Annotated in this window: 42 protein-coding genes (1 of these 42 only partly in view); 26 read left to right on the forward strand and 16 right to left on the reverse strand. The window is 64.5% G+C overall.

All coding sequences use genetic code 11. The features are described from left to right. Positions 1-79: 79 nt before the first annotated feature. Positions 80-994 carry a LysR family transcriptional regulator gene (locus NRG23_RS01500; protein WP_038632710.1) on the reverse strand — a complete coding sequence of 305 codons (915 nt, stop codon included), beginning with the start codon at positions 992-994 and terminating at the stop codon, positions 80-82. Positions 995-1,263: 269 nt separating this feature from the next. On the opposite strand from NRG23_RS01500, the gene NRG23_RS01505 reads away from it, so the two are divergent. Both NRG23_RS01505 and pgm read left to right on the forward strand, forming a co-directional pair. Further along, the gene (locus tag NRG23_RS01505; RefSeq protein ID WP_124340269.1) at positions 1,264-2,286 is read left to right on the forward strand and encodes a zinc-dependent alcohol dehydrogenase family protein; all 1,023 of its coding nucleotides are present in this window, start codon (positions 1,264-1,266) and stop codon (positions 2,284-2,286) included. Between the two features lie 237 nt (positions 2,287-2,523). Continuing rightward, complete coding sequence (gene pgm, locus NRG23_RS01510) at positions 2,524-4,167, forward strand: phosphoglucomutase (alpha-D-glucose-1,6-bisphosphate-dependent) (RefSeq protein ID WP_096374424.1); 1,644 nt, start codon at positions 2,524-2,526, stop codon at positions 4,165-4,167. A 204-nt stretch (positions 4,168-4,371) separates the two neighbouring features. Here the strand turns inward: pgm and NRG23_RS01515 are convergent, their stop codons facing one another. Next, positions 4,372-5,067: a pirin family protein gene (locus NRG23_RS01515; RefSeq protein ID WP_009049239.1), complete on the reverse strand. Its 696-nt coding sequence runs from the start codon at positions 5,065-5,067 to the stop codon at positions 4,372-4,374. A gap of 277 nt (positions 5,068-5,344) precedes the next feature. Between NRG23_RS01515 and NRG23_RS01520 the strand changes: the two genes are divergently transcribed. Then, a complete protein-coding gene (locus tag NRG23_RS01520) occupies positions 5,345-7,804 on the forward strand; it encodes a UvrD-helicase domain-containing protein (protein WP_257373547.1) in 2,460 nt (819 codons plus the stop codon). 62 nt (positions 7,805-7,866) lie between these two features. Here NRG23_RS01520 and NRG23_RS01525 read toward each other — a convergent pair whose 3' ends face one another. Continuing rightward, positions 7,867-8,136: a DUF1652 domain-containing protein gene (locus tag NRG23_RS01525; protein WP_007924808.1), complete on the reverse strand. Its 270-nt coding sequence runs from the start codon at positions 8,134-8,136 to the stop codon at positions 7,867-7,869. Positions 8,137-8,414: 278 nt separating this feature from the next. Between NRG23_RS01525 and NRG23_RS01530 the strand changes: the two genes are divergently transcribed. The 4 genes from NRG23_RS01530 to NRG23_RS01545 are packed head-to-tail and all read left to right on the forward strand — an operon-like array spanning position 8,415 to position 12,214. After that, positions 8,415-9,230: an AraC family transcriptional regulator gene (locus NRG23_RS01530; protein ID WP_038632706.1), complete on the forward strand. Its 816-nt coding sequence runs from the start codon at positions 8,415-8,417 to the stop codon at positions 9,228-9,230. A 51-nt stretch (positions 9,231-9,281) separates the two neighbouring features. Beyond that, complete coding sequence (locus tag NRG23_RS01535; RefSeq protein WP_257373548.1) at positions 9,282-10,688, forward strand: FAD-binding oxidoreductase; 1,407 nt, start codon at positions 9,282-9,284, stop codon at positions 10,686-10,688. A gap of 42 nt (positions 10,689-10,730) precedes the next feature. Further along, positions 10,731-11,072 carry a cupin domain-containing protein gene (locus NRG23_RS01540; protein ID WP_009049235.1) on the forward strand — a complete coding sequence of 114 codons (342 nt, stop codon included), beginning with the start codon at positions 10,731-10,733 and terminating at the stop codon, positions 11,070-11,072. 47 nt (positions 11,073-11,119) lie between these two features. Further along, positions 11,120-12,214, forward strand: a complete 1,095-nt coding sequence (locus tag NRG23_RS01545) for a polyamine ABC transporter substrate-binding protein (protein ID WP_028682607.1) — start codon at positions 11,120-11,122, stop codon at positions 12,212-12,214. Between the two features lie 45 nt (positions 12,215-12,259). On the opposite strand, the gene NRG23_RS01550 is transcribed toward NRG23_RS01545, so the two are convergent. From NRG23_RS01550 to NRG23_RS01575, 6 genes are all read right to left on the reverse strand, one after another. Beyond that, entirely contained in the window at positions 12,260-13,462 is a 1,203-nt protein-coding gene (locus tag NRG23_RS01550; RefSeq protein WP_257373549.1) for a CynX/NimT family MFS transporter, read from the reverse strand. 241 nt (positions 13,463-13,703) lie between these two features. Further along, positions 13,704-14,468 carry an SDR family oxidoreductase gene (locus tag NRG23_RS01555; RefSeq protein WP_016703848.1) on the reverse strand — a complete coding sequence of 255 codons (765 nt, stop codon included), beginning with the start codon at positions 14,466-14,468 and terminating at the stop codon, positions 13,704-13,706. Further along, positions 14,465-15,847 carry an aspartate aminotransferase family protein gene (locus NRG23_RS01560; protein ID WP_257373550.1) on the reverse strand — a complete coding sequence of 461 codons (1,383 nt, stop codon included), beginning with the start codon at positions 15,845-15,847 and terminating at the stop codon, positions 14,465-14,467. The genes NRG23_RS01555 and NRG23_RS01560 overlap by 4 nt, the downstream gene beginning before the upstream one ends. Before the next feature lie 210 nt (positions 15,848-16,057). After that, positions 16,058-16,873 (reverse strand): molybdenum cofactor biosynthesis F family protein, encoded by an 816-nt coding sequence (locus NRG23_RS01565; protein ID WP_257373551.1) that lies wholly within the window; start codon positions 16,871-16,873, stop codon positions 16,058-16,060. Positions 16,874-16,964: 91 nt separating this feature from the next. Beyond that, positions 16,965-17,654 carry a LuxR C-terminal-related transcriptional regulator gene (locus tag NRG23_RS01570; RefSeq protein ID WP_016703851.1) on the reverse strand — a complete coding sequence of 230 codons (690 nt, stop codon included), beginning with the start codon at positions 17,652-17,654 and terminating at the stop codon, positions 16,965-16,967. Between the two features lie 194 nt (positions 17,655-17,848). Beyond that, entirely contained in the window at positions 17,849-19,183 is a 1,335-nt protein-coding gene (locus tag NRG23_RS01575; protein ID WP_009049228.1) for an aspartate aminotransferase family protein, read from the reverse strand. A 583-nt stretch (positions 19,184-19,766) separates the two neighbouring features. On the opposite strand from NRG23_RS01575, the gene NRG23_RS01580 reads away from it, so the two are divergent. From NRG23_RS01580 to feaR, 4 genes are all read left to right on the forward strand, one after another. Then, positions 19,767-21,254, forward strand: coding sequence for an aldehyde dehydrogenase (locus NRG23_RS01580; RefSeq protein WP_016703853.1), 1,488 nt, complete (start codon positions 19,767-19,769; stop codon positions 21,252-21,254). 235 nt (positions 21,255-21,489) lie between these two features. Continuing rightward, a complete protein-coding gene (locus tag NRG23_RS01585) occupies positions 21,490-23,016 on the forward strand; it encodes an APC family permease (protein ID WP_028684160.1) in 1,527 nt (508 codons plus the stop codon). Further along, on the forward strand, positions 22,982-23,575 hold the full coding sequence (locus NRG23_RS01590; protein WP_257373552.1) for a DUF3156 family protein: 594 nt from the start codon (positions 22,982-22,984) through the stop codon (positions 23,573-23,575). The genes NRG23_RS01585 and NRG23_RS01590 overlap by 35 nt, the downstream gene beginning before the upstream one ends. A gap of 148 nt (positions 23,576-23,723) precedes the next feature. Further along, positions 23,724-24,662, forward strand: a complete 939-nt coding sequence (gene feaR / locus NRG23_RS01595) for a transcriptional regulator FeaR (protein ID WP_038632688.1) — start codon at positions 23,724-23,726, stop codon at positions 24,660-24,662. Positions 24,663-24,823: 161 nt separating this feature from the next. Here the strand turns inward: feaR and NRG23_RS01600 are convergent, their stop codons facing one another. Then, entirely contained in the window at positions 24,824-25,627 is an 804-nt protein-coding gene (locus tag NRG23_RS01600; RefSeq protein WP_144241840.1) for a helix-turn-helix transcriptional regulator, read from the reverse strand. Between the two features lie 230 nt (positions 25,628-25,857). Here NRG23_RS01600 and NRG23_RS01605 point away from each other — a divergent pair, with 230 nt between their 5' ends. The 12 genes from NRG23_RS01605 (at position 25,858) to NRG23_RS01660 (ending at position 46,056) form a co-directional block, all read left to right on the forward strand. Then, positions 25,858-27,222: an APC family permease gene (locus NRG23_RS01605; RefSeq protein WP_016705116.1), complete on the forward strand. Its 1,365-nt coding sequence runs from the start codon at positions 25,858-25,860 to the stop codon at positions 27,220-27,222. Positions 27,223-27,231: 9 nt separating this feature from the next. Beyond that, a complete protein-coding gene (locus NRG23_RS01610) occupies positions 27,232-28,332 on the forward strand; it encodes a P1 family peptidase (RefSeq protein WP_038632682.1) in 1,101 nt (366 codons plus the stop codon). 299 nt (positions 28,333-28,631) lie between these two features. Then, complete coding sequence (locus NRG23_RS01615; RefSeq protein ID WP_016705117.1) at positions 28,632-30,080, forward strand: serralysin family metalloprotease; 1,449 nt, start codon at positions 28,632-28,634, stop codon at positions 30,078-30,080. Between the two features lie 105 nt (positions 30,081-30,185). Next, positions 30,186-30,569 carry an AprI/Inh family metalloprotease inhibitor gene (locus tag NRG23_RS01620; protein WP_009049219.1) on the forward strand — a complete coding sequence of 128 codons (384 nt, stop codon included), beginning with the start codon at positions 30,186-30,188 and terminating at the stop codon, positions 30,567-30,569. Positions 30,570-30,807: 238 nt separating this feature from the next. Then, a complete protein-coding gene (locus NRG23_RS01625; protein ID WP_016705118.1) occupies positions 30,808-32,625 on the forward strand; it encodes a type I secretion system permease/ATPase in 1,818 nt (605 codons plus the stop codon). A 14-nt stretch (positions 32,626-32,639) separates the two neighbouring features. Beyond that, complete coding sequence (locus tag NRG23_RS01630; protein ID WP_373922269.1) at positions 32,640-33,956, forward strand: HlyD family type I secretion periplasmic adaptor subunit; 1,317 nt, start codon at positions 32,640-32,642, stop codon at positions 33,954-33,956. 2 nt (positions 33,957-33,958) lie between these two features. Next, positions 33,959-35,314 carry a TolC family outer membrane protein gene (locus NRG23_RS01635; RefSeq protein ID WP_029527388.1) on the forward strand — a complete coding sequence of 452 codons (1,356 nt, stop codon included), beginning with the start codon at positions 33,959-33,961 and terminating at the stop codon, positions 35,312-35,314. Between the two features lie 73 nt (positions 35,315-35,387). Further along, positions 35,388-38,375: an autotransporter serine protease gene (locus tag NRG23_RS01640; protein ID WP_257373554.1), complete on the forward strand. Its 2,988-nt coding sequence runs from the start codon at positions 35,388-35,390 to the stop codon at positions 38,373-38,375. Between the two features lie 196 nt (positions 38,376-38,571). Beyond that, a complete protein-coding gene (locus tag NRG23_RS01645) occupies positions 38,572-41,655 on the forward strand; it encodes an autotransporter serine protease (protein ID WP_257373555.1) in 3,084 nt (1,027 codons plus the stop codon). A 37-nt stretch (positions 41,656-41,692) separates the two neighbouring features. After that, on the forward strand, positions 41,693-43,393 hold the full coding sequence (locus NRG23_RS01650) for a polyurethanase (protein ID WP_257373556.1): 1,701 nt from the start codon (positions 41,693-41,695) through the stop codon (positions 43,391-43,393). Positions 43,394-43,499: 106 nt separating this feature from the next. Beyond that, the gene (locus NRG23_RS01655) at positions 43,500-45,353 is read left to right on the forward strand and encodes a polyurethanase (protein ID WP_028684108.1); all 1,854 of its coding nucleotides are present in this window, start codon (positions 43,500-43,502) and stop codon (positions 45,351-45,353) included. Positions 45,354-45,663: 310 nt separating this feature from the next. After that, positions 45,664-46,056: a hypothetical protein gene (locus tag NRG23_RS01660; protein ID WP_016705125.1), complete on the forward strand. Its 393-nt coding sequence runs from the start codon at positions 45,664-45,666 to the stop codon at positions 46,054-46,056. 21 nt (positions 46,057-46,077) lie between these two features. Here NRG23_RS01660 and NRG23_RS01665 read toward each other — a convergent pair whose 3' ends face one another. Beyond that, positions 46,078-46,302 (reverse strand): YgdI/YgdR family lipoprotein, encoded by a 225-nt coding sequence (locus tag NRG23_RS01665; protein WP_007922767.1) that lies wholly within the window; start codon positions 46,300-46,302, stop codon positions 46,078-46,080. 218 nt (positions 46,303-46,520) lie between these two features. Here NRG23_RS01665 and NRG23_RS01670 point away from each other — a divergent pair, with 218 nt between their 5' ends. Then, a complete protein-coding gene (locus NRG23_RS01670) occupies positions 46,521-48,173 on the forward strand; it encodes a VRR-NUC domain-containing protein (protein ID WP_257373557.1) in 1,653 nt (550 codons plus the stop codon). Then, the gene (locus NRG23_RS01675; protein WP_257373558.1) at positions 48,170-50,458 is read left to right on the forward strand and encodes an ATP-dependent DNA helicase; all 2,289 of its coding nucleotides are present in this window, start codon (positions 48,170-48,172) and stop codon (positions 50,456-50,458) included. Before NRG23_RS01670 ends, NRG23_RS01675 begins: the two co-directional genes overlap by 4 nt. On the opposite strand, the gene NRG23_RS01680 is transcribed toward NRG23_RS01675, so the two are convergent. Continuing rightward, positions 50,443-51,651, reverse strand: coding sequence for a serine hydrolase (locus tag NRG23_RS01680; protein ID WP_257373559.1), 1,209 nt, complete (start codon positions 51,649-51,651; stop codon positions 50,443-50,445). The two genes, NRG23_RS01675 and NRG23_RS01680, sit on opposite strands and share 16 nt — an antisense overlap. Before the next feature lie 73 nt (positions 51,652-51,724). On the opposite strand from NRG23_RS01680, the gene NRG23_RS01685 reads away from it, so the two are divergent. Then, on the forward strand, positions 51,725-52,351 hold the full coding sequence (locus tag NRG23_RS01685; protein WP_257373560.1) for a TetR/AcrR family transcriptional regulator: 627 nt from the start codon (positions 51,725-51,727) through the stop codon (positions 52,349-52,351). 25 nt (positions 52,352-52,376) lie between these two features. Here NRG23_RS01685 and NRG23_RS01690 read toward each other — a convergent pair whose 3' ends face one another. The 4 genes from NRG23_RS01690 to NRG23_RS01705 form a co-directional block, all read right to left on the reverse strand. Next, on the reverse strand, positions 52,377-52,790 hold the full coding sequence (locus tag NRG23_RS01690; protein ID WP_053269153.1) for a TIGR03067 domain-containing protein: 414 nt from the start codon (positions 52,788-52,790) through the stop codon (positions 52,377-52,379). Between the two features lie 43 nt (positions 52,791-52,833). Then, entirely contained in the window at positions 52,834-53,481 is a 648-nt protein-coding gene (locus NRG23_RS01695) for a response regulator (RefSeq protein ID WP_009049205.1), read from the reverse strand. Positions 53,482-53,555: 74 nt separating this feature from the next. Beyond that, positions 53,556-56,771 (reverse strand): hybrid sensor histidine kinase/response regulator, encoded by a 3,216-nt coding sequence (locus tag NRG23_RS01700; protein WP_257373561.1) that lies wholly within the window; start codon positions 56,769-56,771, stop codon positions 53,556-53,558. A 111-nt stretch (positions 56,772-56,882) separates the two neighbouring features. Continuing rightward, on the reverse strand, positions 56,883-57,671 hold the 3' portion of the coding sequence (locus NRG23_RS01705) for an EAL domain-containing protein (protein ID WP_009049203.1). The gene runs 402 nt beyond the window's last position; only the last 789 of its 1,191 coding nucleotides appear in the window; its start codon lies beyond the right edge, outside the window; it ends in the stop codon at positions 56,883-56,885.

Below are 57,671 nucleotides of genomic sequence, written 5' to 3' on the forward strand. Positions count from 1 at the left end.
GCTCAGGTCAGAGGATTCAACGCGTATCCACATTTACAAACGTTCAAACCAAACTCCCTGTAAACATCTAACCGGCTTTTCAAAGACTCTCAGGGTCGCCAAAAAACATCTGGATCCGCGAGCGCAACCAGCGTTCGCCCGGGTCGTTGTCCTGGGAGCCGCGCCAGGCCATGTGCAGGTCGAAGGTGCGCGCCGGCAGGGGCAGGTCTTCGGCGCGCACGCCGCCGGCGGCGGTCAGGGCGTCGGCGGTGTAGTCCGGCACGGTGGCGACTATGTCGGTGCCGCTGAGCAGGGTGCTCAGGCCGTTGAACTGCGGCACCGCGAGCACCACGTGACGCTTGCGCCCGAGTTTTTCCAGCTCTTCATCGATAAAGCCACTGAGGTCGCCGGCGAATGACACCAGGGCGTGGGGGCGGGCGCAGAAGTCGTCGAGGCTCAGGGCGCCGGGCATGCTGTCGGCCCGCAGCAGCTTGGGCAGGCTGCGACGCAGCACCTTGCGCTTGGCGTTGGCCGGCAGGTCCTGGGTGTAGCTGACACCAATGGATATTTCGCCGGAGGCCAGCAGGGCCGGCATCAGCAGGTAGTTGGCGCGGCGCACCACCAGCACGATCCCCGGCGCTTCGGCGCGCAGGCGCTTGAGCAGCATCGGCAGCAGGGCGAATTCGACGTCGTCGGACAGGCCGATGCGGAACACCGCGGTACTGGTCGCCGGGTCGAATTCGGCGGCGCGGCTGACCGCGGTGGAGATCGAGTCGAGGGCGGGCGAGAGCAGGGCGAAGATTTCCACCGCCCGGGCTGACGGCTCCATGCTGCGCCCGGTGCGCACGAACAGCGGGTCGTCGAACAGGCTGCGCAGGCGCGACAGCGCCGCACTGATGGCCGGCTGGCCGAGGAAGAGTTTCTCCGCCGCCCGGGTCACACTGCGTTCATGCATTAATGTTTCGAACACGATCAACAGGTTCAGGTCGACACGACGCAGGTCATTACGATTCATCTTGAGTCCTGGCAGAGTCAGCAAACTTGACGAGAGCGGCCATATGAGAACAATGGCCGGCATGAATCTTACGGGGAAAGGCTGCTACTCTGCACCGGCTAATTGTTTTTTCCTGTAAGGAAGCCTGCGCTCTGGCACGCTGTTTATCGTTGTTGCAGGTGCTGCGGAATCAATGACAGGCATGTCGACTATTAATAGCCACTGATGGTCTTGGCCAGAAAGCCCAGATAGAGTTCAGGGCATTAGAGGTTACTTTGACGAGGTTTGCGATGTCCCGCACGATCCGTTTTCACAAGTTTGGTCCGGCCGAGGTGCTCAAGTGCGAAGAGCATGCGGCCGCTCTGCCTGCGCCAGGCGAAGTGCAGGTGCGTGTCGAAGCGATCGGCATCAGTTGGTACGACGTGCTCTGGCGCCAGAACCTGGCGTCCTCCCATGCCCGCCTGCCTTCCGGCCTTGGCCATGAGATGGCCGGCGTGGTGACCGCGGTCGGCGAAGGTGTCGACGACCTGGCCGTGGGCGACCAGGTGGCCAGCTTCCCGGCCGAAAGCCCGAACGATTATCCGGTCTACGGCGAACTGATTGTCCTGCCACGCTCGGCGCTGACCCGCTATCCCGATGTGCTCAGCCCGATCGAAGCGGCGGTGCATTACACGCCGCTGCTGGTGGCCTACTTTGCCTATGTCGACCTGGCGCGGGTCAAGCCCGGGCAGTTCGCCCTGGTTACCGATGCCAGCCACTGCGCCGGTCCGTCCTTTGTCCAGCTGGGCAAGGCGCTCGGGGTGCGGGTGATTGCCGCGACCAAGACCGCTGAAGAGCGTGAGTACCTGCTGTCCCTGGGTGCCGAGAAAGTCATCGTCACCGAAGAGCAGGACCTGCTCATGCAGATCAACAAATACACCGACAACCGTGGTGTCGACGTGGTGTTCGATGGCCTGGGAGGTCCGCAGATGTCGATGCTCGGCGACGTCCTGGCGCCGCGCGGCAGCCTGGTGCTGTATGGCCTGCAAGGCGGCAACCAGACACCGTTCCCGGCCTGCGCGGCGTTCCAGAAGAACATCCAGTTCTTCGTGCACTGCATCGGCAACTTCACCGGCAAGCCCGAGCTGGGCATCATCCAGGACCAGGTGGCCTTGCAGCGCGCCTTGCGCGACATCAACCAGCTGACGGCGGACCGTGTGCTGCTGCCGCTGAAGACCCGGGTCTTCCCGTTCAACGAGTTCGTCGAAGCCCACCGCTACATGGATGAATGTCCTTGTCGCGAACGGGTCGCACTGCAGGTCGAACCGGCCTGATCCTGACGCCAGGGTTCGCCATCGCGCACTCTGGCGTTTCTGTCTTTGCGGTCACTCCCTTCTTTATTCTTGCCTCGATCCTGAGAGGCTTGCGCGCAGCTGCCGACCATGGCCTGTATCAAGCTGGCCATAGCTGCCTATTGTGCGAGCCGCCACGGATAGATCCCATCGCGTTGCGGTCAAACTGCCAGTAAACTGCGCAGCACTCACCGAACCATCCATTTCCCGAGGTTTTGCATGACACTCAGTCCTTTTGCGGGCAAACCGGCACCGACAGAATTGCTGGTCGATCTTCCGCGACTGGTAACGGCCTACTACACCGGCCAGCCCGATGCCGCCATCCCTACCCAGCGGGTCGCCTTCGGCACCTCGGGGCATCGTGGCAGCTCGTTCGATCTGAGTTTCAACGAATGGCACGTCCTGGCCATCAGCCAGGCGATCTGTCTGTATCGCCAGGCCCAGGGCATCGATGGCCCGCTGTTTGTCGGCATCGACACTCACGCGCTGTCCACCCCGGCTGGCGCCAGCGCCCTGGAAGTGCTGGCCGCCAACGGCGTGACCGTGATGATCGCCGCGGGCGACGAGTACACCCCGACGCCGGCGGTGTCCCATGCGATTCTCTGCTACAACCGTGGTCGCACCAGCGGCCTGGCCGACGGCATCGTGATCACCCCGTCGCACAACCCGCCACAAAGCGGTGGCTACAAGTACAACCCTACCAACGGCGGCCCGGCCGACACCCACATCACCAAGTGGATCGAAGCCAAGGCCAACGAACTGCTGGCCAACAAACTGGCCGGTGTGAAGCGCATCAGCTACGAGCAGGCGCTGAAAGCCGACACCACCCATCGTCATGACTACGTCAACAGCTACGTCGCCGACCTGATCAACGTCATCGACCTGGATGCCATCCGCAACGCCAAGCTGCGCCTGGGCGTCGATCCGCTGGGCGGAGCAGGGGTGCGCTACTGGTCGGCGATTGCCGAGCACTATCGCCTCGACCTGGAGGTGGTCAACAAGGAAGTCGATGCGACTTTCCGTTTCATGTCCGTCGACTGGGATGGCCAGATCCGCATGGACCCGTCGTCCAGCTATGCGATGCAGGGCCTGATCGGCCTGAAGAATCGTTTCGACGTGGCTTTCGGCTGCGATCCGGACCACGACCGCCACGGTATCGTGACCCCGACTGGCGGCCTGCTGGCGCCGAACAATTACCTGGCGGTGGCCATCGACTACCTGTTCCAGAACCGCCCGCAATGGCGCGCCGACGCGGCCGTGGGCAAGACCGTGGTCAGCAGTGGCCTGATCGACCGCGTGGCCGCGCGCCTGGGCCGTCGCCTGTACGAAGTGCCGGTGGGCTTCAAGTGGTTCGCCGACGGCCTGTTCGACGGCTCCCTGGGCTTTGGCGGTGAAGAAAGCGCTGGCGCTTCGTTCCTGCGCAAGGACGGCGGTGTCTGGAGCACCGACAAGGACGGCCTGATCCCGGCCCTGCTGGCCGCGGAAATGACCGCCCGCACCGGTCGCGACCCGAACCAGGCCTACCGCGCCTTGTGCGACGAGTTGGGCGAGCCGTTCTCGGTGCGCGTCGATGCCAAGGCCAACCCGCAGCAGAAAGCGCTGCTGAGCAAGCTGTCGCCGCAGCAGGTGACTTCGACCCAGCTGGCCGGCGAAAGCATCCAGCAGATCCTCAGCCATGCGCCGGGTAACGACCAGGCGATCGGCGGCCTCAAGGTCATGACCGAGAACGGCTGGTTCGCCGCGCGTCCATCGGGCACCGAAGACATCTACAAGATCTACGCCGAGAGCTTTATCGGCGACGAGCACCTGAAGCAGCTGGTGCAGGAAGCGCAGACCCTGGTGGACGGCGCGATCAGCGGTTGATCCAGCGGCGTTTCGCGGCAGACAAAAAAGGGGCGACCAAGCGGTCGCCCCTTTTTATTGCTGCTGTGTCTTGTAGGCGCGAGGTTTGCCCGCGATGGCTGCCGTTTGGGCGACAACGATCTTCAGCTAGAACGGAAAGGGCGGCTTTGCCGCCCATCGCGAGCAAGCTTCGCTCCTACAGAAGCCGACCGTTTCTTCGCTGTCTCAAGCCAGGTCCACCAGGACGATTTCGCTGTCCTCGATGGCGGTGACCCGCAGCAGGCGTTCATCCTCGACCGCGACACCGTCTCGAGCTTCGGCGCGCAAGCCATTGACTTCAATCACCCCGGTCGCCGGCACCAGGTAGGCCCGGCGCCCGTTGTCCAGCGAGTACTCGGCGGACTCGCCAGCCTTCAGGTTGGCGGCCACCAGCCGCGCATCGGCACGGATCCGCAGGCTCTGGTCATCGCCTTGCTTGCCGCTGGCCAGGGTCACGAAACCCTCGCGCTGGCCTTTGGGGAACGGCTTGGCGCCCCAGGACGGCGCGGAGCCGGCCTCGTTGGGGATGATCCAGATCTGGAAGATCTTGGTTGCGCCGGCTTCCAGGTTGTATTCGCTGTGGGCGATCCCGGTGCCGGCGCTCATCACCTGCACGTCGCCAGCCTCGGTACGGCCCTTGTTGCCCAGGTTGTCCTGGTGGGTAATCGCGCCTTCACGGACGTAGGTGATGATCTCCATATCCCGGTGCGGGTGCTGCGGGAAACCGCTGCCGGGGGCGATCACGTCGTCGTTCCACACGCGCAGGTTGCCCCAGTTCATGCGTTTGGGGTCGTAGTACTCGGCGAACGAAAAGTGGTGGTGGGCATCCAACCAGCCATGATGGGCGCCGCCCAGGGATTTGAAGGGTCTGAGTTCAAGCATGATCGTCTCCTGTCAGGGTTCGTCATGGGGCGTCTTGGTAGAGCCGCAGAACGAGACCGGTGATTGATGGCGCCCATCATCCATCAGCCAAACATCGATAAAAAGCGCAAAAAATGCCGCAATCCGATCTAATAAATAGATATATTTGGCAGTGTTTCTTCTGCTTTCATACATTCAGTTCGGATCTTAAGTGAATGACCTGTAAGCATTTCACTAGAAGTCATCGACGAATGAAGCGACCATACCGCCCCACACAGCCTCACACCCTGGAGTCAGCGTGCCGCAACACACCCCCGATCTTCCTCCCGAACTCTTGCCCCTGGCCGAAATGCCGCTGCTCAAGCGCTTGGCGGCCAGGTTCTTCGGTCACGGCCTCAGCCGCCTGCGCGCCCAGCATCGCGCGTCCTGGTTGCACGGCCAGGCGGATGGCTTTCGCAGCGGGCACACCGCCGGGGTGGAGTACGGTTACCAGGAGGGCAAGGCCGAAGGCCTGGAGCAGGGCCGTCAGGTATTGCTGATTCGCGACAGCCGCTCCACCGAGCATCCGGCGCCCGGCGTCGACGATCATCTGTTCGACGACTGGCGCCTGCCGCTGAGCGCCGAGCTGAAGAAACGCATCAAGGCCGACGTTGGCCGCCTGCTGCCGGCCCATGCCCAGCCCAGCAGCGCGCAATGGAAGATGATCTTCAGCGAAACCCCGTCGACCTCGGTGATTGCCGGCGCGGGCGCGGGCAAGTCGACCTCTCTGGTCCTGCGCATCCTGCTGCTCAATCATTACCTGGGCTTCGAGCTCGACTCGATGACCGTGGTGACCTTCACCCGCGAGTCGCGCAAGGACTTCATCAACAAGTTGATGGAGGTGTTCGCGCTCTGGGGCCGGCCCCTGGGGCTCAAGGAGGCGCGGGAACTGGTGCGCACCTTCCACTCGCGCATCCTGCCGATGGTCCGCAGCCTGCCGGGCTTCGAGCGCCTGCAGGCGTTCGAGAACCTCAGCGATCGCCCGGCGGCGGGGGATCTGGAGGTCGACAGCAATCCCTTCGATCTGCGGATCAACGACGCCCAGCGCAAGCACCTGAATGCCTGTTATCACGCCTTGCATCGGCGCGACGGGCGTTTCCGCGAGGCGATCAAGCCGTTGCTGCGCCACGCCCTGCAACTCAAGGAACTGGAACGCGATCACCCGGACGTGCAAAAACGCATGGCCGTGACCGAACTGGCGGCCAAGCGCGATGAAGAGCTGTGCGATACCCTGGAAGACCTGTGGTTTCGCGCCGGGGCCTGGCCGATCAAGGGCATCGAGCCGAACCGGCAGACGGTGGAGATCAACGGCTCGCAGTTCCACTGCCATGGCTACATCGCCGAGCTGGATGCCTGGGTGGTGCTGGGGTTCGATCCTCGGGAAAACCCGCAGCTGAGTCGCCCCGGATCGAAGCTTTCGGTACGTGCGGAGTGGGCGGTAAAACGCACCCTGTTTCAAGCTTTCTGTCGTAAGCCTGTGATTTGGCTGGATAGTTACGATTCGGCAAAGCGAGTTTTGTCGTCCCTGGCCGGCGACGCCACTGCCGGGCCGGGCTTCGATTACAAGGTCAAGGGCGAGCTGGCTTCGGCGCCGCTGCTGGACTGTTTTGTCGCCGCGGCCGGGTTTATCGAGAACCTCGGGCTGGATGTGTCGGTGGCCGTAGGCCAGATGGTTTTCCCCCAGGACGACCCGGATCGCTACTTCTTCGAGGCCTTGAGCCTGTTCTGGCGGGCGCTGGACGACCATCTGCTCGACCAGTCGCCGCCGATCATGAGCTACAACCGCATGTTCTCGCTGTTCGGCGAGAACACCCCGGAGAACTTCAAGCTGCTCAGCGATGAGCGACTGCGGCCGATGTCGCACCTGATGATCGACGAATTCCAGGACGTCTCGCCGCAGATCGTCTCGTGGATTCGCGCCAGCCTGCGCGAGATCCGCAGTCGCGGGCCGGCGATGCATGTCGGTCGCGGGGCGCAGCGCTCTTCGTTGCTCTGCGTGGGGGATGACTGGCAGTCGATCTACGGCTGGCGTGGCAGTTCGCCGAAGTACTTCATGGAGTTCAACAAGGAATTCCCGTCGCCAGCGACCAGCCGGGTGATGCTCAGCGAGAACTATCGCAGCCATCAGCACATCATCGACGCGGCGGAACATATCGTCCGCGCGGCACCGGCGATTGCCGGGAAGAAGGCCAAGGCCAGCGGCGAACCCAAGGAAGTGTTGCCGGTGAATGTGCTGGACCGCGACGACCAGGGGCTGGCGGCGCGGCTGGCGGAGCACTATCGCAACGGTGATTCAATCTTGATGCTATTTCGAAAAAGTAGCGATAAGTTATTGATAGAAGAATATATTTTACCAATAGTTAATGTTGATTCTAGGTTTCCGGCGGAAGAGCGACGCCTCAAACAGCTGACCTACCACAGCTCCAAGGGCTTGCAGGCGGATGCGGTGTTCCTGCTCGGTGACTGCCAGCACCTGACCAGTTCGCCCTACAAGAACCAGGTCTATCGCATGGCCGGGCTGGGCAAGGATGGCGACAGTGAGCCCTATGACAATGCGCAGAAGGACGAGACCCTGCGCCTGGCCTATGTCGGCATCACCCGGGCGGTGAAACATTGCTACTGGTATGTGGACAGCCCGGACACCCAGGCGGCCAATGCGCCCAAGGCGTCGGACCGGATTCCCCAGGGCAAGCCGTTCTTCGCCGACCTGCGGGCATGAAAAAGCCCGCGCAACGGCGGGCTTGAGGGCAACCTGGGGCGGGTCAAGAAAAGAGAGTAGCCCTAGGCTTTCAAGGCGAGTGGCGGCATGAAGGCCTCCAGCTCGTCTTCCACCGCCTCGATTATTCGTTCGACATCGGTGGCGTTCATCACAGTGGCGCAGGGGATGCCGGCAATGGCGATCATGGTCTCGCCGCTGGCACGATCGAAGAGCCGGGCGATCATGCTGCCGGGTGCATCCATGCTGGCCTCGAAGCCCATGGGGTGAAAATGCCAGCGCATCAGCTGGCAGGCGTTGGGAAAGGTGACTTTGCTGGCGGAGACTCTATTCATGGATTGCCCACCTTGTTCATTGAGCGCTTCCTTGTGCTCGCGGTAGGTATGGAAGGACCGTCAATGGACCAACCTGTGGAGCTTTTAAAAATAGCACCGGGATATGACATTCAACGGCTTTTTTTCAGGCCGTTTGGCAATTGCCTTGCACTTTTTTGATGCAGGTCATTTCCGCTAGCGGTTTAGGCAAAACGCCAGTATCCAGGGGCCATGCATTGGCCATTGAAGCGCTGGACGAACTTCGGCAAGCTGCGCCTTTCCGTCCCCCGAGTACCTTAATGTCTGCCCTTGATGATGGCCCGGCGCAAACCCAGGCCACCGGCGAGACGGTGCTGCGCTATCACCTGTGCTGGAAGCACCGCGACCTCGATGGCGTCATGGCGCTGTATCACCCGGAAATCCAATACAACGACTTTTTCCAGAACCGCACCCTGGGCCTGGACGAGTTGCGCGAATACGTGCGCAACAGCATGCCGCGCGCGCCCGACGAGGCCCTGGAGCACAGTGACCGCATCCGCCTGGACGGCAATACCGCGTTCATTCAATACCAGGTGACCCTGCGCGGCGGGCAGGGCCTGGTGTCGTTTCGCGCCAGCGAGGCGATCACCGTGCGCGACGGCCTGATCTGGCGCGTCAACGAATACGCTTCCCTGGTGCGCGAGGCGGCGCTGAGCAAGGCCGGTGGCGGCGCGCGGCCGGCGGCCAGCCGCCTGGGCCTGTCGCCGCGCCAGCTGAGCTTCATGGCCGAGGACCTGCAGCAGTACTTCGAGCGCCAGCAGCCGTACCTCGACCCGGAGCTGGACCTGCAGCGGGTGGCGAAGGAGTGCGGCTACAGTCGCAACCAGATCTCCTACCTGCTCAACCAGGTGCTGGGGCAGAGTTTCTACCGCTACGTGAACCAGGCACGCCTGCAACATTTGCTGGCGGCGCTGGACCAGGCCGCGCCGCCGGTGCGTATCGATGAGTTGGCGTTCGCCGCCGGCTTCAATTCGCTGTCGGCGTTCTACAGCTGTTTCCGCCAGCACACCGGCCTGTCGCCCAAGGCTTATGCCAAGCAAATTTCTTTGCGTGCACGCGCGCAAGACAGCCCCTGAGCCCAGGCACTAGGATCGCCGCATTCGAAGTTCGGGTGGCGGAGTGCGTGTATGCCAGCGTGGCGCAACATCAGTTTATGGATGGATCAGCTCGACGAGCCGCTGCTGGCCCGGCCGTCGCTGGAGCAGGACCTGGATGTCGACGTGGCGATCATCGGCGCCGGTTATACCGGGCTGTGGACCGCCTATTACCTCAAGCGCCTGGCGCCGACCCTGAACATCGCCATCGTCGAGGCGCAGACCGCCGGCTTCGGTGCCTCCGGGCGCAACGGCGGCTGGCTGATGGGCAACCTGCTGGGGGAGGACCGGCTGCTGGCCGGGCTCAGCGCGCAGCAGCGCCGCGCCTCCTTCGACCTGCTGCACGGCATTCCCGATGAAGTGGCCAGCGTCCTCGAGCGTGAAGGCATCGACTGCGATTACCGCAAGGGCGGGGTGCTGTACTGCGCCGCGCGTTACCCCGAGCAGGAAGTCACTCAGCGCCGCTACCTGGACAAGCTCTACCGCCAGGGCCTCGACGAGCGCGACTACCGCTGGCTGAGCCCCGAGCAACTGGCCCGGCAGATCCGCGTGGCCAAGGCCTACGGCGGCATCTACGCGCCCCATTGCGCGACCATCCAGCCGGCCAAGCTGGTGCGTGGCCTGGCGCGCGCCGTGGAGCGCCTGGGCGTGCCCATCTACGAAAACAGCCCGGTCAGCCACTGGCAGTCCGGCAGCCTGCAAACCGCCACGGCCAGCGTGCGTTGCCGCTGGATAGTGCCGGCGGTGGAGGGCTATTCGGTAACCCTGCCGCCCCTGGGCCGTTACCAGCTGCCGGTGCAAAGCCTGCTGGTGGCCACCGAGCCCTTGCCAGCCGCGACCTGGGACGAGATCGGCCTGAGCCAGGGCCAGGCGTTCAGCGAAAGCAGCCGCCAGGTCACCTACGGCCAGCGCACCGCGGATAACCGCCTGGTGTTCGGCGCCCGCGGCGGCTACCAGTTCGCCGGCAAGCTGCGCCACGACTTCGACCTGACCCGCAGCGAAGTCGAGCTGCGGCGCTACCTGTTCAGCGAGCTTTTCCCGCAGCTGAAAAACGTGCGGATCACCCATTCCTGGGGCGGCAACCTGGGCATGTCGCGGCACTTCCGGCCGCACATGCTCTGCGACCGCCGGCACGGCATCGCCTTGTCCGGCGGCTACGGCGGCGAAGGCGTGGGCGCCAGCAACCTGGGCGGGCGGACCCTGGCCGAGCTGATTCTCGAGCGCGACAGCGAGCTGACCCGCCAGCCCTGGGTGATCCCCGAGGGCGGCCTCGACGCCTTGCGCGCCTGGGAGCCGGAGCCGTGCCGCTGGCTGGGCTACAACGCGATCATTCGCAGCTTCGTCCATGAAGACCAGACCCTGGCCAACCCGGCCACGCCGCCCTGGCGCCGCCGGCTGGTCAGCCGGGTGGCGGGTTTCATGGAAGGGTTGATGCACTGAGCCAGGTTTTTTACAGCGGTTTTTCCATCGACAGGTAACGCCATGAGCATCACTCAATTCAAGAACACCGCTCACGCCACCCTGGAGCAGTCGGCACCGGTGGCCGTGCCCCTGGGCAGCCCGGTCGCCGTGACTTCGGTGACCTGCGTCGAGCGCAACGACGGCGTCGAAACCGGCATCTGGGAGTGCACGCCCGGGCGCTGGCGGCGGCAGATCGTTGCGCAGGAGTTCTGCCATTTCATCCAGGGGCGTTGCACCTTCACTCCGGACAACGGCGAACCCCTGCTTATAGAAGCCGGCGATGCACTGATGTTGCCGGCCAACAGCACCGGGACCTGGGACATCCAGGAAACCGTGCGCAAGACCTATGTGTTGATTTTCTGATCCTTTGATTGCCTGCCAATAAAAACAACCCACACAGGAATCGCCCCATGATCCGTAAAAAACCGGCTTTATCGCTGTGCGTGCCGTTGCTGCTGGTGGCTTCCTTTAGCCAGGCGGCCGAGACCGTGAAGATCTACAACTGGTCGAGCTACATCGCCCCGGACACCCTGAAGAACTTCCAGAAGGAAACCGGCATCGGTTTCAGCTACGACGTCTACGACAGCAACGAAACCCTGGACGGCAAGCTGATGACCGGCCGCTCCGGTTATGACGTGGTGTTTCCCTCCAACCACTTCATGGCCCGGCAGATCGAGGGCGGGGCGCTGAAGAAACTCGACAAGAGCCAGTTGCCGAGCTGGAAGAACCTCAATCCGGTGCTGCTCGAGGCCTTGCAGACCAACGACCCGGGCAACGAGCACGGCTTCCCGTACCTCTGGGGCAGTACCGGGATCGGCTACAACGTCGCCAAGGTCAAGGCGGTGCTGGGGGACAACGCGCCGGTGGATTCCTGGGACCTGATCTTCAAGCCCGAATACATGCAGAAGCTGCAGAAGTGCGGGGTGGCGATCCTCGACAACGGCCCCGAGCTGCTGCCGGCGGCGCTGAATTACCTGGGCCTGCCGCACCACAGCAAGAACCCCGAGGACTACAAGAAGGCCGAAGCGTTGCTGCTGAAGATCCGGCCTTACGTCAGCTACTTCCATTCCTCCAAGTACACCGGCGACCTGGCCAATGGCGATATTTGCGTAGCGGTGGGCTTCTCCGGCGATGTGCTGCAAGCCGATAGCCGGGCCAAGGAAGCCAAGAACGGCGTGGAAATCGGTTATGCGATTCCCAAGGAAGGCGCGCCGATCTGGTTCGACATGGTGGCCATGCCCAACGACGCGCCGGACGAAAAGGCCGGGTACGCCTACATGAACTACCTGCTGCGCCCGGAGGTGATGGCCGAGATCACCAACCATGTGCACTACGCCAACGGCAACGAGCAGGCCGACAGCCTGGTCGACCCGGCCATCAAGAGCGACACCAAGGTCTACCCGAGCCCGGACATGATGGGCAAGCTGTTCGCTCTGGAAGCCATGCCGCTGAATATCGACCGGATCCGCACCCGGGTGTGGAACAAGATCCGTACCGGTAGCTGAGGCATCGGCAGCGCTCCCCGATCTGGCGACCGGGGAGCGCTGCCTTTATTGCGTTATCTTCAGTCCCATCGCCAGCACCATGCCCAGCAGCGCGGCGGCCAGCACCAGCGCCGCCGGGGCGGACCAACCGGCGTAGGCGACGACGGCACTCAGGGCGATGGGCGCGAGCACCTGGCCCAGGTAGTTGCCTTGCATCACCAGGCCCAGGCACAGCGGGACCAGTGCGGGCTGCGGCGAAGTCAGCGAGGTGCTGGCGAGGATAGTGGCGGGGAGCATGCCGGCCACCGCGCAAAAGAAGAAACACAAGGGGATCACCAGATCGGTCGGCGTGGCCGCGAGGAAGATGCCCATCCCGGAAAGCCCCATGACGATACTGGTGCCGGCAAGCAGGACTTGCGGGCGGACGCCGCGTGACAGCAGCAGGCCGGCGCCGATGTTGCCGATGATATTGACCGCCACCACCGCGGCGCTGACCAGCCCGGCGCTGGTGATCGACAGCCCGACGCGCTGCATGAGGAACACCGGCAGGAAGGCCATCACCGCGAAGAACTGCAGGTTGTAGGCGGTGAACATCAGCGCCATCAGCAGCGGCTGGCGGGCGCGCAGCACGCTGCTCAGGGAGTGGCGCAAGCCAGATTGCGGTTGGTGGCGCAGCGCCAGCGGGTCCCTCGGTGTGGTCAGCGGCAACAGCAGGGCCGCCAGCAAGGTAAGGGCCGCGCCCGCGATCCAGCCCTGTTGCCAGCCCCCCAGCAATGGCCCGATAAGCATCGAGGTGCCGATACCGAACGCCATGAAGGTGCTCCAGATGCCGAACACCAGATTGCGTTTGTGCGCCGGGACCAGGCGGTTGAGCACCGCCGGTGCCGCGACCACCACCATGACGAACCCCAGGCCTTCGACAAAACGCGTGGCCAGCAGCCCGTGGAAGTCATGCAGGCTGGCACCCAATGCGCTGGCGGCGCACATGATCAGCAGGCCGAGGGCCAGCAGATAACGGTCGCCCCAGCGCTGCACAAGGATGCCGGCGGCGATGCCGCCAAACACCCCGACCAAGGGGAAGGCCGACATGACCCAGCTCAGGGACTCCAGGGAGCGGCCGAACTCCTGTTGCAACTCGGGCAGGGCGATGGTGGCCTTGCCGATATGCAGCGCCGCGGCAATCCCGGCAAACAGCACATTGAACACCGCGGGCCAATACCTGGTATCGGCAACGGCGTAGCTGAAGGTGTCTGGCTTGGTTGAGGTCATGGGCTTCTCCAAAGGCAGGCGCGCGAGGATGGTCGGGGTGCGGCGCGCCACTGGGTCGGAGCTGACTGTAAAAGTTAAAGTTGACTTCAAGTCAATCGACAAAAACGGGATGTTGCGTTCTGTCCATGAAGTCATTCGGCGGCCGATCCCGCTGGGCGCAACGCCCGGGCGGAACGGTGCCAGAAGCGGGGCGGTGATAGTGCCGGCGCCCGGGCGGGCGCCGTGGGTGAGGCGTCAGGCTTCAGGTGAACTGGGTGTTTTCCGGCAGCAGGGCGCCACCATCGACGATCAGGGTCTGCCCGGTGATATAGCCGGCCTGTTCGGACGCGAGAAACAGCATGGCGTGGGCGATGTCCTGCGGGCTGCCCAGGCGCTTGAGCGGGATGCCCCTGGCCAGGGCCGCGCAATCGCCAAGGTTGGCCATGGCCTGGGTGGCGATCAGGCCGGGTTCGACGCCATTGACGGTGATCCGGTGTTCGGCCAGTTCCAGGGCCGCCGCGCGGATGAAGCCGTTGACCCCGGCCTTGGACGCGGCGTAGTGGGACAGCCCGGGAATCGCCGTGCGCGGCCCGGTCACCGAAGAGGTGATGACGATGCGCGGGTGTTCGGCCCGGCACAACGCCGGCAGCGCCGCCTGGGTCAGCCAGAAACAGCTCTTGAGGTTCACCGCCAGGGTCGATTCGAGGATTTCGTCCCTCAGGTCGCGCAGGTTCTCCATCGGAAACACCGCGGCGTTGTGCACCAGCAGGTCCAGCCCGCCAAAGGTCCTGAGGGTGGCGGCTACCGCCTGGTTGGCCGCGGCCCGGGTGCTCAGGTCCACGGTCAGCAGCTCGGCGCTGCCGCCGGCTTCGCGGATCAGGCGCAGGGTCTCGGTGCCCGAGGCTTCGCTGCGGGTGGCGAGCATTACCTTGGCGCCCTGGGCGGCGAAGACTTGCGCGATGGCGCGGCCAATGCCTTGGCCGGAGCCGGTGACCAGGGCGATACGGCCGGTGAGGTCGAGCATCATGGGTTTTCTCCTTGAGTGACGGTGCCCAGGCATTCGTCCAGCAGACGGTTGTGCAGGTCGACGTCGTCGCTGGTGGCCGCCGGGCACAGCAGCGCCATGTTGTGGAACGGGGTCAGCAACACCCCGCGGTTGAGCAGGTAGAGATGCAGGTAGGCCTCGATCAGGCCATGACGGGCATGGTGGGCTTCGCCGCCGTTGCGCGGCGCGTGGTCCATGAACAGGTATTCGACCCGGGCGCCGATCCGCGTTACGTGCCAGGGCAGGCGGTGCTTGGCGATCAGCGCCTGGACCCCGGCCCGCAGGCGCTCGGCCAGGGCGATCATGTGCGCGTAGTTGGCTTCGCTCATGACCTCGCTGAAGGTGGCGCGCATGGCCGCCATCTGCAGGGCGTTGCCGGCCAGGGTGCCGCCGAAGCCGAAGTGGTTGATCGCCTGCCCGGGCTGGAAGTGCGGCAGCACCTGCCAGATGCGCTCGGCCATGGCCTGGCTGGTCCCCCAGACAGCGGTGGGGATGCCGCCGGCGATGCATTTGCCGAGCACGAAGAAGTCCGGTTGCAGGCCGTGTTCGCCGCTGTAGCCGGCCGGGCCGCAGGAGATGGTGTGGGTTTCGTCGATGATCAGCGGCACATCGAAACGCCGGGTCAGCTCGCGCAAACCATCGTGGAAGCCGGGGGCAGGCGGGACCATGCCGACGTTGGTCATGAAGGGCTCGGTCAGCACCGCGGCCACATCGCCATGGGCCAGTGCCGCCTCCAGTGCCGGCAGGTCGTTGAACTCCACCAGCCGGGTGGTGGCGTCGTGCCGCAGGCCATTGGCGTGCACGCCTTCGCGGGGAATCATCTGGCCGTCGGCGTCGAACTCGACCTGGGACTCGTCGACGCTGCCGTGGTAGTTGCAGTTGAACACCAGCACTTTCTCCCGGCCGGTGATCATCCGGCACAGGCGCAGCACGAAACGGTTGGCGTCGGTGGCGGAGGTGGTGACCTGCCAGAACGGCAGGCCGAAGCGCCGTACCAGTTCCTCGCCGACCCACAGGCTGTCGGCGGTCGGCAGCATCAGGGTCGAGCCGTGCCGGGCCTGATGGGCGATGGCGTCGGCCACGGCGGGCTGGCCATGGCCGAACATGGCGCCGGTGTCGCCCAGGGCGAAGTCGACGTAGCGGTTGCCGTCGCAGTCGGTCAGCGTCGCGCCCTGGGCGTCGGCCACCAGGATCGGGTACAGCCCCGGCCATTGCTGCATCCAGTGCAGCGGCGCGCCGTACAGCCAGTGCTTGAGGTTTTCCCGGTAGAAGCCGGCGGAGCGCGGGTGGCGTTCGGCGAACAGTTGCAGCTCGGATTGGTAACGGCTGGCGACGCGGTCGAGATTGAGGCCGAGGGTCATGATTGGAGTCCTGTGGGATTTAGAGGAGGAAGGCGGGGCCTGGGTAGCCGCTGCCGAGCTATAGCGAGGCTGCGATCGACCGCGCAGCGGGCGCAATCCGGGCAACGCGTTCCGCCTGACGCACCGCAAGCGCAGGTTTCGCGGCAACTGCGTTGCCGATCGCAGCCTCGCTGTCGCTCGGCAGCGGCTACAGGCGGCTACAGGTCGGCATCAGGTGTAATCGGTGCGGTTCAGCACATGGGCGAGGGCGCCTACCGGGAAGTTGCTGGGGGTGGCGAAGTCGCTGCCCTGGTAACCGAAGATCTTGCCGTCGGTCCTGCCCGCTTGTAGGTCGATCAGCACCAGGCCCAGGGTCGGCACGATCTTTTCGCGCCAGACGAACAGGTACAGCTGTTCGGCGATCTTGTAGCAATGGCAGCGGTCGGTGTCCGCCAGGCCCTGTTCGACGCCCTTGAGGCACTGCCAGCTGTAGAAGTTGCGGTTCAGGTAGACGTGCTCGTAGGCCTCGGTGGCGCTGTAGATGTACTGGTTGCGCAAGCCGACCAGCTCTTCGGTCTGCGCGTGTTGCGCGTTGCTGGCGCTGTGCGGTGCGTCGATGCTGCCATGGATGAACTGCGCCTGGACGCTGGTCAGCTCGCGGCCGGACAGGGCGCGGCTGAACAGATCGACCCGGGTCTCGGCCTGGCTTGGCATCTGCCCGATCACCGCGGTGAAGAGGTTCCTACCCAGGTCGAGGATCAGGCTCACCGAGTGGACCTGGCCGTTCTCCGACTTGAGAAAGTCCACCAGGTAAATGCCGGAACGTATTGAAGTGGCTCGATAAACAGCCTCGCCGCGGGCGTCGCTTGCAGCGTCCCGCCAATGCAGCGTCTGTGAGCCGAACAGGTGTTCGATGCGCCAGCCGTTGGCGAAATGCAGGGTCAGGCTGCGGCCGTTGAGGTCATCCAGGCTGGGCAGGACATGGTTGTCGGCGGCAAAGCCTTCGGCCAGGGCGCCAACGGTAATCCATTCGGGTTGCAGGTTCATGAGGGCGGTTCTTGTCGATGAAGGAGAACCTCATGTTCAGCGTGCAAGCCCTTGTTGCCCATCAACCGAATGGTTGAGGCGCGACGGTTTTTTACAGGAACAGCGCGCTCACCAGCTCGGTGCGGTTGTTCACCCCGACCTTGCGGAACAGGTTGATCAGGTGGGTCTTGACCGTCGGCAGGCCCAGCGCCAGTTGCTGGGCGATGGTCTTGTTGCAGGCGCCGTCGCGCAGCAGCCAGGCGATCTGCCGCTCCCGGGGCGTGAGGGCCTCCAGGCGTTCGTCGTGGCGCGAATAGGGCGCCTGGGCGGCGATTTCCAGCAGGCCTTGCAGCACATGCAGGGTGCTCAGTTCGTCAGGTTGGAACGGGCCCAGGCTGGCGTCGCGCAGCAGGGACAGGCCGGCGATCGGGCTGCCGCTGGCATTGCGCGCGAGGATCTCCACCACATCCAGCACCCCATGGCGTTGCAGGAAGCCCTGGTAAACCTCGGTTTCATGCCGACCCTGCTGGGCCATGCCCATGTGCAGCGACAGCACCGGGCGGCCCGCCGCCACGCAGTTGCGCGGGCGCAGTGGGTCGTAGTGGCGGTAGCGTTGCAGGTAGGCCTCATGCATCTGCTGGCTCATGTGGTACAGCGAGAAATGCTCAGCCTGCAGCTGCGCGTCGATGCGGTAGAAGGCGCACAGGGTCGCTGGCACCACCCGGGTAAAGGCGCCGATGCAGCGCTGGCCGAGTTCATGGGCGTTGGGCAGGGGGCTGTTGAGGCTATGGGTACTGATCATCGAAGGGCTCCTGGCGAATACTGACGGCTTCGCGTCAATGGGCAGAAGAAGCGGGCAAGTCGCGATGCAGTATGGACATTGTCGGGATTGCCGTCCGCTCGATCCGGCCGGTTTTCCCGATTGCCGCAGGACAAAAAACCGCTGCCGGTTCACCCGCCCGGGAGGCAGGGAACGCGGCAGCGGCTATCAGGGCCTCAGCGGCGGGCCTGGGTGAAGCCCAGCTCCAGGGCCGCGACTATGGCGTCGATCTGCGGTGGCTGGATCACCAGCGGCGGCGACAGGATGATCTTGGTCCCCACCGGACGCACCATCACCCCATTGTCGCGAGCGATCTGCGCCACCTGGTTGGCATAACCGCCCATGGGGTCGATCGGCTCGCGGGTGCTCTTGTCGGCCACCAGGTCGAGGGCGATCATCAGGCCCTTGCCGCGCACTTCACCGACGCTGTCGAAGCGTTCGGCGAACGGCAGCAGCTTATTGAGCATGTAGTCGCCCATTTTCGCGGCGTTGGCCGGCAGGTCTTCCTTGACCACGATGTCGAGGCTGGCCAGGGCCGCCGCGCACGCCACCGGGTGCCCGGAGTAGGTGTAGCCGTGCATGATCGCGCCGGTGAAGTTGGCGTTCTTGCTGAACGCCGACTCGATCCGCTCGTTGACCACCGTGGCGCCCAGCGGGATGTAGCCGGAGGTGATGCCCTTGGCCAGGCACATGATGTCGGGTTTCACGCCCCACAGGCGGCTGCCGAACATCGAGCCGCTGCGGCCGAAACCAGTCACCACTTCGTCGGCGATCAGCAGCACGCCGTACTTGTCGCAGACCTCGCGGATCAGCGGCCAGTAGTTGGCCGGCGGCACTATCACGCCGCCGGCGCCCTGGATCGGCTCGGCGATAAAGGCCGCGACGGTGTCGGGGCTCTGGAACTGGATTTCCCGCTCGAGCAGGTCGGCGCAGATCTTGCCGAGTTCTTCCGGGTCCTGGCTGTAGGGGTTGCGGTACAGCCACGGGGTGTCGACGTGGAAGCAGCCGGGCAGCAGGGGCTCGTAGTTGCGCCGGAACACCGTGTTGCCGTTGACCGATGCGCCGCCGAAATGGGTGCCGTGGTAGCCCTGGCGCAACGAGATGAACTTGGTGCGATCGGCCTGGCCTTCGAGTTTCCAGTACTGGCGGGCCAGTTTCAGCGCGGTCTCGATGGCGTCCGAGCCGCCGGAGCTGAAGGCCACGCGACGCATGCCCTCGGGTTCCAGCAGGTTCATCACCACCCGCGACAGCTCTTCGGCGCGCGGATGGCTGACGCCGTCGAACAGCTGGAAGTATTCCAGTTCGTCCAGCTGGGCGGTGATCGCCGCCTTCACTTCCTTGCGGTTGTGGCCGACGTTGACGTTCCACAACCCGGCGACGCCATCCACCAGTTGGTGGCCCTGGTCGTCGTACACATAGCAGCCATCGCCGCGGACAATACGAATCGGCTCGCGTTGTTGCATTTCGTTGGGGTGCAGCATGGGATGCCAGAAGCGGCTTGGTTCGCTCACGTTGAGTCTCCTGAAAACGCACGGACAGCGTGGGACATAGTAGTGCGCCCTTTACCGGATGCGTGCTTGCCTCTGTGTGCCAGGTACTTGATCGCCACTGCCATCGATCCGCTGTCCCTGATTTCGCTATCCACCTGGAAAACCGTGTTGGCAGGATTTACGACCGCTGCGCGGCCGAGCGCAGGCTTCGCCAGCGGCTACAGGGTGCGCGGCGCTTGTGTAGCCGCTGCCGAGCCTGCGAACGGTTGCGGAGCAACCGTAAATCCTGAGTCCGCAATCTGTCTGGAAAAACGCGTTGGCAGGTTTGGCGACGGCTGCGCCGCCGATCGCAGGCTGCGCCAGCGGCTACAGGGTACGCGGCGCTTGTGTAGCCGCTGCCGAGCCTGCGAGGCTGCGATCGGTTGCGCAGCAACCGCAAACGCTGAGTCCGCGGTCTATCTGGATAGATACGCCAGTGGCGGCAAAAGCGTGTGTCGCGGTTTCCCTGGCAGCCAGTGGCAAGTTTCGCGGCAGCCAGGATCAAGACGCTGGCCGGCGTTGGTCTCAGAGTTCGATCCATGAGGCCAACTAACGAGGATTGCCCATGAGTATTGCCATCGACCCACGTGTCGCCGCCTTTATCGACAGCCAGCATGGCCTGTTGATCGACGGACGCAGCCAGCCGGCCTTGTCCGGCGCGCAGATGCCGGTGTTCAACCCGGCCACCGGCGAAGAGCTGACCCGCGTCGCCGCCGGCGCCGACGCCGATATCGACCTGGCCGTGGCCGCCGCGCGACGGGCCTTCGAGGGCCCATGGGCGGCGCAGCGCCCGGCGGATCGCGAGCGCCTGCTGCTGAAGCTGGCGGATCTGCTGGAAGCCCACGGCGAGGAGCTGGCGCAGCTGGAGACCCTCAACAACGGCCAGTCGATCCACCTGGCCCGAGCCCTGGAAGTTGGTGCCGCTGCCGAGTTCACCCGCTACATGGCGGGCTGGGCGACCAAGATCGAAGGCAAGAGCCTCGACCTGTCCATCGCCGCCGTCCCGGGCGCCCGCTACCGTGCCTACACGGTGCCGGAGCCGGTGGGTGTGGTCGGGGCCATCGTGCCGTGGAATTTCCCCTTGCTGATGGCCATCTGGAAAATCGTCCCGGCCCTGGCCTGCGGCTGCACCGTGGTACTCAAACCGGCCGACGAAACCCCGCTGACCGCCTTGCGCCTGGGCCAGTTGTGCCTGGACGCCGGGATCGCCCCGGGGGTGGTTAATGTGGTCACCGGCAGCGGCGCCCAGGCCGGCGCGGCCTTGTCCGCGCACAAGGGCATCGACAAGCTGGCGTTCACCGGTTCGACCCAGATCGGCAAGGTCATCGGCCATGCGGCGGTGGACAATATGACCCGGTTTTCCCTGGAGCTGGGCGGCAAGTCGCCGGTGATCGTGCTCGATGACTGCGACCCCCAGGCCGCGGCCGCCGGCGCCGCCGGGGCGATCTTCTTCAACCAGGGGCAGGTCTGCACCGCCGGTTCGCGCCTGTATATCCAGCGGGCGATCTTCGACCAGGTGCTGGAGCGCCTGGCGGCCATCGCCGGCTCCCTGAGCATCGGCCCCGGGCTGGACGAACAGGCGCAGATCAACCCGCTGATTTCCGCCAAGCAGCAGAAGCGCGTGCTGGACATGATCGGCCAGGGCGTGGCCGACGGCGCCCGGGTGCTGTGCGGCGGGGTCGCCTATGGCGAGCAGGGCTTCTATGTGCGGCCGACGGTACTGGCCGACGTGCACGCGGGCATGCAGGTGGTGCGCGAGGAAATCTTCGGCCCGGTGGTGGTGGCCACGCCTTTCGACGCTATCGACGAGGTGGTGGCGCTGGCCAACGACAATCAGTACGGGCTGGGGGCGAGCATCTGGTCCAACGACCTGGCCAAGGTCATGGACCTGATCCCGCGGATCAAGGCCGGCACGGTCTGGGTCAATACCCACAACATGCTCGACCCGTCGATGCCGTTTGGCGGCTACAAGCAATCGGGCATCGGTCGCGAAATGGGCCATGCGGCGATCGAGGCGTATACCGAGAACAAGTCGGTGTGCATCGCCTATTGACCTGTAGCTGACCTGTAGCCGCTGCCGCAGGCTGCGATCGCGCCCGCAGGGTGCGCAAGATCTCAAGATCGCCGAAGGCCTTCGGCCTTATCGCAGCCTGCGGCAGCGGTTACAGTCGGATGCAGTCATCCGGCGACTCCAGGCTGCGCAGACAGCCAAGTAAAACACGCCCGCCCGGCGTGCCCTTGAAATGCCTAGAACAACAACATCACCCATGCTTTCGAGGTCCAGCACCATGTCTTTCAACGACAGACTCACCCGCCACCTGAACCAGGGCGTGGTCGGCTTTCCCACGGCCCTGGCCAGCGCCGTCGGCCTGATCATGGCCAGCCCGGTGATCCTCACCGCCACCACCGGCTTCGGCATCGGCGGCGGGGCGTTCGCCGCGGCCATGCTGATCGCGATGCTGATGATGCTCGCGCAATCGACGACCTTCGCCGAAGCGGCCTGCATGATTCCCACCACCGGCTCGGTGTATGACTACCTGGCCTGCGGACTGGGGCGCTTCTTCGCGATCACCGGGACCATTTCCGCCTACCTGATCGTGCATGTGTTCGCCGGCACGGCGGAAACCATCCTCAGCGGCGTCATGGCCCTGGTGAACTTCGAGTCCCTCAACACCCTGCTGGAACAGAGCGGCAGCGCCTGGCTGGTGGGTGTCGGGCTGGTGATCTTCTTCGGCCTGCTGAACGCCGTGGGCATCACCGCGTTCAGCCGCGCCGAGGTGATCCTCACCTTCGGCATGTGGACCACGCTGATCATCTTCGGCGTGGTCGGGGTGTTCAAGGCGCCGGCGGTGGAGCTGAACGGCTGGTTCGGCGAGTCGATGGTCGGCACCGACCTGACCACCATCCTTTCGCTGGTGGGCATGGCCATGTTCATGTTCGTCGGTTGCGAATTCGTCACGCCGCTGACGCCGGAGGTGCGCAAGGCGGCGAAAACCATCCCCCGGGCCATGGCCCTGGGCCTGGTGGGCGTGGCTACCTGCATGTTCATCTACGGCGCGGCGATGAAGCGCCAGGTGGCGAACACTGCGCTGAGCGAAGACGGCAGCGTGCACCTGCTGGACACGCCCATGGCCATCCCGCAGTTCGCCGAGCAGGTGATGGGGCCGTACGGGCGGATCTGGCTGGGCGTCGGCCTGCTGTTCGCCGGGGCGGCGACCATCAACACGCTGATGGCCGGGCTGCCGCGCATCCTCTATGGCATGGCGCTGGACGGCGCGCTGCCCAAGGCCTTCACCTACCTGCACCCGCGCTTCAAGACGCCGCTGCTGTGCATCGCCGTGGCGGTGCTGATCCCGTGCCTGCACGCCTGGTGGCTGGGCGGCAGCACGGACAACATCATGCACCTGGTGCTGGCCGCGGTCTGTGCCTGGAGCACCGCCTACCTGCTGGTGACCCTGGCGGTGGTGGTGCTGCGCATCCGCCGCCCGGATTTGCCGCGGGCCTACAAGTCGCCCTGGTTCCCGCTGCCGCAGATCGTCTCGTCGATCGGCATCCTCCTGGGCATGTGGTTCATCACGCCGCCGGGGATGAACCCGCGGGACATCTACGTGCCCTTTGGCAGCATGCTCGGCCTGACGGCGATCTATGCGCTGGTCTGGACGGTCTTCGTGCAGAAGGTCAACCCGTTCCGCCCGGTGCCGGTGGAAGAGGTGCTGGAGAATGCCTTCAACCTGCAATCCCCTGAAACCCAAGCGCAGACCCTGCCTGGAGCCAAGCCCGATGAGCAGTACAAGCTGGCGGCAAAACCTCTCTGAGTTCTGGCGGCGGCCACCCTCGGGTTATCGCACGGGGGCGACCCTGAACCAGTTGCGCCGCGACCTGTCGGGGCTCGACTGTGCCGCGCAGGCCCCCGGGCTGGCGCGCTTCACCTGGGCTGAGGAGCGCCTCGATTTTGAGGTCCAGGAGCTGCCACAGGCGCAGTTCCTGATGCACCTGGTGGTCTGCGAATTTCGCCTGCGCGTCCCCGGTTCGCCGGGGCCGCAGGCGCGGATCGATATTCGCCATACCGGCGCGATCCGTCGCCAGGGCGTCACTGCCAGCCTGAAGCAGGGCGCTCAGGAAGAGTGGGCGGGGCTGTTGCAGCAGTTGCACGGCGACCCGCAGTTGCTGGCGGCGTTGCTGCCGCTGGACTTCAAGCACCTGCAACTGCAGCGCGACGAGCAGGGCTGGCTGGTGCGCCTGGAGCATTTCGGCGCCAGCGAGGTGGTCAACCGGCTGCCCGGTTTCCGTCGTTATATCCGCCTGAGCGCCGAGCAGCGTGGCGCCTTGCTGGCGGCTTTCAAACGTCTGCATTCCCTGTTGCGCAATCACTGAACCATGCCCGCCCGTGCTGGCACAGCCCGTGCTTAGGCTATAACAGACTATCCATTGCGCCGCGCTTCCTTGCCCGGCAAATAGATAACATGTTAATGATATCGCCATAACAACAAAGGCGGTTTCAGCCGGCTTCTGGAGGTGCACAGTGCTTGCTTCGCAAAGTTTCGGTTCCTGGATTGACGCATTGCAGGGGGTTTGCGGTCGCTTCGACGCCCGCCAGGCGTTGAACTCGGCGTTGTTCATCGGTGAAGTCGGCTTGCGCGACTACGCCGGGCTCGAAGTGGCGCAGATCCGCACCAATGCCGGACTGATCTCGCGCAAAAGCACCAGCGTCGATCACGAAGACGACCGCTTCTGCTTCTTGATCATGCAGCGCAGCGGCCATGCTCAGCTCAGCCAGGGCGGCGAGCGCATCGAGCTGGCGCCGGGGGAAATGGCCTTGCTGGACTCGGCCGGGGCCTGTGAAATCGTTCCTCACGGCCTGATCGAACATGCCTCGCTGCATTTGTCCCGGGACGAGGTGTATCGCCATCTGCCGGCGCAGCAGCGCAAGTTCGGCAAGCTCTCGCAGAATTGCGCCAGTGGCCGTTTGATGCGCCTGCTGGTGGAGCAGATCTGTGGCGACGAGCTGCAAGGTTGCGCCGCCCAGCAGGAAGGCCAGGCGTTGCAGGAAGCGCTGATCGCCTTGCTCGGCCCGACCCTGCGCCAGACGCCCGGCGCGAGCCTCGACGGCTACGACAGCCAGCACGGCGGTTGCCTGCGCAGCCAGGCCCGGCAGTTGATCAACCAGTCCCTCACCGAGCCCAACCTGACCCCGGTATCACTGGCCAGCCAGATGAATATCTCGGTGCGCCAGTTGTACCGGCTGTTCGAAGAGCAGGGCGACAGCGTCTGCCGTTTCATCCAGCGCGCGCGCCTCGACCGCAGCGCGGCGGACCTGAGCAACCCGCGCCTGCGCCACGCGTCGATCACCGACATTGCCTTCAAGTGGGGGTTCACCGACTCGGCGCACTTCAGCCGCACCTTCAAGAAGCATTTCGAGCAGTCGCCACGGGATTACCGGGCTCGTTCGCTGAACGCCTGAGGTCCGATCAACCCCAATCCTGTAGGAGCGAGCGATAGGGCCGGTGCATTCAACAGGGTTGTCGCCCGCAGGATTGCCATCGCGAGCAAGCTCGCTCCTACAGTTGGGCTGGTTTGCCTGTAGGAGCCAGCGAGCTTGCTCGCGACAAAACCGGTGATGCCTTACGGATTCTCCAAGTCGTGCCCCAGGGACTGGATAAACAGCGAGAACAGTTCCGGCTGTGAGGAGATGTCCAGCTTGGCGTAGAGATGACGCCGGTGCACCTTGATGGTGTCCGGCGAGATCTTCAGCCGCTCGGCCATGGCCTTGGAAGAAAAACCGCGGAGGATCAGCCGGGCGATCTCAACTTCCCGATCCGACAAAACGCCACAGCCGAAATGACTGAGGGCGTCGCGGATCTGGCTGGCCATTTCTTCCGCGGCGGGCGCTGGCGGCCGCTGGTTGCTTTGCTGCCAGTGCTGCTGCATCAGCGGCAGGACCCAGGCCGAGAAGGTGGTGAGCTGGCCGATTTCCTCGGCGCTGAATGGTCGCTGCATGCCCAACGACAGGGACAGGGTGCCGGTCTCGGGGATCTGCAGGATGAACTGCAATTCGTCCTCCAGCACGTTGTCGTGGAAGTAGCTGGAGAAATACTCGGTCTGCCGGAAATGGTCCGGCGCCACTTCTTCCAGGCGGTACAGGCCGTTGGGGTAGCCCTCGCGGCAGGCCTGGAAAAACGGGTCCAGCAGGTACAGGCCGTTGAGGTAGGTGAGCATCGACGCCGGCTTGTCCGAGGGCTCGGCATCGTATTCCTCGAGGGCGATGGGCAGGCCGTTGTGGGGATAGAAGATCGCCAGGGCGTTATCGAACGGCAAGGCCTGGTGCAGCAACAGCACCAGTTGCTTCCAGAAGCGCTCGCCGCCGATCTGCGAGAGGGTGCGCCCGAGTCCGGCATGCATGCCGATTTCCCTGAACAGAGTGATCAAATAGGTGGCTCCGCGTCGATGCTGCTATGGCCTGGCGTGCTGCTTTGCGCCAGCTGGAAGCACGGTTTCGGCGATTTGCCCGGCCACGTCAAGGGGGAGTACGCCAATAGGGGAATTGGCCCTGTACCCCCGGCTGCCTAAAGTGGCCTCCATCAAGTGCGACCCAGAGCGCATCCGCCTGACGTTCTTCGTTTCTGCCTCAAACCAAAAATAACCACGAGGATAACGACATGAGCTCTCCCTGCGCGCCGCAAGGCGCCCTGAAACCCACGCTGAGCGTGTTCGATGTGGTGGCCATTACCGTGTCGGGCGTGACCCCGGCCAGTTCGGTCTTCGTCATCGCACCGTTCGCCATTCACCAGGCCGGCAGCGGGGTGTTCCTGGCCTTTGTCATGGCCGGGCTGCTGGCCTTGATGTTCGCCTTCTGCTACGCCGAACTGGGCCGCGCCCACAACAGCGCCGGCGGCGAATATGTGTACGCCAAGCGGGTATTCGGCGGCATGGCCGGGTACGCGACCTTTCTCACGGTGCTGGTGATGCTGCTGTTCATTCCGCCGGTGCTGGCCACCGGCGCGGCGACTTACCTGAACAATGCCCTGGGCACGCGCTTCGATTCGCAGACCGTGGCCCTGGTGATCGTGATTTGCAGCTATGCGCTGGGCATCCTCAATATCAAGCTCAATGCGTGGATCACCGGCACCTGTCTGCTGCTGGAGATCGCTGCGCTGCTGGTGATCGTGTTCCTGGGCTTTGGCAACGCCTCGCAGCCGGCGAGCATCCTGCTGCAGCCGCAGATCGTCGAGAACGGCGTGCTGCACATGGCGCCCTGGGCCCTGGTGATCGGCGCGGTGGGCATCGGCCTGTTTTCCTACAACGGCTACGGCCCGGCGGTGCTGCTGGCCGAAGACATGAAATGCAAGGGGCAGGGCGTGCACAAGGCGGTGCTCTGGTCGCTGGCGCTGGTGGTGATCATCGAACTGGTGCCGCTGACCGCGCTGCTGATCGGCGCGCCGTCCCTCAGCGCCATGCTCGCCAGCCCCGATCCCATTGGCTATCTGCTCACCAGCCACGGCAACGAAACCCTGTCGCGGGTGGTCAGCGCCGGGATCTTCCTGTCGGTGTTCAATGCGATTGTCGCCATCGTGATCCAGATCGGCCGGGTGGTGTTCTCCAGTGGCCGCGATGCCTTGTGGACGCCGGGCATCAACCGCCTGTTCACGCGCATTCATCCGCGCTGGGACTCGCCGTGGCTGGCCACGCTGTTCCTGGCCGTTCCCTCGGCGGTGCTCAGCTTCAGCTCGAACCTGGCCGACCTGACCTCGTTCAGCGTGCTGCTGATCATGCTGGTGTACCTGATCGTCGCCCTCAGCGCGCTGATGAGCCGGGTGTTGCTGCGCGATCGCGCCCACCCGTACCGCATGCCGCTGTGGCCGTTGCCGGCGCTGCTGGCGGTGATCGGCGCCGGTTATCTGTTGTTCAATCTGTTCCTGGACGCTTCGCTCAGGGACATCATGGTGATCGTCGGCCTGCTGGCGCTGTCGGTGATCCTGTATGGCACCAACGGCCGGTTCAGTCCGGCGTTCCAGAAACTCTAAGGAGAAGTCATGCGCGCACGTCAATTGGGGATCAGCCTGGGCCTGGGTACTCCCGGCCCCTTCAATGCCATCACCGATGTTCCGGGGGTACGGGTAGGCCACAGCACCCTCAGGACCACGGTCGACGGCAAGCAGGTGCGTACCGGGGTGACCCTGATCCAGCCCCGCGAAGGCTTTGCCCGGCTGCAACCCTGTTTCGCCGGCTGCCATGTGCTCAACGGCAACGGCGATGCCACCGGGCTGGAGTGGATCCGTGAGGCGGGCCTGCTGACCACGCCGCTGGCCATCACCAACACCCACAGCGTCGGCGTGGTGCGCGACGCGCTGATCGCCGAGGAGCATGCAAGCCTGGCGGACCCTTCGGAATACTGGTGCATGCCGGTGGTGATGGAGACCTACGACGGCCTGCTCAACGACATCTGGGGCCAGCATGTCGGCCCGCAGCAGGTGCGCGAGGCGCTGGCCAATGCCGAGTCCGGGCCGGTGCGCGAGGGCGCGGTGGGCGGCGGCACCGGCATGATCTGCCATGAGTTCAAGGGCGGGATCGGCACGGCTTCGCGCCGGGTGCCGGGGGAGCAGGGCGGCTACACGGTCGGCGCGCTGGTGCAGGCCAACCACGGCAAGCGCGAGGAGTTGCGGGTCGACGGTTATCCGGTGGGGCGGCAATTGACTGGCATTCCGTCGCCCTTCGCCCAGCGCGGTACGCCGGGCATGGGCTCGATCGTGGTGATCCTGGCCACCGACGCGCCCTTGTTGCCGCACCAGTGCCAGCGCCTGGCGCAGCGCGCGTCGATCGGCATCGCCCGCACCGGCGGCGGCACCGAGGATTCCAGCGGCGATATCTTCCTGGCTTTCGCCACCGGCAACCGCGACCTGCCGCCTTCTGCCTATGGGCGCGAGGGCGTGCCCTTCAGCACGCCCCTGGCGATGCTCAACAACGATTACATCTCGGCGCTGTTCAGCGCCGCCGCCGAAGCGGTGGAGGAGGCCATCGTCAACGCCTTGCTGGCCGGCGAACCGATGACCGCGGACAGTGGCGCAAGCGTTCCGGCACTGACCGGGGAAACCTTGTTGGAAGCCATGAAACTAACTGGATGGAACAAACTTTGATGAACTAAAAACTGCGACGTAGTCGGCAAAACTATCTGTACTGTTATTTAATATTTAAATTCGAGATTGTCGGACAATTATCAGCGGGTATTGAGGCTTAAAGAATATTTCGACTCACCAGTCATTGTTTTCGGGAGTTTGCTGGAACAGCGAAAATCAGGCGTCAAAAAGTAGTGGACGCCTGATTTCAAATTGTGTCAGGTTGCTTACGCCCGGATAGGGCGAGTGATAGGACGATCTCGCCAGGGATTGTCGCTATCGGACAAAAACTGTTCCATTGATTACAAGGAAGTGTGTTTATGTCGAAAGTTAAATCGAAAGCTATTGTGACCGCCGAACAAGAACTCGTGCCTTTGGCCGCGGCAAGTTCGGCTTACAACCAGATCAATAGCTTCAGCCATCAGTATGACCGGGGCGGCAATCTGACGGTCAATGGCAAACCCTCCTACACGGTCGATCAAGCCGCTACCCAGATACTGCGCGACGGTGCTGCGTACCAGGACCTCAACGGCAGCGGCAAGATCGAACTGACCTATACCTTCCTGACCTCGGCGTCCTCGAGCACCATGTACAAACATGGCATCTCCGGGTTCAGCCAGTTCAGCGCCCAGCAGAAGGCCCAGGCCGTGCTGTCCATGCAGTCCTGGGCGGATGTGGCCAATGTCACCTTCACCGAAAAGGCTTCCGGTGGTGACGGTCACATGACCTTCGGCAACTACAGCGGCGGTCAGGACGGCGCGGCGGCCTTCGCCTACCTGCCGGGCACCGGTGCTGGCTACGACGGGACGTCCTGGTACCTGATCAACAGCAGCTACACCCAGAACAAGAACCCCGATCTGAACAACTACGGCCGGCAGACGCTGACCCACGAGATCGGCCACACCCTGGGCCTGGCTCACCCTGGCGACTACAACGCCGGGAATGGCAACCCGACCTATAACGACGCGACCTACGGACAGGACACGCGCGGTTACAGCGTCATGAGCTACTGGAGCGAAAGCAATACCAGCCAGAACTTCAGCAAGGCCGGCGTCGAAGCCTATTCGTCCGGCCCGCTGATGGACGATATCGCGGCGATCCAGAAGCTCTACGGGGCCAACACCACCACCCGTACCGGCGACACCACCTACGGCTTCAACTCCAACACCGGTCGCGACTTCCTCAGCGCGACCTCGTCGGCGGACAAGCTGGTGTTCTCGGTATGGGACGCGGGCGGCAAGGACACCCTGGACTTCTCCGGTTTTACCCAGAACCAGAAGATCAACCTCAATGAAACCTCGTTCTCCGACGTTGGCGGCCTGGTGGGCAACGTGTCCATTGCCAAGGGCGTCACCGTCGAGAACGCCATCGGCGGTTCCGGCAGCGATCTGCTGATCGGCAACAAGGTGGCCAACGAGCTCAAGGGCGGTGCCGGCAACGACATCCTCTACGGCGGTGGTGGGGCGGACAAACTCTGGGGTGGCTCGGGTGCCGATACCTTCGTCTTCGGTGCCAGCTCGGACTCCGCTCCGGGTGCCGCCGACCAGATCCTGGATTTTGTCAGCGGCCTGGACAAGATCGATCTGACCGGCATCACCAAGGGCGCCGGGCTGCACTTCGTGAACGCGTTCACCGGTAATGCCGGCGACGCGATCCTCAGCACCTCGGCTGGCAACAGCACCTTGTCGGTGGACTTCTCCGGGCACGGCGTGGCGGACTTCCTGGTCAGCACCGTCGGCCAGGCGGCCTACACCGACATCGTCGCCTGAGTCATTGCGGTAAAGTAAAGGAAGGAGGGTGGCGCCCAGGCGTCGCCCTCCGACCTTGCATTGACTGGCGAACTGCCTGAGGCTGTGCCCCGGAGCGACCCCCTTATGATTCGAACTGCCTTGATCGCTAAGGCCGGCGCGTACCTGATCGCGACGCTGATGATGTTTTATGGAGAGACAAGCATGGCAAGCAGCCTGAGATTGGCGGACCCCGCGGAACTGGCCGGACACTGGCAACTGTCGCAGCCGGCACAACCTGCCAGCCACTGTGCCCTGGACCTTGAGCTGAACGGCACCCTGGGCGCCGGCGCCGAGTGTTTTTCCGCCTGGCTGGGCGATTCGGCCATCGGCTGGTTTCCCGAGCCGGACGGTATTGCCGTGACCGGCAAAGAGGGCTCGAAGATCATCTTTTTAAGTCGCCAGAAAGAAGGCTTATATCAAGGCACTTTGAAATCAGGCATAACGATTATATTGCAGCGAGCCCCCTGAACAATCGCGGCTGTATGCATCTTTAAATGTATCTGTATGGATAAGCGTATAAGGCAGTGCCATATACGCGATGTCCTTCGTTCGATTAAAGACAACTAAATAACTAGAACTCCGTTTCGTCTGGCGGTAGAGTCCTTTCGCCTGTCCGCCACAATAATCCAATAATGTCCCGACTCAAGTACGGGCGGTTTATTTGTCCTGCGCCCCTGGCACGGGATATACAGCTCAGGAAAGACCAATGAAGATGGCGAAGACCACTGCACCGCTGTTCAAGGCACTGGGCGATTACAAAGGCATTCTGATCAGCGTCGGGTGTTTCACCGCCCTGATCAACGTGCTGATGCTGGTCCCCTCGATCTACATGCTCCAGGTCTACGACCGGGTACTTTCCTCGCAGAACGAAACCACCCTGGCGATGCTGTCGCTGATGGTGGTCGGGTTCTTCGCGTTCATCGGCCTGCTGGAGGTGGTGCGCAGCTTCATCGTCATCCGCATCGGCAGCCAGCTGGAGCGGCGTTTCAACCTGCGGGTCTACCAGGCGGCGTTCGAGCGCAACCTGTTTCGTGGCGAAGGGCATGCCGGGCAGTCCCTGGGCGACCTGACCCATATCCGCCAGTTCGTCACCGGACCTGCGTTGTTCGCCTTCTTCGACGCGCCCTGGTTCCCCGTCTACCTGTTCGTGATCTTCCTGTTCAATACCTGGTTGGGGGTGTTCGCCACCGCCGGCGCGGTATTGCTGATCGCCCTGGCGTACCTCAACGAGGCCATGACCAAGAAGCCCTTGGGCGAGGCCAGCGGCTATTCGCAGAAGTCCACGCAACTGGCCACCAGCCACCTGCATAACGCCGAGACCATCCAGGCCATGGGCATGCTCGGCGCGCTGCGCAAGCGCTGGTTCGAGGTGCATTCGCGCTTTCTCGGCCTGCAGAACCAGGCCAGCGACACCGGCGCGGTCATCAGCTCGCTGAGCAAGACCCTGCGCCTGTGCCTGCAATCGCTGGTGCTGGGCCTGGGCGCCTTGCTGGTGATCAAGGGCGACATGACCGCCGGCATGATGATCGCCGGCTCGATCCTGATGGGCCGGGTGCTGAGCCCGATCGACCAGTTGATCGCCGTGTGGAAGCAGTGGAGTTCCGCCAAGCTGGCCTACCAGCGCCTGGACTCGCTGCTGCAGGCCTTTCCGCCGAGCGACACGGCGATGTCGTTGCCCGCGCCCAAGGGCCAGGTGAGTTTCGAACAGGTCAGCGCCGGCCCGCCAGGCAAACGCATGGCGACCTTGCAGCAGGTCAGCTTCAACCTGGGGGCGGGGGAGGTGCTGGGGGTGCTCGGCGCTTCCGGTTCCGGCAAATCCACACTGGCCCGGGTGCTGGTGGGCGTATGGCCGACCCTGGCCGGCACGGTGCGCCTGGACGGCGCCGATATCCATCGCTGGAACCGCAACGAACTGGGGCCCTACATCGGTTACCTGCCCCAGGACATCGAGCTGTTTTCCGGGAGCATCGCCGAGAACATCGCGCGCTTTCAGGAGGCCGACCCGCAGAAGGTGGTGCAGGCCGCGCAACAGGCTGGCGTGCACGAACTGATCCTGCGCCTGCCCCAGGGCTACGACACCTTGCTGGGCGATGACGGCAGCGGCCTGTCCGGCGGCCAGAAGCAGCGCGTGGCCCTGGCCCGGGCGCTGTATGGCCAGCCGCGGCTGGTGGTGCTCGACGAGCCGAACTCCAACCTCGACACCGTGGGCGAAAGCGCCCTGGCGTCCGCCATTGCGCAGATGAAGGCCCAGGGCACCAGCGTGATCCTGGTCACCCATCGTTCCTCGGCGCTGGCCCAGGCCGACAAGCTGCTGGTGCTCAACGAAGGGCGCCTGCAGGCCTTCGGCCCGAGCCAGGAAGTGCTCAAGGCGCTGTCCAGCGGTGCCCAGGCTCAGGCACAAAATCAACACCAGGCCCAGCCCCAGGAACAGCAGCAGCGGGAAAAAACCTCGGCCCCGACGGCCCCGGGCGGCTTGAGCATGAGCCGCCAGTATCAGGCCCCGACACGGAACCCAGGCGCATGAGCAAGGACAGCGAAATGATGATCGAACAAGGTTATGCGCCGGAGCGTCCCGAGCGCGATGCGCGGTTTTTCGCGCGTATGGGCTGGGTGCTGGCGCTGGCCGGCGCCGGCAGCTTTTTCCTCTGGGCGGCCCTGGCGCCACTGGACCAGGGCATCCCGGTGCAAGGCACGGTGGTGGTCTCGGGCAAGCGCAAGGCCGTGCAATCCATGAGCGGTGGCGTGGTCAGCCGGATCCTGGTGCGTGAAGGCGAGGCGGTGAAACAGGGCCAGCCGCTGTTCCGCCTGGACCAGACCCAGGTCGAGGCCGATGTGCAGTCGCTGCAAGCGCAGTACCGCATGGCCTGGGCCAGCCTGGCGCGCTGGCAGAGCGAGCGCGACAACCTCAAGCAGGTGAACTTTCCCGAGGCCCTGAGCGCCGATCCCGATCCACGCCTGGCCCTGGTCCTGGAAGGCCAGCGGCAACTGTTCAGCAGCCGGCGCGAGGCTTTCGCCCGCGAGCAGGCCGGGATCCGCGCCAGTATCGAAGGCGCCACCGCGCAACTGGCGGGGATGCGCCGGGCGCGCACCGACCTCAACAACCAGGCCGAGTCCCTGCGCCAGCAGTTGGCCAACCTGCAGCCCCTGGCGGACAACGGCTACATCCCGCGCAACCGCCTGATGGAGTACCAGCGCCAGCTGTCCCAGGTGCAGCAGGAACTGGCGCAGAACACCGGCGAAAGCGGGCGGGTGGAGCAGGGCATTCTCGAGTCGCGGCTCAAGTTGCAGCAGCACAGCGAGGAGTACCAGAAGGAAGTGCGCAGCCAGTTGGCCGACGCGCAGCTGAAAAGCCTGACCCTGGAACAGCAGCTGACCTCGGCCGGTTTCGACCTGCAGCACAGCGAGATCCTCGCCCCGGCCGACGGCATCGCGGTCAACCTCGGGGTGCACACCGAAGGCGCCGTGGTCCGCCCCGGGGAAAACCTGCTGGAGATCGTGCCCCAGGGCACGCGCCTGGAAGTGGAAGGGCACCTGCCGGTGAACCTGATCGACAAGGTCGGCAGCCACTTGCCGGTGGACATCCTGTTCACCGCCTTCAACCAGAGCCGCACGCCGCGGGTGTCCGGCGAGGTCAGCCTGATCTCCGCCGACCAGATGGTCGATGAAAAGACCGGGGTGCCTTATTACGTGCTGCGCAGCAGCGTCAGCGACCAGGCCATGGAAAAGCTCAACGGCCTGGTGGTCAAGCCGGGCATGCCGGCGGAGATGTTCGTCCGCACCGGCGAGCGCTCGCTGCTCAATTACCTGTTCAAACCCCTGCTCGACCGGGCGGGTTCCGCATTGACCGAGGAATAAGGATGTTCCGTCGCATGAGTCAGCTTTCCATCTTCGGAGCTACAGTCGCTTTGCTGGTATGCACCAACGCCCAGGCCATGGGGCCGTTCCAGGTCTACGAACAGGCCCTGCGCAACGACCCGGTGTTCCTCGGGGCGATCAAGGAGCGCGATGCCGGCCTGGAAAACCGCATCATCGGTCGCGCCGGGCTGCTGCCGAAACTCAACTACAGCTACAACAAGGGCCGCAACAACTCCGAGGCCACCGTGCCCGACGGCCGCGGCGGCACCAGCCACGATGACCGCAACTACGACAGCTACGGCTCGACCTTTACCCTGCAACAGCCGCTGATCGACTACGAGGCCTATGCCTCCTACCGCAAGGGCGTGGCCCAGGCGCTGTTCGCCGACGAGAACTTTCGCGGCAAGAGCCAGGAGCTGCTGGTGCGGGTGCTGACTTACTACACCCAGGCGCTGTTCGCCCAGGACCAGATCGAGATCGCCCAGGCCAAGAAGAAGGCCTTCGAACAGCAGTTCCAGCAGAACGAGCACATGTTTCGCCAGGGCGAGGGCACCCGCACCGACATCCTCGAAGCGGAATCGCGCTACGAGCTGGCGACCGCCGAGGAGATCGAGGCCCGCGACGAGCAGGACGCGGCGCTGCGCGAGCTGGGGGCGTTGATCGGCGTGCCGACCGTGGACATCCGCGACCTCGACCCGCTGCGCGACCGTTTCGAGTCCTTCACCCTGTCGCCGGCCAACTACGACGCCTGGCATGAACTTGCGATCAGCAACAACCCGAACCTGGCCTCCCAGCGCCACGCCGTGGAAGTGGCGCGTTACGAGATCGAGCGCAATCGCGCCGGCCACCTGCCGCGGCTCAGTGCCTATGCCACCTCGCGCCGGGTCGAGTCGGAAAGCGGCAACACCTACAACCAGCGCTACGACACCAACACCATCGGTATCGAAATCAGCATGCCGCTGTACGCCGGTGGCGGGGTCTCGGCGGCCACCCGCCAGGCCAGCCGGACCATGGAGCAGGCCGAGTACGAGCTGGATTCGCAGACCCGCACCACCCTGATCGAGCTGCGGCGCCAATTCAGCGCCTGCCTGTCCGGGGTCAGCAAGCTGCGGGCTTATCAGAAGGCGCTGACCTCGGCCGAGGCCCTGGTGATCTCGACCAAGCAGAGCATCCTCGGCGGCGAACGGGTCAACCTCGACGCGCTGAACGCCGAACAACAGCTGTACACCACACGCCGCGACCTGGCGCAGGCCCGTTACGACTATTTGATGGCCTGGACCAAGTTGCACTACTACGCAGGCACCCTGCGTGAAGATGACCTGGCCCGGGTCGACGAAGCCTTCAGGCCCGGCTCATGAACTGACAAACAAGGCGGCCGAGGGCGGCCCGACCTGACATTTTCGACAAAAACAAAAAACGAGAAGTCATCACATGGATAGACGCTTTTATCAGCTCAAGGCGCTGAGTCGCCGCTCGTTGCTGGCCTGTTCCACGCTATCGGCGGTGGCACTGCCCGGCATGGTCCAGGCGCAGTACCAGGAAACCGGCCAGTTGGGGGTGCCGGCCAGCTGGCAATCGGCCGAATACACCCAGGACTGGGGCCTGGAACGCATGCGCGCCAGCTCCGCCTATGCCGCCGGGATCACCGGCAGCGGGGTAAAGATCGGCGCCCTCGACTCGGGCTTCGACGCCAGCCACGGCGAAGCATCGCCCGAGCGCTTCCACGGGGTCACCGCCAGCGGCACTTATGTCGATGGCTCGCCGTTCAGCGTCTCCGGGGTGCTCAACGGCAACAACGACAGCCATGGCACCCATGTCACCGGCACCATGGGCGCGGCCCGCGACGGCGTTGGCATGCACGGCGTGGCCTTCAATGCCCAGGTCTATGTGGGCAACACCAACAAGAACGACAGCTTCCTGTTCGGCCCGACCCCGGACCCGCAGTATTTCAAGGCGGTGTACGGGGCCCTGGCGGATGCCGGGGTGCGCGCCATCAACAACAGCTGGGGCAGCCAGCCGCCGGGTGTCAGCTACCAGACCCTGGGCGACCTGCACGCCGCCTATGCCCAGCACTATGGCCAGGGCACCTGGCTGGACGCGGCCGCCGATATATCGCGCCAGGGCGTGATCAATGTGTTCAGCGCCGGCAACAGCGGTTACGCCAACGCCAGCGTGCGCGCGGCGCTGCCGTACTTCCAGCCGGAGCTGGAAGGCCACTGGCTGGCGGTGTCCGGCCTGGATGCGAATAACCAGCAGCGCTACAACCAGTGCGGCATCGCCAAGTACTGGTGCGTGGCCGCGCCCGGGCGGTTGATCTCCAGCACCGTGCCGGGCGGCGGTTACGCCACCAAGTCCGGCACCTCGATGGCCGCGCCCCATGCCACGGGCGCGCTGGCCCTGGTGATGGAGCGTTATCCCTACATGAATAACCAGCAGGCCCTGGAGGTGCTGCTGACCACCGCCACCCAGCTGGACGGTTCGATCACCGAGGCGCCCACCCGCCTGGTCGGCTGGGGCGTGCCCAACCTGGAGCGGGCCATGCGCGGCCCCGGGCAGTTGCTGGGGGCGTTCGACGCCAACCTGGGCGCCGGGCAGGGCGATGTCTGGAGCAACGACATCTCGGACAAGGCGCTGCTGCAGCGTCAAAGCGAAGACGCCGCCGAGCACGCGGCCTGGCAACAGACCCTGAAGGACAAGGGCTGGGAAAACGGCCTCGGCGCCGGCGCCAGCCAGCAGGACAAGACCGACTACGCCGTCGGCATGGCCCGCGACGCGGCCGCGGCGCAGCGGGTGTACGAGGGCAGCCTGGTCAAGTCCGGCGCCGGCTGGCTGGTGCTCAGCGGCAACAACAGCTATCGCGGGGCGACTACGGTCAATGGCGGTTTGCTGACGGTCAATGGCTCGCTGGCGTCCAGCGTTACGGTCAATGACGGCGGCACCCTTGGCGGTTCCGGCCGCATCGGCGCGTTGCTGGCCAACAGCGGCGCCACGGTGGCCCCGGGCAACTCCATCGGCACCTTGCAGGTGGCGGGGGACGTGACCTTCCAGCCGGGCTCGACCTATGCCGTGGAGCTGTCGCCCACCAGCAGCGACCGCATCGTCGCCGGCGGCAAGGCCACCCTCAATGGCGCCGGGGTCACCCTGGCCCTGGAAAACAGCCCGCAGCTGCTCAGCCTGGAACAGACGCAAAGCCTGATCGGCAGCCAGTACCAGATCCTCCAGGCGGCGAACGGCATCGACGGCCGCTTCGGCTCGGTGGAGCCGAACTACCTGTTCCTCGGTGGCAGCCTCGATTATTCCGCCAGTGGCGTACAGCTGAACATCGGGCGTAACGCCACCTCGTTCGCCAGTGTCGGCCTGACCCCGAACCAGCGCTCGGTGGCGGCCGCCGCCGAGCAGCTGGGGGCGGGCAACCCGGTGTATGAAAGCCTGCTGCGCTCGCCGAGCGCCGGTGTGGCGCAACAGGCGTTCCAGCAACTGTCCGGGGAAATCTACCCGGCGCTGGGCTCGATGCTGCTCAACGACAGCCGTCAGCTGCGCGAGGCGGTTGGCGAGCGTCTGCAGGTGCCGGGCGTGGTGGTGCAGAGCGAGGGCAACCTCTGGCTCAAGGTGCTGGGCGCCTGGGGCAAGAACGACGGCGACCACGACACCGAGGCCTACAACACGTCCATCGGCGGGTTGCTGCTGGGGGCCGACGGCGCACTCAGCGACAGCACGCGCCTGGGCGCCTTCGCCGGCTACAGCGACAGCTCCCTGAGCATGGGCGGCGGTACCCATTCCAAGGCCTCCGTGGACAGCTATCACCTGGGCACCTACCTCGGCCACGAGCTGGGCGCCTGGCGCCTGAGCGCGGGCGCGGCCCACAGCTGGCATCGCGCCGACGTCAAGCGCGACCTGCAGTTCGGCGAAGTCAGCGGCAAGCAGAAAGCCAAGGTCGATGCCCGCACCAGCCAGGTCTTCGGCGAAGCGGCTTATCGCCTGGACCTGCCGGCGCTGGCCCTGGAACCCTTCGCCAACCTGGCCTACGTACACCTGCACCGCGACAGTTTCAGCGAGAAGGGCGATGCCGCCGCGTTGAAAGGCGGCAGCGACAGTCGCGAAGCTGTGCTCAGCACCCTCGGCCTGCGTGCCCTGAAAAGCCTCGAACTGTCCGGGCAAACCCGCCTGGATCTTTCCGGCTCCCTGGGCTGGCAGCACAACCTGAGCAACACCCGGGCCGAAGAGCACCTGGCCTTTGCGTCCGGCGGCGCGCCGTTCAGCGTCGAAAGTACCTCGCTGCCGCGCAATGCCGCGCTGGTCGGCGCCCATGCCAGCCTGGCGTTGAGTCGCGACCTGCGCCTGAGCCTGGACTACAACGGCCAACTGGCCAGCCGCGAGAAGAACCACGGGGCAGGGCTGAGCCTGAACTGGCAGTTCTGACCCGGCTTTTGACACCGCCGTGCTGACGCAAGGTCGCGTCGGCACGGCACAGCAGCTATCGGCACAGCACGGCTCGCCGTTGGCGGGCCGGCTGTTCGGTAAAACCAGCCGCGTCGGGTCTGGCGCGGTGTTTCTATCAAGGTAATTGTTTCTAGCAAGGCAACTATTTCCAGCAAGGCAACTAAGGAAGGTACCGATGAAATACAGCTTTACGGGGGCTGCTCCGGCAGCCAACAGCCTGGTGCGCGCCTCCTGCGGCGCTTTGATCTGTGGCCTGGCCGTGGCGGGTGGCGCCCAGGCCGCGCCTTATGTGGAAGGCGGCAAGCCGGGCGATCCCGGCAGTTGGCGCAGTGCCGAGTTCAATGCCGAATGGGGCCTGGGGGCGATCCACGCCGAGCAGGCGTATGCCGCCGGTTATACCGGCAAGGGCGTCAAACTGGGGATCTTCGACCAGCCGGTGTATGCCCAGCACCCGGAATTCAGCGGCAACAACAAGGTGATCACCCTGGTCACCAGCGGCATCCGCGAATACACCGACCCCTACATTCCGGTCAAGGCCGGCGATGCCTTCCGTTATGACGGCACGCCTTCGGTGGGTTCCGACGGCAAGCTCGGCTCCCACGGCACCCACGTCGGCGGGATCGCCGCCGGCAGCCGCGACGGCGGGCCGATGCATGGCGTGGCCTTCGACGCACAGATCATCAGCGCCGAGAACGGCGACCCGGGCCCCGAGGACGGGATCATTCTCGGCAACGACGGCGCGGTCTACCGAGCCGGCTGGGATGCCCTGGTGAACAGCGGCGCGCGGATCATCAACAACAGCTGGGGCATCGGCATCACCGACCGCTTCGACCAGGGCGGTCGCGACCCGGCCTTTCCGCACTTCACCGTGCAGGACGCCCAGTTGCAGTTCGACCAGATCCAGCCGCTGCTGGGCACTCGCCAGGGTGGCGCCTACAGCGGGGCGATCGACGCCGCTCGCGGTGGCGTGCTGACCATCTTCGCCGCCGGTAACGACTACAACCTGAACAACCCGGACGCCATCGCCGGCCTGGCCTATTTCGTGCCGGAAATCGCGCCGAACTGGATGACGGTAGCGGCCTTGCAGGTGAACCCGGACACCATCAGCCCCAATCCCTACACCCTCAGTACCTTTTCCTCGCGCTGCGGCTACACCGCGAGCTTCTGCGTCTCGGCGCCGGGTACGCGGGTCTACAGTGCGGTGATCGGCGGCACCAACCTGGACAACATGACCATCGGCTACGCCAACAAGAGCGGCACCTCCATGGCCGCGCCCCATGTGGCGGGCGCGGCGGCGGTGCTGATGGAGCGCTTTCCGTACATGAGCGCTTCGCAGATCGCCACGGTGCTGAGGACCACCGCCACCGACATGGGCGATCCGGGCATCGACGCCCTGTACGGCTGGGGCATGATCAACCTGCAAAAGGGCATCGACGGCCCGGGCATGTTCGTCACCGAAGCGGACATTCCCCAGGAGTTCCGGGTCGAAGGCGCCTACGGCTCCGGCCAGTTCGTCGTCGACCTGCCTGGCATCGGTGCCGTGGTGGATGCCGGCAAACCCACCGAGCGCCTGTGCACTGGCCTGTCTTGCGGGCTGGATGTCTGGCGCAACGACATTTCCGGCCACGGCGGCCTGACCAAGCAGGGCATCGGCACCCTGGTGCTGACCGGCAACAACAGCTACAGCGGCCCGACCCTGGTCAATCAGGGACGCCTGGCCATCAATGGTTCGCTGGCGTCTGCCGTGACGGTCAATGACAGCGGCATTCTCGGCGGCAACGGGCGCATCGCCGCGCTGACCGCCAACCGCGGTGGTACCGTGGCGCCGGGCAACTCCATCGGCACCTTGCAGGTGGCGGGCGACGTGACCCTGCAACCGGGTTCGACCTACGCGGTGGAGCTGTCGCCGACCAGCAGCGACCAGATAGTCGCCGGCGGCAAGGCCACCGTCGAAGGGGCCAACGTGACCCTGGCTCTGGAGAACAGCCCGACCCTGCTCAGCGCCAGTGAGGCGCGGAGCCTGCTGGGCCGGCAATACAACATCCTGCAGGCGGCCGGCGGCATCGATGGTCGTTTCGCTTCGATCGCGCCGAACTACCTGTTCCTCGGTGGCAACCTCGATTACACCGCCACCGGCGTGCAGTTGCAGGTCGCGCGTAACGCGACGTCCTTCAGCGATGTCGGCCTGACCCCGAACCAGCGCTCCGTGGCGGCCGCCGCCGAACGACTGGGCGCGGGCAATCCGGTGTACGAAAGCCTGCTGCTGTCGGAAAACGCCGCCAGCGCGCAACAGGCCTTCCAGCAATTGACCGGGGAGATCCATCCGGCCATCGGCACACTGCTGATCAACGACAGCCGCCAGTTGCGCGATGCGGTGGGCGACCGTCTGCGTCAGAACGGCCTGCTCGATTCGTCGGCGCCCGCGACCAGCGACAACAACGTGTGGTTCAAGGTGCTGGGGGCCTGGGGCAAGGCCGACGGCGGTTATGATCATGCCAACTACACCACCTCGATCGGCGGCCTGCTCGCCGGGGTCGATGGCTTGATCGCCGAGGACACCCGTCTCGGCCTGTTCACCGGCTACAGCGACAGTTCCCTGAGCATGGGCGACGGTACCCATTCCTCGGCCTCGGTGGACAGCTATCACCTGGGTGCCTACCTGGGTCACCAGCTGGATGCCGTGCGCCTGAGCGTCGGCGGCTCCTACAGCTGGCATCGCATCGATGTGAAGCGCGACCTGCAATACGGCGAGTTCTCCGACCGGCAGAAGGTCAAGCGTGACGCCCAGACCGCCCAGCTGTTCACCGAAGCGGCGTGGCAAGTGGCGCTGCCGGGCGTGGCCCTGGAGCCCTTCGTCAACCTGGCCTACGTGCATGTGGGCAGCGACAGCTTCCATGAAAAGGGCGGGGCCACCGCCCTGCGCAGTGGCGATGACAACCGCGACGCGGTGCTCTCGACCCTCGGCCTGCGGGCCAGCAAACGCTTTGCCCTGTCCGATGCCCGGCAGCTGGAACTGGCCGGCACCCTCGGCTGGCAGCACAACCTGAGCGACACCAGCTCGGATCAGCACCTGGCTTTTGCCAATGGTGGTTCGTTCAACATACAGAGCGTTGCGCTGGATCGTAACGCCGCTGTGGTCGGGGCTCGCGCCGGCCTGTTGCTGGGGCGCGATACCCGGGTAAACCTGGACTACAACGGCCTGCTGGGTTCTCGGGACAAGAGTCACGGGGTCGGCCTGACCCTGGACTGGCAGTTCTGAGGCCTGCGGGCCAATGACCATAAGAGTGAGACACAACATGGGTGTATTCGATTACCGGAGTTTCAAGGGCGAGGCGGGCAAGGCGTTGTACAGCGATGCCCTGGCCTTGACGCTCTACGCCTACACGCCCACCGGGCAACCGCTGGCGTCGGGCTGGACGGCGATTGGCGCCGAGCGGCTGGGGTATCAGGGCAAGGTCGGGCCCCAGGGCACCTTCTTCGGCGAGCAGCCAGGCTTCACCAGCGCCGAAGTGGAAGTGCTGGGGCGTTATGACGAGGCCGGCAAGCTGCTGTCGATCGGCATCGCCTTTCGCGGCACCGGCGGGCTGGGTTTCAGCGATACCCTGGGCGACATCAAGAACAACCTGCTGGCGGCGGTCGGGCCGGTGGGTTACGCGGCGAACTACAGCAAGAATGCCTTCGACCAGCTGTTCGCCAGCGTCGCCGAGTTCGCCAAGGCCCAGGGCCTGAGCGGCCAGGATGTGCTGGTCAGCGGCCACAGCCTGGGCGGCCTGGGGGTCAACAGCCTGGCCGAGCTGAGCGGCGAGCACTGGGGCGGTTTCTACGCCAACGCCCGCTATGTGGCGTTCGCCTCGCCGACCCAGGGCCCGGGGGACAAGGTGCTGAACATCGGCTACGAAAACGACCCGGTGTTCAGGGTGCTCGACGGCACCACCTTCAATGCCTCGTCCCTGGGCAGCCATGACAAGGTCCAGGCGTCGGCGACCAACAACATCGTCAACTTCAACGAGCACTACACGTCGACCCTGGAGAACCTGCTGCCGCAGAGCATCCTCAACCCGTTGTCGTGGAAGGCCCACGGTTCCGCGGGTTACGCCGATGGCTTGAATCGGGTGGTCGATTCGGCGTTCTACGACCTGACCAGCAAGGACTCGACCCTGATCGTTTCCACCTTGTCCGAGGCCAATCGCGGCAAGACCTGGGTCGAGGACCTCAACCGCAACGCCGAGCCGCACAAGGGCAGCACCTTTATCTTCGGCACCGAGGGTAACGACCTGCTCAAGGGCGGGCGCGGCAACGATTTCATCGAAGGCCGCGACGGCAACGACACCTTCCGCGACGAGGGTGGCTACAACATCCTGCTGGGCGGCAAGGGGCATAACGTCTTCGACCTGCAGCAGTCGTTGGGCAAGTTCAGCGTGGTCAACGATGGCGACGGCAGCCTGTACGTGCGCGATGCCTATGGCGGCATCAGCATGACCCGCGACATCGGCGCGCTGGTGAGCAAGGAGCCGGGTTTTGCCTGGGGCCTGTTCAGCAAGGAGGTGACCCACAGCGTGACCGACCAGGGCCTGCTGGCCGGCAACCAGCTGACCCCCTACAACCATTCGCTCAATGGCGACGCCTACGGCAATGCGCTGGTGGCCAGCGTCGATGGCGACTGGTTGTTCGGGCACGGGGGCGACGATGTGCTGCGCAGCGACAAGAGCGACGTGACCTTTGTCGGCGGCGCCGGCAACGATGTCATGTACTCCAGCGGCGGCGGGGCCAACACCTTCCTGTTCAGCGGCGCCTTCGGCTTCGACGCGATCCATGGCTACCAGGGCAGCGACAAGCTGGTGTTCATGGGCGTGGCGGGCGCGGGGCAGGGCTACGACTACACGCAGCACCTGTCCCAGAACGGCCAGGACACCTTGCTCAGCGTCGGCGACTACGCCGTAACGCTGGTCGGGGTCGCGCCGGACAGTCTCTCCGCAGGGGGGATCGTCTTCGCCTAGATAAGAGCGGCAAAAGGCATTGCACTAAGGGCGGGGCGTCTGTTGAGGGCGTCCCGTCCGCGTGAGCTATCTCGAATAAAGTTCAACAACAAAGAGAGGCAATACCATGGGTGTGTATGACTACAAAAACCTCGGCACAGAAGATTCAAAGGCGCTGTTTTCCGATGCGCTGGCGATCACGCTGTATTCCTACCACAACCTCGACAACGGCTTTTCCGCCGGTTATCAGCAGTACGGTTTCGGCCTCGGTCTACCGGCGACCCTGGTTACGGCGCTGATCGGCAGCAGCGATTCGCAAGGGGTGATTCCCGGGCTGCCCTGGAACCCCGACTCGGAGAAGGCCGCGCTGGAGGCGGTGCAAAAGGCCGGCTGGACGCCGATCGGCGCTTCCCAGCTGGGCTACGACGGCAAGACCGACTTCAGGGGCACCTACTACGGGGAAAAGGCCGGCTACACCACCGCCCAGGCGGAAGTGCTCGGCAAGTACGACGACCAGGGCCACCTGACCTCCATCGGCATCGCCTTTCGCGGCACCAGCGGCCCCCGTGAATCGGTGATCGGCGACTCCATCGGCGATGTGATCAACGACCTGATGGCGGCGTTCGGGCCCAAGGACTACGCGAAGAACTACGCCGGCGAAGCCTTCGGCAAGCTGCTCGCCGATGTCGCGGCCTTCGCCCAGGCCAACGGCCTGACGGGCAAGGACATCCTGGTCAGCGGCCACAGCCTCGGCGGCCTGGCGGTCAACAGCCTGGCGGACCTGAGCGGCGATCACTGGTCGGGGTTCTACCAGGATGCCAGCTATGTCGCCTACGCCTCGCCGACCCAGAGCGCGGGGGACAAGGTGTTGAACATCGGCTACGAAAACGACCCGGTGTTCCGCGCCCTCGACGGCTCTTCGTTCAACCTGGCGTCCCTCGGTGTGCACGACACGGCGCAGGAATCGGCGACCAACAACATCGTCAGCTTCAACGACCATTACGCTTCGGCGGCCTGGAACCTGCTGCCGTTTTCCATCCTGAATATTCCGACCTGGCTGTCGCACCTGCCCACCGGCTACGGCGACGGCATGACGCGGATCCTCGAGTCGAAGTTCTACGACCTGACGAGCAAGGACTCGACCATCATCGTCGCCAACCTGTCGGACCCGGCCCGGGCCACCACCTGGGTCCAGGACCTCAACCGCAATGCCGAGACCCACAAGGGCAGCACCTTCATCATCGGCACTGACAGCAACGACCTGATCCAGGGCGGCCAGGGCAACGACTACCTGGAAGGCCGCGCGGGCAACGACACCTTCCGCGACGCCGGTGGCTACAACATCCTGCTGGGCGGGCAGGGCAGCAACACCCTGGACCTGCAGCAGTCGGTGAAGAACTTCAGCTTCGCCAACGACGGCGCCGGCACCCTGTATGTGCGCGATGCCAATGGCGGCATCAGCATCACCCGCGATATCGGTGCGATCACCAGCAAGGAGCCGGGCTTCCTCTGGGGGCTGTTCAAGGACGACGTGACCCACAGCGTCACCGACAAAGGCCTGCTGGCGGGGAGCAACCTGACCCAGTACGCCTCTTCGGTGAAGGGCGACGCCGCGGCCAATACCCTGACCGCCCACGCTGGCGGCGACTGGCTGTTCGGCCTGGACGGCGATGACCACCTGATCGGCGGCCAGGGCAACGATGTGCTGGTCGGTGGCGCGGGTAACGATTTGCTGCAGGCGGGCGGCGGCAGCAATACCTTCCTGTTCAGCGGCGACTTCGGCCAGGACCGCGTGCTGGGCTACCAGAGCAGCGACAAACTGGTGTTCCTCGGCGTCGAAGGCGTCGTTGCCAACGACGACTTCCGCGCCCACGCCAGCACGGTGGGCAACGATACCCTGCTGACCTTCGGTGGCGACTCGGTGACCCTGGTAGGGGTCAGCCTGGACAGCCTCAACGGCGCGAGTATCACCATCGCCTGAAGCCTGGCCGCGCGGGGTGGCGATTTTGCCTCGCGCGGTCACGGACTTTCCCTCGGCAGCACTTCTCGCCAAAGCAAGGGGATTCGCCCGTAGGGTGACCCGCAGGCCTGGAAATGACTCCAATACCTGCCCAGCTGCGACGCGGCACTCGATAGAGCATCGACTCAGCGCCAGGCGGGGTGATGGCGCGCGTGCGTTCCAGGGCCACTAAAGTCCGCAGGAGCTTGCGCGTTATCAAGGCAGGCGGCCGCAGCCCAGGTAGCGGCCAATGCTCATTCAACGGCAACAGTGACAGCAGGAGAACTACAAGGTGAGTGATAACCAGAGGTATGGCATCGGTCTGGCGCTGGTCCTGATAGCAGGCAGCGTAATGGCCGAGGACTTGCCTCAGCAATCGATCCTGAAGCGCTACGGCGTGACCCCGGACCAGCTCCCGGCCGCTGCGCCGGCCACCGACAAGCAAGTAGAGCCCGAGCCGAGCAGCCGCTTTCATATCGACGCGGAACGGCCTTGGGCGAGCGTGACTCTGGGGGAGGGTAAAAAGCCTGAAACCACCGGCAATATCAGCATCGATAATGCGGCCGCCCGGGAATTCGAGCGTTGCCAGCGGGTGCGTGGAGAGCTGCAGAAGCGTGGGGAACAGCGATACATTTCCTGCGATAACAGCGTGCCGGGGCAGAATTCGGCACCCTGGTCGCCCTGAGGGCGACCAGGTTCGATCGGCTCAGTCCTCCTGGCGGACGGTGGCGACATCGGCCGCCTTGATGCGGATCTTCTTGCCGGCGATGTCTTCGAATTCGTAGAACCCGTCGGCGGTCTTGGCGTTAGGCATGTCCTTGGTCAGGTATTGCGTGCCGTTCTGCAGGGTCACCACGGTCGGCGAGGCGCAGCCGCCCAGTGCCAGGAAGGCTGCAACGGCCAACGGCAGGCCCAGGTATTTGACGTTCATAGACAAACCTCTCTTCATGAATCTCTGTGAGTCCACCCATGATTGGCGGCTCGCGACTATATGGCTATCCGCCCTTGGTGTGATTAACCGCAAGAAAGTTCTGCGGCCCCGTAAAAAAACCTGTAACGCCACTTATCCAATAGTGTTTGCCAGGGCAGGTCGGCAGCTGTTATCTGTATGCATAACCAGTATCCACCTCTTTGCGGCGCGCTTGTCCTGTGACTTCCAACCCTCTGGAAAACCCTCTTTATTACCTGCACAACTTCCAGCAGGTGCTGGCCTGGCTCGAGCTGCGCTACGCCGATGTGCTGTCACCTGAAGAGCTTAGCTTCATTGCCGATTTCTCGGCGTTGGCCCAGCCATCCCAGGCCCTGCTGGTGCGCATGATCATGCGCAAGGGCTGTCATTTTCGCATGTCCCGGCTGGTCTATGAAGAAATCGGTGATACCCGCGCGGCCGTCGCGCCGCTGGTGCGCCTGGGTTGGGTCGACGAACACGCGCCGCTGACCCTGGAAGAGCTGTTCAACCTGTTGCAGAAGGCGGAAATCCTCCACGGCTTTCGCCCGGTGATCGAACAGCCGAAGGCCCGCAAGTCCGACTGGCTGGCGGCGCTGGCGCCGCTGTTCGACGAGCCACGGAGCCTGGACCAATGGTGCCCGGGGCTGGAAGACGGGGTGTGCAGCCTGACGGTCATGGCGCTGTGCGACCGCTTGCGCCTGATGTTCTTCGGCAACCTGTACCAGGACTGGTCGGAGTTCGTGCTGGCCGACCTGGGCATCTTCACCTACGAGAAGGTCGAGTTCCGCGACGACGCCCGGGCCCTGCGCAGCCGCGCCGATGTCGAGGGTTTTGTGTACCTGGAGGACTGTCGGCAGCGCTTCGAAAGCGGTGAAGCGCTGGATGAGGTGCTGGCGAGCATCCAGGCGTTCGCCAGTGACAACCCCTGGCTGCAGCGGCGCCGGGCCAAGCTGCTGTTCCTGCTGGGGCAGCACTGTGAGCGGCTCGCGCAATGGCCGCTGGCGGCCGCCATCTACCAGGCCTGCGCTTATCCCGGGGCGAGAGCGCGGCTGATCCGCGTCTTCGAGCGCAGCGGCGATTACCCGCAGGCGCTGGCCCTGGCCGAGGCGGCGGCACTGGCCCCGTACAACGCGGCCGAGCAGCAGCAACTGCTGCGCCTGCTGCCCAGGCTGCGGCGCAAACTCGGCGGCCCGGCCACGCCGCGTGGCGGCACCCGGCCGACACTGCGCCTGGACCTCAGCCTGCCGCGGGTCGATCCAGAGCTGTCGGTGGAATTCCATGTGCAGGCCCATCTCCACGAGGAGCAGGCGCCGGTGCACTACGTGGAGAACAGCCTGATCAATTCGCTGTTCGGGCTGCTCTGCTGGCCGGCGATCTTCGCGCCGCTGCCCGGGGCGTTCTTCCATCCGTTCCAGCGCGGCCCGGCGGACCTGTTGAGCGAGGACTTCCACAGCCGGCGCACCGAGCTGTTCCAGGCCTGCCTGGCGGAGCTGGATGACGGGCGTTATGTGCAGACCATCCGCCAGCGTTACCTCGACAAGTGGGGCGTGCAATCGCCCTTCGTGTTCTGGGGCGCCCTCAGCGAAGAGCTGCTGGAGCAGGCCCTGGCCTGCCTGCCGGCCGAGCACCTCAAGCACTGGTTCGACCGCCTGCTGCAGGACATCAAGGCCAACCGCGCCGGCATGCCGGACCTGATCCAGTTCTGGCCACAGCAGAAAACCTACCGGATGATCGAGGTCAAGGGCCCTGGCGACCGCCTGCAGGACAACCAGCTGCGCTGGCTGGAGTTCTGCCAGCAGCACCAGATGCCGGTGGCGGTCTGCTACGTGCAATGGGCGGAGCAGGGCGCGTGAACTACCGCATCGCGGTACGGGCGCTGTGCGAATTCACCGCCAAGGTCGGCGACCTCGACCTGCGCTTCACCCCGTCGCCCACCGCGCTGGAAGGCATCCAGGGCCACCGCACGGTGGCGGCGCGGCGCAGCGCGAACTATCGGAGCGAAGTGTCCCTCGAAGGCAGCTTCGGCGCGTTGACCGTCAAGGGCAGGGCGGACGGCTACGACCCGGACGCCAACCTGCTGGAAGAGATCAAGACCTACCGCGGCGACCTGGAGCGCATGCCGGCCAACCATCGCCAGCTGCATTGGGCCCAGGCGAAGATCTATGGCTGGTTGCTGTGCCAGCAGTTGCAACTGAGCAGCATCCGTCTGGCCTTGGTGTACTTCGACATCCTCAGCGAGCGCGAGACGTCGCTGGTGGAAGAGCACGGGGCCGAGGCCCTGGAGCAGTTCTTCAACCAGCAATGCAGCCTGTTCCTGCGATGGGCCGAACAGGAACTGGCCCACCGGCACGCCCGCGACCAGGCCATGGCGGCGTTGAGTTTCCCCCATCCCGACTTCCGTCCGGGGCAGCGCAGCCTGGCCGAGTCGGTGTACAAGGCGGTGAGCACCGGGCGCTGCCTGATGGCCCAGGCACCGACCGGGATCGGCAAGACCCTGGGCACGGTGTTTCCCATGCTCAAGGCGATGCCGGGGCAGCAACTGGACAAGCTGTTCTTCCTCACCGCCAAGACCCCGGGACGCAAACTGGCGCTGGATGCCGCCGAGGTGCTGTTCGAGCGCCGCCCCGGGCTGCCGTTGCGAGTGCTGGAACTGGTGGCCCGGGACAAGGCCTGCGAGCACCCGGAACTGGCCTGTCATGGCGAGTCCTGCCCGTTGGCCAAGGGTTTCTACGACCGTCTGCCGGCGGCGCGGCAGGCGGCGAGCCAGGTGTCGCTGCTGGACCAGCAGGCGGTGCGCGAGATCGCCCTGGAGCATGGGCTGTGCCCGTATTACCTGAGCCAGGAAATGGCCCGCTGGAGCGATCTGCTGGTGGCGGACTACAACTACTACTTCGATTTCAGCGCCTTGCTGTTCGGCCTGGCGCAGGCCAACCAATGGAAGGTCGCCGCGCTGGTGGACGAAGCGCATAACCTGGTGGAGCGCGGGCGCTCGATGTACAGCGCCAGCCTCGACCAGTACCAGTTGAACGCTGTGCGCCAGGTCGCCCCGGAAGCGCTGAAGAAGCCGCTGCAACGACTCAACCGCGAATGGAATGCCTTGCACAAGGAGCAGTCGCGGCCGTACCAGGCCTATGACCAGGCGCCGGCCCCGTTGCTCAAGGCGCTGTCGCTGTGTATCTCGGCGATCGGCGATTACCTCAACGACCATCCGCAAGGGCTGGACAGTCGGTTGCAGGGCTTCTATTTCGACGCCCTGCAATTCGCCCGGGTGGCGGAACTGTTCGACGAGCAGTTCCTGTTCGATATCAGCAAGCGCGAACTCAATGCCCGCCGCAGCCTGTCCGAGTTGTGCCTGCGCAACGTGGTGCCGGCGGGCTTCCTGGCGCCGCGGTTGAGTGCGGCGCGCAGTACGGTGCTGTTCTCGGCGACGCTCAATCCCTGGCATTACTACCGCGACCTGCTGGGGCTGCCGGAGACCACGGTGTGGGTGGATGTCGAGTCGCCGTTCAGTGCCGCGCAGCTGGACGTGCACATCGTCAGCCGGATCTCCACCCGTTTTGCCCATCGCCAGGCGTCCCTGGCGCCCATCGTCGAGCTGATCGCCAGCCAGTTCCGCCGGCGCCCCGGCAATTACCTGGCGTTCTTCAGCAGCTTCGATTACTTGCAACAGGTGGCCAGCCTGCTGGCCGAACAGCACCCGGATATTCCTCTGTGGCAGCAGTCCCGCGGGATGGATGAAGGGCAACGCCAGGCGTTTCTCGAGCGCTTCGACGCCGATGGCCAGGGAGTGGGTTTCGCCGTGCTGGGCGGGGCGTTCGGCGAGGGCATCGACCTGCCGGGTTCGCGCTTGATCGGCGCCTTTATCGCCACCCTCGGCCTGGCCCAGTTGAACCCGGTGAACGAGCAGTTGAAACAGCGCATGGCGGCGATTTTTGGCGCCGGTTACGACTACACCTACCTGTACCCCGGCCTGCAGAAGGTGGTGCAGGCCGCGGGCCGGGTGATTCGCAGCCAGCAGGACCGTGGCGTGGTGATGCTGATCGACGACCGCTTCGCCGAGCCCAGGGTCCGGCAATTGCTGCCGGGCTGGTGGTCGCTCGACGCCCCGGGCGGCGAGGCGCTTCAGGGCGCCGGGTAGGCGGCGTCGCGGATCTCCCGGGTAAAGGCCCCCGACATGCCCTCGAAGGCGGTATTGGTCAGCGCCACCACGGTCAGCCTGGCCTGAGGGTCGACGAACCAACTGTGGCCGTAGGCGCCGCCCCATTGCAGGGTGCCCCTGGATTGCGGGGTGCCGGCCAGGGCCGGATCGTCCAGCACCGCCCAGCCGTAACCGAAGCCCCAGCCCGGCCCCTGGGTCTGGGCCTGGGCGCCGACCTGGTCGGTCATCATCGCCTGCACGCTGCGCGCGGAAAGCAGCGGGCCGCCACCCTGGCGCAAGGTGTCGAGAAAACGCGCCACATCCATGGCGGTACCGGCCATGCCGGCGCCACCGGAGGGGTAGGACCGCGGGTCGAAGATCCGCTGGAGGGAGAACCGCGTGGTGCTTTCGCCAACCCTGATCGCCGCCTCGTCCTGCATCCGGCTCGGCCGCGGACGGTCATCGCGGTACACCGCGCCGAGGCGCGCGGGGTCCTTGACCGAGAACGCGGTGTCGTTCATGTCCAGAGGCTTGGTGAGCAGTTCCTCGGTCAGGGTCGGCAGGCTTTTGCCGCTGGCCTTTTCCAGCACGGCGCCCAGTACGTCGATGGCCATGGAATAGCGCCATTGCGTGCCCGGCGGATAACTCAGGGGCACGCTGGCAATGCGTTTGAGGTTGTCTTCCAGGCTCATGCCCGGCTCGGCCAGGCCATCCGACACCCCCGCCGAGCGATACGCCCCGTGCTCGGCCTCGAGAAAGCCGTAGCTCAGGCCCGCAGTGTGGGTCAGCAACTGCTTGAGGGTGATCGGCGGTTGCGTGCCATCGGCCAGCCTTGGGCGAAAATCCGGCAGCCATTGGCTGACTGTGTCGTCCAACGACAGCGTGCCCTGTTCCACCAGGCGCATGGCGACCGCGGACACCATGGGTTTGGTGATGGACGCCAGGCGCAGAATGGTGTCGCCGGTCATGGGCCGGGCCGCTTCGCGGTCGGCGAAACCGGCGGCGCGCTGGTACACCACCTGGCCGTCGCGCATCATCACCACCACGGTGCCGACGATCCGCTGTTCGTCGATGGCCCGTTCGATGGCTGTGTCCATGCGCCTGCCGAGTTCCTCGTCCGGCGTGGCAGCGCCGGCCAGCGAAGCGCCGAGGGTGGCGGCCAGGGCAAGCAGACCTTTACGGGTTCGATCCATGGGAGGAAGCCTCTATAATCACAGTGTTCGTTATGATTAACCGGCATTTGTTCTAATTTCAATAGTGATCACTGTGATAAATAACCCTGCTGCCGTGGTGCGCCGTCGTGGACGGCCGATTGCCTTTGATCGCGACCAGGTCCTGGCCCTGGCGGCCGAGGTGTTCTGGCGCCTGGGTTATGAAGGCGCCTCGATGCCGGAGTTGTCGGCGGCCATGGGCATCACGGTGCAAAGCCTGTATGCCGCGTTCAGGTCCAAGGCCGAGCTTTACCAGCAGGCGCTGCTGCATTACCAGCGCAGCACCGGCACCTTTGCCGAGCGGGCACTGCGCGAGGAGGCGGACGTGGTGGACGGTTTTCTCCGCCTGCTGCGCGAGGCGGCCCATGAGTACAGCCTGCCGGGCCGGCCGCGGGGCTGCATGATCTCCACCGCGACCCTGACCTGCGCGGTGGAAAACGATGCTATTCGTGAATTTGTCAGTGCCCTGAGGGCCAACACCCTCCAGGCCTTTGAAGCGCATATCGAGCAGGGCATCGCCAGCGGGCAACTGCGCGCCGATACCCAGGCCGTGGCGCTGGCCCGGTATATCGGGGCGATCATTCAAGGCATGTCGGTACAGGCCCAGGATGGCGCGGATTGCGCAGCGTTGCTGGCGATCGGCGAGTTGGCGGGACGGGAAATACAGCGGGCCAGGGCCTGACGGGATGCCCGCCAATAAGCGAGCCTCAGCGGTTGCCGAGGCCTGTGCCGTCCTGTGAGACGCGGATGAACCGGCGCAGGGTTTCACCCGGCCCGGTGCGGAACTCGGTGGGCCTGGGTTGGCCCTCGTCCGCGGCGATGAAGACGAACTCATCGCCTTCGAGTCGATAGCTGGCCGGCAAGTGCTTGCCGGTGTCGGCGCCCATGGAATCGATCCAGGTAATGGACTTCGGCGTGGTCCGGGTATCGAGGGTAAAACTACCCGCGAGCAACAGCTCGCCTTCAAGCGTCACGACACGGAACCCTTGCCCCTGGATCAGGGTAAGGGCGCCTGGGGCGCCATGTTCGTCAGGTGGGTTGCTGACCCCGTTGTCCTCGTACTCCACCTGTTCCCAGGCACCTTGAAGCTGTTGCAGATCGAACTGATCGTCGCCGGTCATCGCCGTTCGGGCCTTCTGTCTTTGCTGGGTGAAAGGGGCGGGGTCAGTTGAAGATGTTGCGACCGATGCAGTACGTCAGCAGGTCCTGGTCGCTCTCGACTTCCAGCTTGCGCATGGCGGAGATTTTCTGTGCGCTGATGGTCTTCGAACTGCGGTTCTGGCTTCGGGCAATGTCACTGACGCTCTTGCCGGAAACGAACAGCCGCAGGATTTCAAACTCCTTGGGCGAGAGCATGGAAATCCGGTCGTCGATGCTTGCATTGGACTCGATGACCGAGCTCGGCGCAGGTTCGATACTCTGATAGGAACCTCTTTCGACGATGGTCTTGAGCGCCACCTGGATTTCATTGTGCAGCTGGCTTTTCTGGATCACCCCGACCACCCCCAGCTCATGCAGGCGTGTAAGGATCAACTGGTTGGAGATCATGGTCAGGATCAGTACCTGCAGGCGTGGGAAGTGGCGCTTGAGGTACTCGACCAGCTTGAGGCCGTCGCCGTAGGGGGAATCCCCGGGCATGTTGTAATCGGTAATGACGATATCGACCGGTTGTTGCTCGAGGATTTCGATCAAGCCCTGTGAGCTGATGGCTTCACCGACTATTTCAAAGTTGCTTTCTCGTTCCATCAACTCGCGAACGCCGAGCAGAACAATCGGGTGATCGTCGGCGATGACTACTTTAAATTTTTCCATGACTAGCCACTCGTAATACGCCGGTTGGTAAGGAGAAAGAATAAGGGATTGCGTTCATCAAATCTTGTCGCGTCTCATTCAAGTGCATTAAGAATATCCGTCAAGCTTTGTATCAGGCTTTTCACCTCAAGGGTCACGGAAGAAGTCGTCGCGCTTTGCAATATCCGGGACTCCAGTTCGGCACAGTTTTTCGCCAGCGTACTCAACTGCACGGCACCCAGCGCGCCGGCGGCGCTGTGCAGCCGCTCGGCGAGCCGCTTGGCATCCTGGGCGTCGAGGGCGTCGGTCACGCTCTGGATATCCTGGCGCATGGTGGTAATGAACAGCGCACGCATTTTCGGAGACAGCTCGATCATGGTGTCGCCGGTCGCGGGGGGAGGCGTTGCATCGATCATCGGTTGCGGTTCCTGGGCAGGCGCGTTCGCGCAGAGATTCGACAGGTAGTGGTGCAGCGTCTGCAGGCTCAAGGGTTTGACCAGCCAGGCATTCATGCCGACAGCCATGCAGCGGGCACCTTCTTCGCGCAGGGCATTGGCCGTGACCCCGACAATCGGAACCTCCCGGTCGCGCTCACGCAGGGCCCGGGTCAGTTCATAACCGTTGAGCAGCGGCATGTTCACATCGGTCAGCACCAGGTCGAACACCTGCGGCTGCCAGAGCTGCAAGGCTTCTTCGCCGTTGGAGGCGGCGGTCACCGTGCAGCCCAGGGCTTCGAGTTGCTCCTTGATGATCGCCTGATTGATCGCGTTGTCCTCGGCCACCAGTATATGCAGGCCGAGCCTGCTGCTCAGGTCGTATTCGGGAGCGGCGGGCGCAATGGTTTTCCCATGCAGGGTCAGGGAGACGGCCCTGGCAATGGCCCGCACATCATGGGCATCCACGCTGCAGCCTGGCTTTGGCTGTGCCGGCGGGTGTTCGCCGCTGGCGCACAGGACCCGGGGGCCGGCCCAGGCGGGCAGGTTGTCGGAGGGCAGGACATCGACCAGCAGGTTGGCCTGGCGCGACTCTTCGACAAAGGCCGGCAATGGCTTGGCGACCACGCCGAGGCGATTCAGCCAGTCACAGGTGCTCTGCGTCAGCTCCACCGCGGGCGCCCGCACATACACCGCCTGGGTGGTCGGCAGGATGTCCGCGCAGCCTTCCAGCGAGCCCGGCATGACCTTCAGCCTCAGCCGCAGGGAGAAGCTGCTGCCCAGGCCGGGCTCGCTGACCACGCGTATCTGGCCGTCCATCATTTCCGTCAACCAGCGGCATATCGCCAGGCCGAGCCCGGCACCGGCCTCGCTGGAAGCGTCGCGTACCTGGTAGAAAGTGTCGAACAGCCGCTCCTGCTGGGCTGGCGAGATGCCGATGCCGGAGTCGGTGACCTGCCATTCCAGGCTGGCCTGGCCCTCCACGGATTCCAGGACCCTGACCCGCAGCACGACACGGCCGGTGTCGGTGAACTTGATGGCATTGCTGAGCAGGTTGTTGAGGATCTGGCGGATCCGTATCGGGTCGCCCTGCAACTGGTCGGGCAACGTTGCATCGACACAGGCGTACAGCAGCAAGCCCTTGTTTTCGGCGAAGACACTGTAGGCATGCAGCGTGTCCTCGATCATCTGCAACGGGCAGAACGCCTGGGACTCGATCGCCATCTGCCCGGATTCGATCTTGGAAATGTCCAGCACATCGCTGATCAATTGGAACAGGGTGCTGGACGAGCGCTGGATGGTTTGCAAGTGTTCGCGCTGCCGCGCATCCAGGCGCGTCAGCCCGAGCAGTTCCAGGGTGCCCAGCACGCCGTAGAGCGGGGTGCGTATTTCGTGGCTCATGGTGGCGAGGAACAGGGTCTTGGCTTCGCTCGCCGCATCGGCGGAGCGTCGCGCCTGTTCCAGCATGGCCGCGCCCTCGATATGGCTGGTCACGTCGTGGAAGGCACAAAGCACGGCATCCTCGCCCTGGTAACGGGTGGGCACGAACCCTACCTGCAGGTGGGTACCGTCAATGTCCAGCCGGGTTTCACCGGCGACGGACAGGTCCTGCCGGTTCTCCAGGGCCATCCGCAGTTTTGTGCTGCCTTGCCACTGCTGGGCTTTGCGGTTTTCCAGCAGGACCTTGAAGTCCGAGCGACGCACCACGCACAGGCCGGTGGGCGCGCTATCGATCACGGCCCGGCTGAAGGCCTCGCTTTCGGCGGTGCGTTGATAAGCCTCATAGACCGGTTTGACGATGCGCGACTGATACCGGCGACTGACCAGCCAGCCACAGCCGATGCCGCCGATCAGCAGGGCCAGCAAGACCGGCAAGGGCCACAGGGTGTAGTTGAAGTAGCTCTTGAAACCGATGGTGTAGAGGGCGGCCCAGGGCCCGGCGGAGTTGCTCGAGACTTTGAAGACCATGCCGTCGCCGGTGATGTTCAGCCCGTCATGCAGCACGTCGCCCGGTTGCAGCGAACCGCTCAGCACCTTGCCGGAGGGGGCGATCAGGGTCACATGGTCATAGGTCGACCACGGCATGAGGCGCTTGATGTCGTTGACCAGGTCCATGCTCAACAGCGAGGCAATGCCGACCGGGTTACCAGCATCCTGGATGCCTGACCCTTGCGGCCCGAGGTGGGCGCTGACATAGGCCAGCAGCCGGACGGGAGCCTCGTTGGCCTGATGCGGGACCAGGGGTTCCCAATCGACCACGCCATCGGCCCGTGCCGAATCGTTCGCCAGCAGCAGCTTGAGTGTTTGCAGGACGAGTGCCTTGTTGGGGGTGTCGTTTTTCCAGAGCGGGTCTCGTGAATGCCCGGCTGCCGGAATGCCGATATTGAAGCTGTCCTCGACATCGAACAGAAAAAACGGCGGTGACTGGTAATGGGAAGTGGACCAGAAGGCGCTGTAGTAATCGGTCAGGTGCTCTCCCAGATCGGATAGCCTGGCCAAGGTGTCAGGTGCGATGTTCTGTTGGTTGACGGACAGGCTGAAGGGCGTGGAAAAGGCGAATTCCTGGCCCAGGTAGTTGTGCAATCCCTCTTCAGGCAAGGCGCTTTTCAGGTACGAACCCGAGTCGCTGGAGCGCAAGGGGACCTGGGTGCCTTGTACGGCGACGCCACGGAGGAAGTCTTCATGTTCGCGGATGTCTTCCATCATCCGCGCAAAGTGCGCCTTGAACCTGTCGTGTTGTTCTTCTAGCAGTTTGTGCGACGACCAGTAACTGATGGCGATCAACAGCAGGGTCAAGCCGAGAAAAATCAACAATCCCTTGTTCAGGCGAGTCGAGTATCGTTTCAGATTCTCGAGAAGCGTGTCCTGGTGGTTCATCACTGGTATCCAAAAAAACATGAAAAAGTCGAAGCCTTGAGGATTTTACCTTTAAACAACGACTTGTCAGTGATGTGGGGCATGTAATCCTGAAGGGTGGGTGTCCTCGGTTCAATAACTGGCGGCTGGACCGTCGTTCACCAGCAGCTGTTGAAACTGTTCGGAGGGGACTGCGCGAGAGATCAGGAACCCCTGCACCTGGCTACAGTCGATCTTGCGCAACAGCGCCAACTCCTCGGCGCTTTCCACGCCTTCGGCGACCACGGTCAGGCCCAGTTGGCGACCCAGGGCAATGATGCTGGTCAGGGCCTTGGTCAGTTCTTCGCTGGCATGGCATCCCTGGACCAGGGCGCGATCGATCTTCAGCTCGGTGAACGGGGTGGAAACCAGGTTCATGTACGAGCTGTAGCCCTTGCCGAAGTCGTCCTGGGACAGGCCGAAGCCCTTGATGCGCAAGCGGCAGGCGCCGGCATAGAAGTTACTGATGTCCTGGGGCACCGAACATTCCATGAGTTCGAAACAGATCTGCCCCGGTACGCCCTGATGTTCCATGACAAAGTCGAACAGGCGGTCCGCCAGGTCGTGGCTGTTGAGCAGATGGGTCGGCAGATTGATCGACACCGGAATGTCGTAGTCATGCTGGCGCCAGCGGGCCTGGGCCTGGATCGCCTGGCGCAGGACCAGCCACAGCAGCTCCTCCTCGAGATCGAAGGACTTGAGGGCGGGCAGGAAGGCGTCGGGGAGCAGCATGCCCTGTGTCGGATGCATCCAGCGGACCAGGGCTTCGGCGGCGACGATGCGGCCGTTGAACAGCGATTTCTTGGGTTGGAACCAGGCCTCGAACTGCTCTTCCTGGATGGCCTGAGCCAGCGCGGCCCGATTGAGCATGGCGGTCGGCAA

The sequence above is a fragment of the Pseudomonas sp. T8 genome, assembly GCF_024610635.1.
Classification (GTDB): Bacteria; Pseudomonadota; Gammaproteobacteria; order Pseudomonadales; family Pseudomonadaceae; genus Aquipseudomonas; species Aquipseudomonas chlororaphis_I.

Bases quoted from the DNA above. Each gene is read 5' to 3' on its own strand.
- NRG23_RS01665 (WP_007922767.1), bottom strand. From the start codon at position 46,302: ATGAACGTCAAATACCTGGGCCTGCCGTTGGCCGTTGCAGCCTTCCTG.
- NRG23_RS01565 (WP_257373551.1), bottom strand. From the start codon at position 16,873: ATGAACCTGCAACCCGAATGGATTACCGTTGGCGCCCTGGCCGAAGGC.
- NRG23_RS01615 (WP_016705117.1), top strand. From the start codon at position 28,632: ATGTCGAAAGTTAAATCGAAAGCTATTGTGACCGCCGAACAAGAACTC.
- NRG23_RS01570 (WP_016703851.1), bottom strand. From the start codon at position 17,654: ATGATCAGTACCCATAGCCTCAACAGCCCCCTGCCCAACGCCCATGAA.
- NRG23_RS01585 (WP_028684160.1), top strand. From the start codon at position 21,490: ATGTCTTTCAACGACAGACTCACCCGCCACCTGAACCAGGGCGTGGTC.
- NRG23_RS01645 (WP_257373555.1), top strand. From the start codon at position 38,572: ATGAAATACAGCTTTACGGGGGCTGCTCCGGCAGCCAACAGCCTGGTG.
- NRG23_RS01580 (WP_016703853.1), top strand. From the start codon at position 19,767: ATGAGTATTGCCATCGACCCACGTGTCGCCGCCTTTATCGACAGCCAG.
- NRG23_RS01515 (WP_009049239.1), bottom strand. From the start codon at position 5,067: ATGCTTGAACTCAGACCCTTCAAATCCCTGGGCGGCGCCCATCATGGC.
- NRG23_RS01620 (WP_009049219.1), top strand. From the start codon at position 30,186: ATGATTCGAACTGCCTTGATCGCTAAGGCCGGCGCGTACCTGATCGCG.
- NRG23_RS01625 (WP_016705118.1), top strand. From the start codon at position 30,808: ATGAAGATGGCGAAGACCACTGCACCGCTGTTCAAGGCACTGGGCGAT.
- NRG23_RS01700 (WP_257373561.1), bottom strand. From the start codon at position 56,771: ATGAACCACCAGGACACGCTTCTCGAGAATCTGAAACGATACTCGACT.
- NRG23_RS01540 (WP_009049235.1), top strand. From the start codon at position 10,731: ATGAGCATCACTCAATTCAAGAACACCGCTCACGCCACCCTGGAGCAG.
- NRG23_RS01680 (WP_257373559.1), bottom strand. From the start codon at position 51,651: ATGGATCGAACCCGTAAAGGTCTGCTTGCCCTGGCCGCCACCCTCGGC.
- NRG23_RS01630 (WP_373922269.1), top strand. From the start codon at position 32,640: ATGATGATCGAACAAGGTTATGCGCCGGAGCGTCCCGAGCGCGATGCG.
- NRG23_RS01550 (WP_257373549.1), bottom strand. From the start codon at position 13,462: ATGACCTCAACCAAGCCAGACACCTTCAGCTACGCCGTTGCCGATACC.
- NRG23_RS01690 (WP_053269153.1), bottom strand. From the start codon at position 52,790: ATGACCGGCGACGATCAGTTCGATCTGCAACAGCTTCAAGGTGCCTGG.
- NRG23_RS01640 (WP_257373554.1), top strand. From the start codon at position 35,388: ATGGATAGACGCTTTTATCAGCTCAAGGCGCTGAGTCGCCGCTCGTTG.
- NRG23_RS01530 (WP_038632706.1), top strand. From the start codon at position 8,415: ATGTCTGCCCTTGATGATGGCCCGGCGCAAACCCAGGCCACCGGCGAG.
- NRG23_RS01535 (WP_257373548.1), top strand. From the start codon at position 9,282: ATGCCAGCGTGGCGCAACATCAGTTTATGGATGGATCAGCTCGACGAG.
- NRG23_RS01655 (WP_028684108.1), top strand. From the start codon at position 43,500: ATGGGTGTGTATGACTACAAAAACCTCGGCACAGAAGATTCAAAGGCG.
- NRG23_RS01695 (WP_009049205.1), bottom strand. From the start codon at position 53,481: ATGGAAAAATTTAAAGTAGTCATCGCCGACGATCACCCGATTGTTCTG.
- NRG23_RS01525 (WP_007924808.1), bottom strand. From the start codon at position 8,136: ATGAATAGAGTCTCCGCCAGCAAAGTCACCTTTCCCAACGCCTGCCAG.
- NRG23_RS01650 (WP_257373556.1), top strand. From the start codon at position 41,693: ATGGGTGTATTCGATTACCGGAGTTTCAAGGGCGAGGCGGGCAAGGCG.
- NRG23_RS01545 (WP_028682607.1), top strand. From the start codon at position 11,120: ATGATCCGTAAAAAACCGGCTTTATCGCTGTGCGTGCCGTTGCTGCTG.
- pgm (WP_096374424.1), top strand. From the start codon at position 2,524: ATGACACTCAGTCCTTTTGCGGGCAAACCGGCACCGACAGAATTGCTG.
- NRG23_RS01635 (WP_029527388.1), top strand. From the start codon at position 33,959: ATGTTCCGTCGCATGAGTCAGCTTTCCATCTTCGGAGCTACAGTCGCT.
- NRG23_RS01555 (WP_016703848.1), bottom strand. From the start codon at position 14,468: ATGATGCTCGACCTCACCGGCCGTATCGCCCTGGTCACCGGCTCCGGC.
- NRG23_RS01500 (WP_038632710.1), bottom strand. From the start codon at position 994: ATGAATCGTAATGACCTGCGTCGTGTCGACCTGAACCTGTTGATCGTG.
- NRG23_RS01610 (WP_038632682.1), top strand. From the start codon at position 27,232: ATGCGCGCACGTCAATTGGGGATCAGCCTGGGCCTGGGTACTCCCGGC.
- NRG23_RS01560 (WP_257373550.1), bottom strand. From the start codon at position 15,847: ATGACCCTCGGCCTCAATCTCGACCGCGTCGCCAGCCGTTACCAATCC.
- NRG23_RS01590 (WP_257373552.1), top strand. From the start codon at position 22,982: ATGAGCAGTACAAGCTGGCGGCAAAACCTCTCTGAGTTCTGGCGGCGG.
- NRG23_RS01605 (WP_016705116.1), top strand. From the start codon at position 25,858: ATGAGCTCTCCCTGCGCGCCGCAAGGCGCCCTGAAACCCACGCTGAGC.
- NRG23_RS01505 (WP_124340269.1), top strand. From the start codon at position 1,264: ATGTCCCGCACGATCCGTTTTCACAAGTTTGGTCCGGCCGAGGTGCTC.